The sequence below is a fragment of the Cryobacterium sp. Hh38 genome, from assembly GCF_004403235.1.
Lineage (GTDB): Bacteria > Actinomycetota > Actinomycetes > Actinomycetales > Microbacteriaceae > Cryobacterium > Cryobacterium levicorallinum.
In genome coordinates this window covers 1-57,671 of record NZ_SOHD01000042.1, presented here as the reverse complement: position 1 = coordinate 57,671, position 57,671 = coordinate 1, and the positions used below count along the sequence as shown (strand labels likewise).

The following is a 57,671-nucleotide window of genomic DNA, read 5'->3' as shown; positions in this document are numbered from 1 at the left end:
TTTAACCGCGCTCGCTCTCGGTCCCTCTCGACCTCTATCGATCCAGCCACAGACGATTCAAAGGAAGAAACACCCTCCGACCCTGCGTAGCCGCTTTTCTTTTGCATGTCAGCCAACCGTTCGGTATGCATAGATTGACTCATCAGCATGAGGTGTCGGGAGCTCATCGCCTCAGGCTCTTCTCGAAAATCTCCGCCCAGGAGTCGAAACTGAGCGCGCGCCTCTCTCAGGTTGGCAGCAGCCGCGTCGGCTTCTCGGATCAAAGCGGCGACAACCTTCCGGTCGTCATCACGGACGGCTACTAACAGGTCATCTGAGACACGAGACCCTGCAAGCGTTCCAGCTTCAATCAAGTCGTCCAGCTGAGCTGATCTCTTCAAATTCTCCATGTAAGGCCAAGCTTCTCGAGCAAAAACAAGCAAAGACCGCCGAGACTTGTCGAAGTTAATTCCTGCCCGCTCGAGAGAGCGCGCGGCTCCGATCAGCGATAAGGCTTTTCTACCCGATGCCCCGTATTCAGACTCGACGACGAGTCCCACCATCGGAAATACGACAGCCCCTCCCTCTTCCAGATCACGTTCGAAAACGTCCATGTCAGCGTCCGCGTCCGCGACCGTGCTGAGGCCACCAAGCCAGTCGACCATGTCAATGACTCGGCGTTGGAAGCCCCTATCGCCTACCTCGGTTTCATCACCGATTTCAACGCCTGAGTAAGGCTTCTCTACATCGAAAAGCAAAGCGGCTGGCGGCACCCGGAGCGCAGCGGACAGCCGAAGCAACTCCTCAACGGTGACGTCTTCACGACGCCCATTCTCGATGTTCGTCACGATCGAACGCGTGGACCCAATACGGTCGGCAAGCTTCTGCGCACTGAACCCTTCCGCCTTACGATATTTGGCCACTCTTTGACCGATCCCATTTTGTGCCATGAAGACACAATAACGGAATAGTTGCGCTATTGCGATACATCTGGCAATATGTACCTAGGAGGCGCAGAAAAATAGAATCTGCGCACTGAGGACACAGAAAAGAGAGTGGCATGACAATCACCAATCCAGACGTGTCGAGCCGACAGCGGCGCAACCTCGACGTGAACGACGTGGCCGATCAACTCGGCATGAGCGTCGCCACGATCTACCGCTGGCGAAGCGACGGCACCGACATGCCCAAGGCGTTCAAGGTCGGAGGTCGAGTCCGCTGGACACAGAAGGCCGTCGACGACTGGATCGACACGCAGATTGCCGAGGCCGTTTGAATGCCCCGGCGGCATGAAAAAGCCCTCAGCCTGAACGGCGTTACAGCGCCAAATGTTCAGACCAAGGGCCACAACCGAATCCCTATCAGAGAGCACGATATGAACCCCACCGTACCAACAACCACCGCCACGGTCACGACCGCCGGGGCGTCCCTGTGATTCTCCACCTGGTCGAGGACCACAACGGTCCGTCCATCTACGTCGACGCCCACGCGGACTATCTCAGCGCCTCACAGGCCCGCCGGCTGGCGATCAAGTTGATCGAACTTGCCCACCGCATCGCGCACCCGATCACCGCGTCTGAGTGGCCGTAAGCCGCTCTGTATTGGGCAAGAAGGCAGGTGTGAGCATGGCCGAAAACGCCAAGGCGCGTGAAGGGTTCGGGATGATTCCCAACTGGGTCGTGCGTGAAACCGAGATCAGCGCCTATGCACTTCTGGTCTACGTCGCCCTGGTCGGTCGCACGGACAAGACAAACGTGTGCTGGCCCTCACAGAAGACCCTGGCGATAGAAGCCCGTTGTTCGGTCCCGCAGGTCAAGCGAGCACTGAAGGAACTACAGACCGTCGGCATCGTCACGTGGACAGCACAGTGGAGCGGCAAGCAGCAGTTGAGCAACCGTTACACCGTGCACTCAGCCCGTAACCCTGCAATCTGCAAAGGGGGGGATCTCACAGAGCTAGGGGGGGGATCTGACAGAGCTACCCCGGGGGTCTGTGAGAGCTACAAAGAAGACCCATGTGAAGAAGACCCAGATAAAGAAGATGAAGTGCTAAAGGTCACCGCAAGCGATGACCGCGCGCTTTCCTTCATTCATCGTGATGACAAGTTCGCCACGCCCGATCAGGTCGCCTATATGGAGGACTGTTACAAGTTGGTCCACCTCGAGAGCCCCGACGAGGACGAGATCAGCCAATGGCAGAAATCAAGCAGCCTGGCTATTCACGAAGGCATCCGGTCGTACTGGTCCGAGATTGAACACGGCGACGACGACCACCTCAATGACGTCATCGACACGGGCGTCTATCTCACCCTGTCCGCTAAGGGCCGCAGCTACATCAACAACCGCCTAAACCTCGAAAGTAGCCCCTATGTCCGACCTGCCAAGAGCGCATAACGAAAGGACAACATCGTGACCACTCGAACCCCTGAAGAAGAAGCGAACTACTGGAAGACTCACGCCCGCCGGCATGAGGACCGTGCCAAGGCCAACCGCGCGGCACTGGTCCAAGCCCGCGACGTGCTCGAGGTAGTGCTCAACTCCCTCGACGACGCGCTCGAACCTGTCGAGCATGAGCGCGATACCAAGATGATCGTGTATCGCGCATGACGTTGACCCTCTGCGTCGTATGCGGTGAACCTGGTGAGTATCGGTGCCGGCTGCATCGTCGGCAGCAACCCAACAAGGGCACCGCCACTGAACGCGGGTACAACTCCGCATGGTTTCGCCTGAGTCGTCGCGCCCGCAAGCTTCAGCCCTGGTGCTCGACCTGTGGCACCAAAGAAGACCTGACGGGCGACCATCTCAGGTGGCCCGCTAAGACGTTGGCAGACGTCGACGTACTTTGCCGCGCCTGTAATGCTGCAAAGGGCGCACCGGACGACACAGGACCAGCGCGGGGTACCCTCGACGGCACCCTGAAAGGCCCCCGGGGAATGGCAAACTTCCTCACTGTGCCGGAGGGGGTATTTTGAGGCCGGGCGCGAAGTCGGCCATTACGGTTGATCCGCTCTCCTGGGATGCCTTCCCGCCTCGTGGTGTGGACCGTATCGACGCCTTCGCCAAGGCGTTTCTGAAGGTGCCGAAGGGTGAGGGATCGGGCACGCCGTTCGTGCTCAGGCCGTGGCAGCTCGAGACGGTGGCCGCGCTGTATCCGATGGACCGCCCGCGACCCCGGCAAGCTCTCCTGAGTCTCCCTCGAGGCAACGGGAAGACCGGGCTGGCCGCGCTCCTGGCCCTCTATGGTCTGTTTGCCGATGAGATCGACGCCCCGCAGGTTCTGGTCGTCGCGTCGAGCGAGCAGACAGCGCAGCACGTCTACAAGGCAGCCCGTCGGATGGTGGAGCTCAATCCCGAGCTGGCCGCCCGTTGCCACATCTACAAGGATCGTTTGGTCGTGCCGCAGAACGGCGGGGAGTTCTACGCCTTGCCGGCTACTGTCTCCGCGCTTCAGGGTTGGGACCCGACGCTGATGATCGTCGACGAGCTGCACGTCGTCGACCGTGACGTCTGGGAGGCGGTCACGTCGGCATCTGGCAAGCGTGCCGAGTCGCTGACCCTGGCGATTAGCACGCCGTCGGACTCGCAAGAGTCGGTCATGTGGGACTTGGTGAAGTACGGGCGCAAACAGGCCGACCCCGCGTTCGTGTTTCGGGAATGGGCCGCGCCGGAAGGGTGCGCTGTCGACGATGAGGCAGCATGGCAGATTGCCAACCCTGCCCTGGGTGACTTCCTCTCGATCGACGCGCTCCGAGCCACACAGGCCACGACCAGAGAAGCCGCGTTTCGTAGATATCGCCTGGGTCAGTGGGCAGGATCACAGGACTCCTGGCTTCCGTTCGGCATGTGGGACACCCGCAAGGATGACCGCACCTTGCAGCCGGGCGAACGAATCGTTCTAGGTTTCGACGGCTCTGCCTCTGGCGACTCGACCGCGCTGGTGGCCTGCACGCTGGACGGATTCATTAGCCCTATCAACGTGTGGAATAAGCCCGACTCTCTCGCCTGGCGTGTGCCGCGCGCCGAGGTCACCAAGGCCGTCGACGATGCGTTCAACACCTTCGACGTCGTGGAACTGGCCTGTGACCCCTGGGGATGGAGGTCGGAAATTGAGGCGTGGAGTAAAACCCACGGTGAGCGCCGGGTCGTGGAGTACAACACAGGTTTCCGTAACCGGATGGGCCCGGCGACAGATCGCCTCTACGCCGCCGTTCTCGATCACACGATGACGCACGACGGCAACAAAACTCTGTCCCTGCACGTCTCGCAGACGGTGGCCGTGCAAACAGCTATCGGCGCGATCGTATCCAAGGACAAGCGCAATTCACCCCGCAAGATTGACGCCGCTATCGCTGCAATCGTCGCGTGGGACCGTGCCGCCTGGCACAACAACACCAAGAAAAGAAGGGTGGTTTCGTTTTGAGCGAACTACTAGAAACACTGACCGCCAAGCTCGACGAGTCCCAGAGTGGACTTGCCAAGCTTGATAGCTACTACGCCGGCACGCAGCCCGCCGCGTTCTTGTCTCCGAAGTCTGCCGAGGCGCTGGGGAACAAGCTCCGCGTTCTGTCGGTGAACTTCCCGAAGCTCGCCGTTCGGTCTATCGCTGAACGGCTTCAGGTCACCGGGTTTCGGGCGATCGGGGATGACAACGCAGACGCCGACCTCTGGCGTATCTGGCAGGCCAACGACCTCGAGGCACAGTCACACCTAGCGCACCTCGACGCGCTGGTCTATGGCCGGTCTTTCGTGTTCGTCTGGGCAGGTCCGAACGGGCCCCGCGTCACCGTCGAATCGGCAAAACAGGTAACCGCGATCTTCGACCCGGCATCCGGGCAGGTTACCGCCGTACTGAAGAAGTGGCTGGCCGGCACCACGCACCACGCCGTCGTGCTCGAGGCCGACAAGATCACGAAGTACGCCGGCAAGGAAAACGCCTTGCAGGTCGTCGAAGTGCTCCCGAATCCGCTGGGTGAAGTCCCCGTCGTGCCACTGGTCAACTCTGGCCGGCTGCTCGACTTCGAGGGTGTCTCCGAGATGGCCGATATTCTCGACCTCACCGACGGGCTGAACAAGATCATGTCCGACGCGCTGGTGAGCTCCGAATACTTCGCCCGCCCGCGTCGCTGGGTCACCGGCATGGAGATCATGGAAGACGACGACGGCAACGCCGTGAACCCGTTCAGCTCCGAAGCAAACCGGGTCTGGCAGTCCGAGAACTCCGAAACCAAGTTCGGGCAGTTCGACGGCGCCCGGCTCGACGGTTACGGCGATATCGTGGCGATCCTTACGCAGCAGATCGGCGCTATCTCAGGTCTGCCGCCGCACTACCTGGGGCTGAACGGTGACCAGCCGCCGAGTGCCGACGCGATCAGTAGCGCCGAGGCATCGCTGGTGGCCGCGATTATCGGCAAACACCGTGCTCTGGGTCGCCGCTGGGCGAAGGTGGCCGACCTGGTGATGAAGGTCCGCGACGGGCAAAACAGCCGCGACTTCGAGACGCTGTGGAAGGCCCCCGATACTCGCACGCCGGCGCAGGTTGCCGACGCCGCAGCGAAGCTTGCCGGGATCGGTGTGCCGCTGGTCGCCGTGCTGGCCGACCCGATGGGTTACAGCCCGTCACAGATCACGACGATCATGCAGGGAAAGCGCGCCGAAGCCCTCACGGCGTCGGGCGCTGACCTGTCCGCGTTCCTGGTGGCCGATTGAGTTACCAGACGAGCCTGTCGAAGATCCGCGAATCGACCAATGCGCAGGTGCTCGAGGCGTGGCGCGTGTACGGGCTGGGCAGGATCACGAAAGCGCAGTTCGTGCAGCTCGCTGCCGCCCTGATCTTGCAAGCCAACGGCAAGGCCGCAGCGCTGGCCGACCTGTCGCTGTCTGCCGAGCTCTACCGCCTCACCGGGGACACGCACGCGCCTCTGGGCGTACTGCCGAGCGGATACGACCAGCCAAGGCTTCAGCGGGGCGTAGAGACGCTACTGGTCGATTTCGAGGCCGGGGAGGATATCGACGCCCGCCTCACTCGCTTTGCGACCAATGCCCCACTGGGTGCCGCGACGGATGCCTACTCCGAAGGGGTCAAACAGTCCACCGCCGTCGAAGGGTACGTCCGACAAATGGACTCCGATCCCTGCCAGCTCTGCCGCTACTGGTGGCGTGAAGGCCGCATCTGGCCGAAAGACCACCGGATGCCGCACCACAAAGGGTGCGCCTGCACGCACCGCGTCGTCACCGTCGACAAAATCCGTTCAGTCTCGAGATAGGACCACGAAATGAACATCGAACAGCACGTCCTGGCCGGGCGTCGTGAGGCTGAAAAGCTCATGACCACCCGTTGCACCGTCACCCGAGGAGGCGGTGAACCTGTCTTCAACGAGGCAACTGGCCAATACGAAACCGTCGTCGTGGTGGTCTACACAGGACCCGGCAGAATTCGGCGTCCCAGTCTCGCCGCTCGCACCGCCACACCAGCCGGGCAGACGATCACCGTGCAGGACCTGGTGTTGTCCCTGCCCGTCGTCACCAGCGCCGCCGTGAAGATCAACGACGTCGTGACCGTCACCGCCAACCCGCTCGACCCCGCCCTGATCGGCGTTGTCTTTACGATCACCGGACTGCACGACGAATCCACCGCCACCGCCCGCCGCTTCCCCATTGAAAGGACCAGCTAATGACCATCACCGACCAGACCAACCTCGAGGCCGTCGACGAGCTCGACACCGATGCACAGACCACCGACACGACCGACGACGACACCGCCGAGACATTCCCGCGTGAGTACGTCGTCAAGCTCCGCGACGAGAATGCCAAGTACCGGCAGCGCGCGGGACAGTCCGACGACCTCGCCAAGCGTCTCCACCTCGAGCTGGTGCGTGCCGGCGGGCGTCTGGCCGATGCCACCGACCTCCCGTTCGACGATGCCCACCTCACCGACCCCGAGGCCATGACCGCCGCCGTCGACGCGCTCCTCACCGCCAAACCGCACCTGGCCAACCGCAAGCCCACCGGCGATATCGGGCAGGGTGCGTCGGTCGCCACTGATACATTCAGCTTGTCCGGGCTGCTCAGGTCCGGCGCGAAGTAGGGGGAAGTATCTTGGCCGATAAAGAGTACAAGCTGCACTACGCGGGAACGACATTCGAGATCAATCACGAGTCGTGGGATGTCTTGACCGACTGGGATGGAGTCGAGCCGAAACTGGTGGAGCTGCACTTGACTGAAGACCACTGGCTGACCATCTCACTTGCTCCGGGGGTAGCAATGGCTGTCGAGGTCACGCCGCGCCCGCAGATGCAGAGCTTTTCCTAGCAGCTACAGCGCTTGACACAAAGCCCCCCGGATGGTATCTTCGAGATACCCCTGGGGGGTATTCACGTTAGTGGGTCTGGCACCCAAACGATCAGCTCACCATCGTTTGGAGAATCATCATGGCCGTATCAACCGCCAACGCCGCAGAACTCACCGCCGAACAGGTCCAGTCCATTCTGGTCCAGCCCCTCGAGCACGCATCCGTGTTTCTCGCAGCGGGCCCGCGCATCTTCGACACCGACGGCAGCCCCGTCCGCGTCCCGAAGCTGGGCGGCGCAACCAGCCCCGACTGGAAGGGTGAAAACGAACTCATCACCGACGCCGACGTGTCGTTCGACGAAATTACCCTCCTGCCCTCGACGATCAAGTCGGTGAAGACCCTGACCCGCTTCAGCAACGAGCTGGCCCGCCAGTCGGTCGTGTCCCTCGAGGCCGCGATCAAAGACCGCCTGGTGCGTGACGTGGCCACCAAGCTCGACAATGCCTTCATTGCCGGCACCGGGGACGCTGGCACGACCCCGCTGGGTATCCTCAACTACGTTGGTACGCAGGAAGTCGCCGCCGTCGGCACCGTCGGACTCGACGCGCTGCTCGACGCCTGGGGTAAGGCACTGGCCGGCGGGGTGAACATGGCTTCCCTGAAGTGGATGCTTCGCCCCGAAACGTTCGTGGCGCTCCGCAAGATCAAGCAGGCCACCGGGTCCAACCAGTACGTGCTCACCCCCGACCCGACCACCGACGGCGTGTTCCGCCTGTTCGGCTCGCCGGTCATCATTACCAACCGGATTCCCGTTGTCGGCACCACGACCAAGACCACGCAGGCCGTGCTGGCCGACTTCTCGCAGATTGCAGTTGCCCGCGACCAGGCCCCGACGGTGAAGATCCTCGACCAGACGTTCGGAGACTACGACCAGCAGGCTATTCGCGTGACTGCCCGCTACGACGCCGCCCCACTGAACGTCGAGTCGATCGTCAAGCTGACCGGCATCACGGTCTAATCATGGCCACCGTGACCGGTACCGACGTAGCCGAATACCTGGGCAGGGGTGACGACTTCAACCTCGCCACCCTGGCTGGGCGTCACGTCATCGTCGTTACCGAGATGGTCAAGGCGTACACCCGGGGCAAAGGCTGGGACGCACAATTCAACGAGCCGAACACCGCGCTTGCCGCCGTGATCGTTTCCGCGACTGCCCGCCTGTCGAACAACCCCGACGGGACCATAACCATATCCGTCGACGACTATCAGACGCGTAAAACCGTCTTCGAGGGGTTCAGCCTGGCCGAACACGTCATTCTGAACGCCTACCGCCGCAAGGCCACCTAGACCGGCGTGAACGTCACCCGCCTGATCCTGTAATGAGTGTGCAGGCGGGGCCGATGGTAGCGAGCTACTCCCTTTCGGCTAAGACCTGCCAGCGCCAACACCAGCAACGCCCCCGGACTTGAATGCACCGGGGGCGTTTCTGCGTCCCCAGACCACGCATGAACCCCGAATCTATCCCGAACATTCACCGGCAACGCCCGATAAAGCCTAGGTGCAACTAGTCAGTGTTCGCATAGCATCGAGCAACAAACAACACTCCGAACTAACCCCCGGAAACCCACTAACTCTAATCCTTGGGTCGTCGGTTCGAGCCCGACGGGGCCCACAATGATCGCGCAAGTGGCGCGGCAAATGCGCACTGAATCCGCTGGATTCGGTGCGCATTTTGTGTTTCCGCCTCCCGTTTGCCTGCGGTTAGTGGGCCGCTCGGTGGCTACTTCAGGAAATCCGCCGCCACGGCACACTCACGCCCGCTGTATTGCTGGCCCAGCCACGACTGCGCGACCGGCTGTTCTGAATCAGCCACCGCAACCGAGACCGACGTGGTCAGCGGATGCTGCCGGGCGGCTTTCAGAGGTCGTAGCGGTGGCGGATATGACGGCGATCCGGGCTGGCCTGCCAGAATTCGACCTCGGCGGGGTGCAGCGCGTAGAGCTGCCAGTCGGGATTGGCCCGACCATCGGCTCCTGGCCGCTCTTCCCAGTCCAAAGCGGATGCCTCGGCCGTCAGCAGCGAAACCGATCCGACAACGCGCACCTGCCGCCCGAGAGCCGGCCAGTAGAAGTTCATCGCCGCATGGGGGTTGGCGGCGAGCTCGCGTCCCTTGCGGGAACCGCGCGTGCTCGCGAACTGCCAGGCCCCGCCGTCAACGTTCTTCAGGATGAGCATGCGCGACGACACGCGGCCATCGGGGGTCGAAGTCGCGAGACTGAAGGCGTGCGGCTGCGGCACGCCCGCGGCGAGCGCGTGATCGAGCCACTGCAGAAACAGGTCGACCGGGTCGGCCGGTGCGCTGGACGGATCGAAAGCGGGCAGCAGGTCGGGAAAGTCGGGCAGGGCGCGCAGTCTGCGCCGTAAGGAGTCGCTCACGCCGCGAGCTTATCGTCATGGATGCCGACAGCAACAGCGAAGGAACCGACGTCGCCAACACCGGCCAAACTCGTACTCGCCTACCGCATGCGGCCGCTCGCTCGAGGTCAGCCGAAGACCGACGGCACCCGCAGTTCGCGCTGCACCAGCAGCGCGAGCTCGCGCAGCAGCACCTGGTCGACTTCGGCGAGCGCCCGCGGCTGGGGGTCGAACACGCACAGGGCGCCGACACGCTCCCCCGAGGGTGATTCGATGGGGAACCCGGCATAAAAGCGGATGCGTGGCTCATCCACCACGAGCGGGCTGCCGCTGAACCTGCCATCCGTTCGCGCGTCCTCGACAACGAGAGCACCGGTCCCCTCAATGGTGCGTGCACAGAAGGAATCGGCGCGCGGAATCTCCGTGGCGGCGAGCCCGACCCTGGCCTTGTGCCACTGACGGTCGCGATCGATAACACTGATCACCGCTGATTCGGTGCCGAAGAGCCGCTGAGCCAGGACAACCAGTTGGTCGAACCGGGCCTCTGGCGGGGTATCGAGAATGGCCAGGCCATCAACGGCCGCCTGCCGGGCGCGTTCCTGGCCGGCTGCATCCGTTTGACGCGGATCGGGGGGAGGCACGATACCGACACGCGCGGAGTCGAGGCTGTCGGCCAGGGCGTCGGCCAGGAGCACGGCCCAATCGCGGTAGTCGGCGGGGGTGCGGTGCCGGTCGGTTTCGACCGTCGCTGACGGCGAGAACGGTACGAACGTGGTGCGCGGGGCCCCGGCGGCCAGCCGTGCGGTGACCGCGTTGAGGTCGGTGGCCGAGCAATCGGCGATGCGCACGAGCGGACGTCGAAAGATCTCGATGCTGTGAACGGGCGGAATCCCAAGCAGAAATATCTGGGTACTGCGTGAGGTCTCGCGTTCCAGCTCCTGGAGCAGGGCGGTCAACCGCTCGCGCCATTCGGTGACGCTGGTCAGGTCGAGCGCTTCGTTGAGGCCGAGGATGACGACGACCGCGTCGAAACGGCCGAGCCGGGTGTCCGCAAGCGCCGTCAGCGCATTCTCGGCGGTCATGGTACGGCTGGCCAGGAGGTCGATGTCGACGCCGCGCCCGGTGCGTACCGAGAGTTCGCGGGCGAGCGAGCCGGGCAGGGCGAGCTGATGACTTAGCACCCCCCAGCCGACCGCGGGACCGCAGCCGAGGATCAGCACGCGGTCGCTGTCGATACCGGGGGCGTGGGCCTGCGGGGCATCGCTCGGGCGAGGCAGGTGGCGGTCCGCCCGTTCAGCGGATGCCGTCCAAATGCGCATCACCGGGCGAAGGGCCCACCGGACGAGGTCGTGCATGGGCGCCTTTCGGAACAGGACAAAAGATCATTCTGCCCCGAATGGATAAAATCCCATCATCTTGCCCCAGATTTGCAGCCAATTGGCGGCAAAACCCCCATCAGGGTTTTCTTGGGGTGTCTTCGAGAGAGCGCGCGGCAGTGCCGGCAGCCTCGACCAAGGCTGTTACGGCATCCGCTCCCAACCGGTGTTCGATGGTTTGCCCCCACGCGGAGACGATTTCACGAATGCGTGCGAGCCGCTGCCGGCCCCGATCCGACAAATGCACGGTAATGCGTCTACGGTCGGTCGCGGTTGGCAGGCGGAACGCCGAAGCCGAATCTTCCAGTGAGTCCACCGTTCGACTCAGGCTCGCATTTGCCATGCCGGACGTCTCCGCCAGCTCACCCATGGTCGGCGAGTCGAGGCGGTCCAAGGCTTCCAGAATTCGCCACTGATCCATCGTGGTGTTCTCTTCAGACAGGGCAACGCTCAGTCCGAGTGTGAGGCGCCGTTCCAGGTCAGCGAGGGCCCAGACGAGCTCGGCCAGGGGTGCCACGATTCCTAGCGCACGCGCCCCGCTCCCCAGCTGCTCGGCCATGGTACTCCTCCATGTTCGCGAAAAATAAGGTCCGGGATTCCCGCTACGTGATAATGGTCAAATGGCGCCCCAGGTCAGAGTAGTGCTCTCCAGTGAAGTTTTCCTGTGCGGTCCTACGCAGCAGACACTTCGGCTGGGACTGCTCGCGCCGTTGTCGGGCCTGATGGGCGTGGCCGGCCCAGCCATTATCAATTGCGCGGTTCTGGCGGCCGAAGAAGCGTGCCGTGCCTCGGGAACGACCATCGACCTCGTCCTGGTCGATGCCGGCAGAGCCCCGGAAGACGTCGCGCGCGAGGTGGATCTACTGGTGGGTGCCGGGCTCGTAGACGGGCTGGTGGGTACACACACTTCGAATATTCGTGTGGCCGTCGAGGCACGCGTGAACAATCGGGTGCCCTATGTCTTTACGCCGCCGCACGAGTTTGGGCGAGCGTCGGCCGGATCGGTATTTCTCGGCAGCGACCCGGCCGAGCATCTGCGTCGGCCGATTGCGTGGCTCGCCAAACACCGGCGGGTAGAACGATGGGCCCTCATCGGCAATGATTACGTCTGGCCACGTCAGGTACACGCTGCCGCCACTCGCGTCCTGCGCGATCTGCAGCAGCGCGTCGTCATGGACCGACTCGTGCCGATGGGACACGTCGACGTTGCGGAGCTCGTGGCCGCCGCACAGCGAGCACGGGCCGATGCAATCTTGGTCTCCCTGGTCGGCCGCGATGGCATCGAATTTCATCGCGGGGTCACCGAGCTGGATGCCAGCACGGCGTTCGTTCGACTGTGTACCGCTCTGGACGAGAGCTGTCTGGTCGCGGCGGGCGGCGACAGCAGCGGGGAGCTCTACACCGCAATGCCCACATTTCTGCTGCAGGATGATGACCGGCACCGCCGATTGCTCGAGTCGTACGTCGCTCGGTTTGGACTGACCGCACCGCTGCCCGGCTCCTACGCCGAAGGATGCTACGACGGCGTGCACCTGCTGGCCGCCATGTGTGAAAGTGGCTTGCTCACTACAAACACCGCGACCCAGGTGGCCGAGCGGCTTTTTTCAGACGCCAATCGGTCGGATTTTGCCCAGGCGGGAATCGATCTCAGACGTCGACCCATGAGCATGGCGCGGGCCAGCGGCACCGACCTAGAAGTTGTCAGAACACTGCGCCAGGTGTAGCATAAACAAAATTTCCACATGGAAATAATGACGGCTGTCGATGACGATAGGAAAACGCGTGAACAGCTCCACAACCCCGGGCACCTCTGCAAGTACCACGAGTGCGGGTATTGAACAATTTGGTTACAAGCAAGAGCTGAAGAGAACGCTGACGTTCAGCGATCTGATCATCTACGGCCTCATCTTTATGGTGCCCATCGCACCATTCGCCATCTTCGGCGGCGTCTTTCACGACTCGGGCGGAATGCCGCCGATCGCGTACATCATCGCCCTGGTTGCAATGATGTTCTCGGCGAATTCCTACTCGCAGATGGCCCAGGCCTTTCCGATGGCCGGTTCGGTTTACACCTACGCGGGTCGCGGAATCAACCGCCCAACGGGCTTCATCGCCGGCTGGATGATCCTGCTCGACTACATCCTCATTCCGACCCTGTTGTACTTTGTCGCGGCAATCGCGATGAATGGCATCATCAGCCAGGTTCCCATCTGGCTGTGGCTGATTGCCTTCGTTGCACTGAACACCGTGATTAACTACCTCGGAATCCACCTGGCCGCGGTTGTCATCCGGGTCATGCTGGTGCTCGAACTCCTCGTGCTGGCGATCTTCCTGGTCGTTGGCATCGTCGCAGTCTCGCAGGGCAAGGGTCAGGGTTTCAGCTTCGACGCGTTCTACAACGCTGATACCTTCTCCCTCCCGCTGCTGTTTGGCGCAGCATCCATTGCTGTGTTGTCCTTCCTCGGTTTCGATGGAATCTCCACCCTGGCCGAGGAAAACAGCGGAAGCAGCAAGTCCCTCGGTCGGTCCATGATCGCGGCCCTGTGCCTGCTGGGCGTCCTGTTCGTCGTGCAGACCTGGGTGGCCTCGATGCTGGTTGAAGACCCCGCAGCGCTCATCGCCAATGGCGACCCGGCCGGGGTGGCCTTCTATGAAGCGGCCGCCGTCGCCGGCGGACCGTTCATGTATATCCTGACCGCTGCTTCGACGGCCATCGCCTGGGGTTTCGCCAATGCGCTCGTTGCCCAGGCGTCCACCTCTCGCCTGCTGTACGCCATGGCGCGCGATCGCCAGCTGCCGAAATTCCTCGCGAAGGTCAGCGAAAAGCACAGCGTGCCGGTCAACGCGACATTTCTGGTGGCCGGGATCTCGCTGGTGCTCGGATTATTCCTGACCCTCCTACCCGACGGCCTCGGCGTGATCGCGGCCCTGGTCAACTTCGGCGCCCTGACCGCATTCCTGCTGCTGAACGTGTCGGTGGTGTGGTGGTTCATCGTGCGGCAGAAGTCCCGGCGCTGGTTCGTGCACCTGGTCTTCCCTGTACTGGGCTTCGTGGTTCTCGCCTTTGTGCTCTACAACGCGCGAGTGTCGGCGCAGGTCGTCGGCGTGGCCTGGCTGATCATTGGAATCGTCATCGCCTTCGTGCTGTACAAGACCGGCCGGATGAAGGTCAGCACGGCCACGGAGCCTGCGATGGCGGATGCGCGGTAGCTCGATGGCTGCACACAAGCTCGCTCCGCTCCCCGAACAGTATTCCTATGTGTTCGGGGGTCGGGAGCCGCTGCTGAGCGTTCGCCCCGGCGATATCGTCGAGGTGAGCACGGAAGACTGCTTCGGCGGACGGGTCACGACGCCCACAGACGTTCCCAGCCAAATCGTGCCTTTTTCCGAGCTCAATCCTGTCTCCGGTCCGATCGAGGTGATCGGGGCTGAGCCCGGCGACCTGTTGGCCGTGCACTTTGTCTCCATCGTGCCGGCACGTTCCTACGCGATTTCGAGCACCTTCCCGCTCTTTGGTGCGCTCTCCGCAACGCACGAGACGGCGATGCTGCACGAGCCGCTGCCGGAGCGGGTCTGGTTTTACGACATCGATTTGGATGCCTGGACGGCCACCTTTCGTGCCACGAACTCGGATTACACGCTGGCTCTCCCGCTCGATCCCATGCACGGCACCGTCGGCGTTGCTCCCGCCAGCGGCGAGGTGCGGTTGGTCGTGACCCCATCCACCCACGGCGGAAACATGGATACCCCGGAAGCGCGGGCCGGAACGACGCTGTATCTTCCGGTGAATGTGGCCGGCGCGATGCTGTCGCTCGGTGACGGTCACGCCCGCCAGGGTGAGGGTGAGGTCTGTGGAACCGGCCTGGAGTCGGCGATGAATTCCGTCATCGCACTCGACCTGGTCAAGGGTGGCGCTTCGGCCTGGCCGCGGCTTGAGAACGACGAGTTCATCATGAGCACCGGGTCGGCTCGACCTCTGGAAGATGCCTTTCGGATCAGCCAGAAAGACCTCGTGAATTGGGCATCCGACCTCACCGGCCTAGACACGATGGATGCCTATCAGTTGGTCAGCCAAATGGGACTCGCACCGGCCGCAAACGTGTGCGATCCCAACTATACGATGGTGGCGAAGCTGCCCAAGTGGACCCTAAAGGACGCGCAAGCCTACGGCGGCGTTCACGGCCGCCTGCGCGCCGCGGCAGCGGAATACACCGCCGCTCGGTAGCGGGTCTCCGCCAGACCCGGGCCGCCAGTCGCTTAAAACAGCAGCGACACGGCCCGGGCCAGCGTGAAAATAACCAGACCGGCGAGGGCGCCGACGACGGTTCCGTTGATGCGAATGAACTGCAGGTCGCGGCCGACCTGTAATTCGATCTTCGCGGCGGTCTCGGCGGCGGGCCAGCGCTCCACGGTTTCGGTGATGACCCCGGCGATCTCATGGCGATAGTTGGCCACGACATAGCTGGCCGTGTCGGCGAGCCAGCGGTCGATGCGGGAGCCGAGCGCGGCATCCGTTGTCAGTCGTCGGCCGACGTCTTCGAGCGTCGAACGGATGCCGACCCGCAGCGCGCTGGCCGGGTCCTGGAGTGCCTCGGTGAGTGAGGCCTTGACCGCCGCCCAGGTGTCGCCGGCGAACTCGCGCAGTTTGGCGTTGTCGAGCACCTCGGCCTTGAGGGTTTCGACCCGGTTGATCATGGCCGGCTCGTACTGCAGGTCGTGCATGACCTCACTGAGGTAGTCGTCGAGGGCTTTTCGCACCGGATGCTGCCGGTCCTGTCGGGCGGACGCGACGAAGGCGAGCACCTCGCGGTAGGCCTTGTCGTCGACGAGTTTGTCGACGAATCCGGGCAGCCAGGTGGGCAGCCGCTGCGACACCACGCGGCCAAACGCCTGGGGGTGGGCGCGCAGCCAGCCGTCAGCGCGGTCGAGCAGCAGGTCGACGGCCGCGTGCTGCTGCCCACTGGTGACGAGGCGCTCACCCACCCGTCCGAGACTCGGGCCCCACTCGGGCTTGACCAGATGTTCGCGGGCGACGGACTCGATGAGGTTCTTGATGGCGTCGTCGCCGAGCAGGTTGAGGAGCCCCTGGCCGGCCACGGCGAGTTCGTCGGTGAGCTTTTCGGCGTTTTTCTCGTCACTGAGCCACGCGCCGAGGCGGCGGGAAGGGTGCACGGATTCGAGCTTGCCGCGGATAACCGCCTCGGAGAGAAAGTTGGTCTCGACGAACTCGCCAAGGCTCGCACCGATCTCGTCCTTGCGGTTGGCGATGATGTTGGTGTGCGGGATGCGCAGGCCGAGCGGGTAGCGAAACAGGGCGGTGACGGCGAACCAGTCGGCGATGGCGCCGACCATGCCGCCCTCGGCCGCGGCGCGCACGTATTCGAGCCAGGGGTAGCGTTCCTGCAGGGCGAAAGAGACCGTGAAGATGAGCGCCATGAGCACGAGCAGCCCGCCGGCGAGCCGCTTCATGCTGGTGAGCGCGGTGCGGCGGGCGGTGTCCTGCGGGGATTCAACGGGTGGTGCCGTTTCGATCTGGGCCATGGGTCAAGCCTGCCCGATTGTGCGGTGCGGTGTGCGCACATTTGGATGCGGCGTGCCACGGAATCTTCGGGGCGAACCCGGGTCGTGGGTTCTGGCGTGGTTCGCCGCGGCATCCGCTCGCCGAAGCGTGAGTTTCGTGCAGCGAACCGTGAGTCGTGACCCGATTTGACCAATCCAGCGACTCGAAACTTACGGCTCGGTGAGGCGGCGCACAGCGGATGCGTGAGCGCAACTTTAGGGATACCCTAAGGGGGTATCGATCGATTCAGTACCGAGGAAACTATGACGAACCCCAACGAGCACCACGGCACAATCACAAGTCCCGAGCACTCCGCGATGGACCATTCCGCCATGGACCACGGCGCCATGAACCACGCCGGGCACGGTGACCACGTCGGGCAGTTTAGGCGCTTGTTCTGGACCATGCTCGTGTTCGCTGTGCCCGTGGTCGGATTCAGCCACATGTTTTCGATGTTCGTCGGCTACGCGTTGCCGAACGTGGTGGGCATCAGCTGGATCTCCCCCGTACTCGGCACCGTCATGTACGTCTGGGGCGGCCGGCCGTTTCTGACCGGGGCTTTTTCCGAGCTGAAAACTCGCAAGCCCGGCATGATGCTGCTGATCGCGCTCGCGATCACGGTCGCGTTTTTCGCGTCCTGGGGCGCGAGCCTCGGCCTCATCGATGCCGAGCTCGACTTCTGGTGGGAACTCGCCCTGCTGATCGTGATTATGCTGCTCGGGCACTGGATCGAGATGCGGTCGCTCGCGCAGACAACCACTGCCCTGGAATCGCTCGCCGCGCTGCTGCCGGATGAGGCAGAGCGAGTTGAGGGCGACGCCATTGTGGTGGTCTCGCCGAGCGATCTGGTGCTCGGCGACCTCGTCGTGGTGCGGCCCGGCGGGCGCGTGCCCGCTGACGGAGAGATCACCGAGGGCACGGCCGACGTCGACGAGTCCATGATCACCGGCGAATCACGCCCGGTGCAGCGCACTGTCGGCGACCAGGTCGTGGCGGGCACGGTCGCGACCGATTCCGCCCTGCGGGTGCGCGTGACCGCGGTCGGCGATGACACCGCGCTGGCCGGAATCCAGCGACTCGTCACCGAAGCGCAGGGCTCGTCGTCGCGGGCGCAGCGCATCGCCGATCGGGCAGCCGGGTGGCTGTTCTGGTTTGCGCTCGGCGCCGGAGTGATCACCGCGATCGTGTGGACCGCGCTCGGCCAGCCGCAGGATGCCGTGGTGCGCACCATCACCGTGCTCGTGATCGCCTGCCCGCACGCCCTCGGGCTGGCGATTCCGCTCGTGGTGTCGATCGCCACCGAACGCGCCGCGAAGGGCGGCGTGCTGATCAAGGACCGCCTCGCCCTCGAGAGCATGCGCCAGGTCACTTCGGTGCTGTTCGACAAAACCGGCACGCTCACCAAGGGCGAGCCCACGGTCAGCCACCTCGCCGTCATTCAAGCGGATGCCGCGGCTTCGGTTCCGATCACCGCGGACGAGGTGCTCGCCTGGGCGGCCGCGGTTGAAGGTGACAGTGAGCATCCGCTTGCCCGCGCCATTGTCTCGGCGGCGCGCACCCGCGGGCTGACCGTGCCGCGTGCGAGCGAGTTTCAGACTGCCGCGGCGGTCGGCGTGACCGGCCTGGTCGACGGGCGTCGGATCGGTGTCGGCGGGCCGAATATGCTCGATGAGCACGGGGCGGCGCCGCTGGCCGAGACCGATGCGTGGCAGAGTCAGGGTGCGATCATTCTGCACGTGCTGCGGGACGGTGAAGTCATCGGTGCGATCGGCCTCGCCGACGAGATTCGCGAGGAATCACGGCAAGCCGTTGACGCCCTGCACCGACAGGGCATCGAGGTCGTCATGATCACCGGCGATGCCGAGGCGGTGGCCCAGTCGGTGGCTGCTGAGCTCGGAATCGACCGGGTGTTCGCGGGCGTGCACCCGGAGGACAAGGCGCGCAAGGTCGCCGAGCTGCAGCACGAGGGCCGCCGCGTGGCGATGGTCGGCGACGGCGTCAACGACGCTCCAGCGCTCGCCCAGGCCGATGTCGGTATCGCGATCGGCGCCGGCACCGACGTGGCGATCGCGTCGGCTGGCGTCATTCTGGCGAGCGACGACCCGCGCTCGGTGCTCTCGGTGATCGAGCTGTCGCGGGCGAGCTACCGCAAGATGAAGCAGAACCTGTGGTGGGCGGCGGGCTACAACCTGCTCTCGGTTCCGCTCGCCGCCGGAGTGCTCGCGCCGATCGGGTTCGTGCTGCCGATGGAGATCGGCGCGCTGCTCATGTCGGTGTCCACCGTGGTCGTCGCGCTCAACGCGCAGCTGCTGCGTCGCCTCGACCTACGGCCGGAGTCGAGCGTACGCGAGCGCTAGCGGTCTCGACCAGTGGATGCCCGGGCATCCACTCACCGAGCCGTGAGTTTCAGGCATCGAGCCGTGAGTTTCAGGCAGATTTGAGCCGCCAGAATCGGGCCGAAACTCACGGCTCGGCGAGCTCGTCGGGCCGAAACTCACGGCTCGGCGAGCAACCGGGGCCCCCGACGTCGGGCTGGTTCGGGCGCGCCGCGCTCATCCGGTGACCGGCCTCGATGCGCTGGCCCCAGAAGGTTCCGGCAATGATGAGGATCGCCCCGAGAGCGCCCACCAGGCCGAGTGTTTCGCTGCCGAGCGACACTCCCACGAGCACCGCCCAGATCGGTTCGGTGCCCATGAGCAGGCTGGCCCTGGCCGCCGAGGTGCGGCGAATCGCCCACATCTGGGCCAGAAACGCGAACACGCTGCAGGCCAGGCCCAGGTAGAGCACGCCGATCCAGGCGGCTACATCAAAAGTCGAAATCGCCGCGACCAGTCCGGCAACGTCGAATGCCGTGAACACGACCGCGCCGACGAGCGCCTGGAGCAGGGTAAGGGTGATGGTGCTGTCGCTCCGGCCGCGAGTGAGGTGGCCCATCATGGTCACGTGCAGGGATCGCACGAGTGCCGCCGCCAGAATGAGCAAGTCGCCCACATTCGGCTCGGCGAATCCGTTGCCCGAGACCAGCAGGGCGACGCCGACGACAGCGAGCACCGCGGCCACAAAGAACGGGCGCGGCAGCCAGCGCCGGGCCGCGACCGACTCCAGCACCGGTGTGACGATGATGGTGAGGCTGATGATGAGCCCGGCATTCGTGGCGGAGGTGAACGCGACTCCCTGAGTTTCCAGCCACAGGATGCTCGCCTGCGTCACCCCGAGGAGCAGCCCTAGCCCGAGCGCTCGCCGCGTTGGAAGCCGTTCGCGCCGCACGACCCAGACGATCAGCAGTGCCAGGGCCGCCACCAGAAACCGCAGGGCGAGCACGGCCGACACGCTCGCCTGCTCGGTGAGCACCTTCGCGCTCAGATAGCTGCCACCCCAGACCGCGGCCACGAGCAGCAGCACGAGGTCGACGCGGTACCGCCCGAGAGCGTGCGGCAGGCGCGTACGTCGGTTAAAGACTGTGATCATGGGGCAATGCTGCTCGGCGACATCCGCGTTAGGCCGACAGGTCAAACCCGGTAGGACGGATGCCCCAGCGCACGACCCACTGCTCCCCCGGCTCCAGCCAGTGCAGGCCCGCACCGGAATTGAAGGCATCGGCGGGCGCCGTCATGGGTTCGATGGCGATCGCCTGGCCGCGAATCGGCTCGGCGCCGGCGGTGCTCACCGGAAAGATGCGCGGTGTGAACACCTGCACGTAGCGCATGTTCTCGTCGCCCCAGAGGGTGACGCGGCGGCCATCCGCTGCGGTGAGGGTGTGTTCGCCAGCACTTCCAACCCCGCCAAACCCATCGTCAAGATCGAGGTCGCCGACCGCGATGCCCGCGCGAAGGTCAAACCGGGTGTCGTCGACCGGGGTCTCGCCGGTCGGGTTGAGGCGGTCGTCCACGTCGAGGTGGGTCGCGGCATCCACTCTCACGACGAGGTCGCCGGTCGGTACGTCGCCAATTTTCAAATACGGATGCGCCCCCACGGCCACCGGCGCGGCCTCGGCGCCAACGTTGGTCACCCGGTGCGTCACGTTCAGGCCCTCGGCGGTGAGGGCGTAGGTCACCTCGGTCTCGAGGTGGAACGGATAGCCGGACTGGGGGAAGACGGTGGCGCCGAGCGTCACCGAGTCGCTCTGCCGGGACAGTTCACGATAGGCGGCAAAACGCAGCAGCCCGTGGATGGCGTTCTGCCGGGTCGGCTCGGTGAGCGCCAGTTGACGTTTGATGCCGTTCTGAGTCCACTGACCGTCACGAATGCGGTTGGGCCAGGGCACGAGGACGATTCCGGCTGCCATCGGTGGCTGCACGAACTCGTCGAAGGTCTCGACCAGGTCTATGCCATTCACGGAATATGCCCGCAGACCGGCCGCCACCTCCGTCACGACCGCTCGGGTCGTTCCGCTCGGTGTCTGCAGGGTCAGGTCATATTGAATTCCGGTGGGTGCGCGCATCCGATCAGCCTATGGCCGCGGCTGCGCCGCTTGGGCGAGCAAAACGCAGAGCCCGCCCTCGCGCAGCGCTTTCAGTGCTCCAGCGTCGGCAGCGGCATCGGTAATCAGGGTGTGGAAAGCGCTCAGCGGGCCGACCCGACCGAGGTGCACCTGGCCGAGCTTGGAACGATCAGCCACGACGATCACCCGCTCCGCCGCGGCGAGCATGAGCGCCTTGACCCCCGCCTCTGGGAGGTTGATGTTGGTCACGCCGCCGTCCAGATCGACGCCGTTGCAACCGATAAAGGCCAGGTCCGCGTGAATCTGGCTCAGCACCAGGCCGGCGAGCGGATCGACCAGGGAGTGCTGCAGCGGCCTCAGCGACCCGCCGGTGACGATCACGGTAAATCGGGGGATGGCCTTTTCCAGTTCGAGGGCGATGCTGAGCCCATTGGTGATGATGACCACGTCGTGCAGGTCTTCTCGCGCAACCAGGGCGCGGGCGATGGCGTGGGTTGTCGTGCCGACGTCAAGAATCACGCTCTGCCCGCTCTGCACGAGGGCAGCCGCGATCTGGGCAATCTGCTGTTTGGGAACAACGGATGCTCCGAGCGCCTCCTCGAACGAGGGCTCACGTTCGGCCCGTTGACCCGCACCCGGGGACTGGGCCGGCACCGCTCCGCCGTGTACGCGCCGCACGCCACCCTGAAGCTCGAGGGCATCGAGGTCGGCCCTGGCGGTCACACCGGAAATGCCAAAGGCGCTGCGCAGCTCGCTCACCCGCACAAACCCGCGTTCGTCAACGAGTTGCTGTGCTTGCTCCCGACGAACGTGTGCGGGAAGTGGATCGGGTAGCGGGCTGCGCGTCTCGTCGTTCTCGATCATTCCCCCAGTATCACTTACTTACTTTTACTTTTCAATACGAAATATTATGGTTTCGCTTGCGCAAATTTGATATTGTGGCAGTGCCATGACGAACTCAAAGCCCCGCCTCCCCCACTTTGTCGCCGACGAGACCATAGCCCGGCAATCCAGTACCCTGGCCGACGGTCGCGACCTTATCTATTTCGACGACCCCGACACCACCTTGTCGCCCGATCGCGCCCCCGATCTGCGGGAGCCCAGCGAACGCGCGACCACCGCGACTATGCGTCAGGACCCCCTCACCGGGGAATGGGTCTCGATCGCCGCCAACCGCCAAAACCGGGTTTTCCTCCCGCCGGCCACGCAAGACCCGCTCGCACCGCAGTCGCCAGGTAATGCGTCGGAGATCCCGAGCAATTACGACGTAGCCGTGTTTGAGAACAAGTCCCCGTCGTTTGGTCCACTGGTAGCGGATGCTCCCACGGATCTGGCCGATCTCGACCGCATCGGTATCGGTCGCACCCGCCGGTCCGTCGGCCGCTGCGAAGTGGTCTGCTTCAGCCCCGAAAACGAGGGATCCTTTGCGAGCCTGTCGGCAACCAGAGCTCGAACCGTGATCGAAGCCTGGGCCGAACGCACCCACGTACTGTCGCAGCTGCCGGGTATTGAACAAGTATTCCCGTTTGAGAATAGAGGCGAGCAGATCGGGGTGACCCTGCGGCATCCGCACGGCCAGATCTACTCCTACCCCTACGTCACCCCCCGAACGCAGCGCCTGGCCGACTCGCTCGAGAACTATGGGCCCACCCTGTTCGCCGATATTCTGGCCAGCGAACAGGCCAGCGACCGGGTGATTCTCCGCGGCGAACACTGGACCGCGTTCGTGCCGTTCGCCGCGCGCTGGCCCATCGAAGTGCACATGCTTCCGCACCGCCAGGTACCCGACTTTGCCGAGACCACCCTCGCCGAACGCGACGAGCTGGCCGTGTTGTACCGTCGGCTGCTGCGCGGCATCGATGCGATCTACTCAACCCCGACTCCCTATATCGCCGCCTGGCATCAAGCACCGGTTCGGGTGCATCGCACGGACATCCGTCTAATGCTTCAGCTGACCAGCCCGAGGCGTGCCGAGGACAAGCTCAAGTTCCTCGCTGGCTCGGAGGCAGCGATGGGTGCTTGGATCGGCGATGTCACTCCAGAGGATGCCGCGGCCACGATTCGCGCAGCCGTCGCGCGAGCCGCCGAGGCGGACGCTGCCAACGAAACTGACGGAACACCCTCGTGAATGATCTGGATCGCGCCGCCCAGGCCGACTTCGCGAACCGCTTCAATCGCACCGCGACCGGACTGTGGTCGGCGCCCGGTCGAGTGAATCTGATCGGTGAGCACACCGATTACAACGACGGATTCGTGCTGCCTCTCGCCATCGACCGGCGCACCGTCGTTGCGCTGGCGACGAGGACCGACCGGGTTATTCGCGTGGCCAGTTCTTTCGCCGCCGAGACCGTCGCTGTGTCGCTCGACGAACTGGTTCCCGAAAACCTGAACGGCTGGTCGGCCTACCCGCTCGGCGTAGCCTGGGCGCTGGGACAGTTCGGAGCAGACCTCGCTGTTCTGCCGGGGTTCGACATCTATGTCGACTCCGATGTGCCGGTCGGGGCCGGACTCTCCTCATCGGCCGCGCTCGAATGCGCCGTCGCGGTCGCCCTCAACGAGGTCTGGGGCCTGAACCTCGATCGGCCGACCCTGGCACGGGTCGGCCAGCTCGCCGAGAACCGCGTCGTGGGCGCCCCAACAGGCATCATGGACCAGTCGGCGTCACTGCTCGGCCAGGTCGACGCGGCCGTGTTTCTGGACTGCCGGAGCCTCGCGGCCGAGGTGATCCCGCTCGGACTCAACCCGGCCGGCCTGGAACTGCTGATCATCGACACCCGGGTCAGCCACTCGCACGCAACGGGCGGTTACGCCGCGCGCCGCGCGTCCTGCGAGGCCGGCGCCCGCATCATGGGGGTGCCCGCCCTGCGCGATCTCAGCGTCGACGATCTCCCCCGAGCGCAGGCGCTGCTCGACGACGAAACCTTTCGCCGGGTGCGCCACATCGTCACCGAGAATCAGCGCGTACTCGACACCGTGCAGACCCTGCGAGTGAGCGGATGCGCCGCGATCGGCGATCTGCTCGATGCCTCGCACCGGTCGATGCGGGACGACTTCGAGATTTCAGCGCCGGAGCTCGACCTCGCCGTGGTCACCGCACGGGCGGCCGGCGCGATCGGTGCGCGCATGACCGGTGGCGGTTTCGGCGGCGCGGCCATCGCCCTGACTCCGACTGAATTCGTGCCCGCCGTACAGGCCGCCGTTCTCGCCGCCTTCGCCGCCCACGGCTTCACCACCCCCGACCTGTTCGTGGTGCACGCCGCCGATGGAGCCGCCCGCGACGGCAGTCCGCTCAACTAGCGGAACGAGCGCGGCGCTGACCCGGCGCCGCGGTGCTGTCGCGCACCACCAGGACCGGCTGGATGACCGGGATCAGCTCCGCGGGCTCGCCGCCCATCAGCCGCAGCACCCGGTCCACCGCCAGCCGGCCGACCTCGTTGAAGTCGAGCCGAACGGTCGTGAGGCCAGGTTGAAAATAGCGGGCCTCGCTCATGTCATCGAAGCCGACGACGCTCACGTCGCCGGGCACGTCGATCCCTCGTTCGGTGAGGGCTTTAATGACTCCGAGCGCCATCGCGTCGTTGGCCACCAGGACCGCGGTGATCGTGGGATCCTCGGCAATGGCCACTCCGGCCCGGTAGCCGGAATCGGCTGTCCAATCCTCGGTGCAGAACTCGGGATTGACCGTTCGGTGGCGCCGCGCGAGTTCGGACAGCCATCCGGCGCGCCGTGCCTCCGAAGCCATCCAGCCGGGTGGCCCGCCGACGTGCCAGACCGTGTCGTGCCCCAGATCAAGCAGGTGCCGGGTCGCCAGCTGTGCTCCCAGCGCATCGTCCATCGACACCGCCGTCGAACTCGCGGGTGAACCCTGCTCGAACCGTACGATCGCCACCTCGGGATCCAGCCCCAGCAATACCGGGGCGGCGGCCGTCATCGGCGCGAGCACGATGATCCCATCGACCGCATCGGCGACGAGCGTATCGAGCGCGGTACGGATGCCGGCCGAATCGATCCGGGGAATGGTCACCAGACTGGTCGTATAGCCGTTGCGCCGCGCCTCTTCGGCAACACCGAAGAGCACCAGGGCGGAACCGTGCACTGGAAGGGAATGGGACACCACACCCAGATTCATGGATCGGTTCGTGGCCAGGGCATGTGCGGCCCAATTGCGGTTGTACCGCAACTGCGCAATGGCCCGTTCGACGCGGTCCCGCACCTCGGCGCCCACGTTGCTGTGCCCGTTGACGACCCGGGAGACGGTTTGTTGTGACACCCCGGCGAGTTTCGCAACGTCGATCATGCGTACGCTCTGACCGCGCGGCCGAGGTTCCCTAGCCATGCGACTCCTCCCCTCCGAGGCGACAACCCCGGTCGCCTCATGTTAGCGCACCATGAATAGCGTCAGAAGGGCTCGAAAACCAAGCCGAACAGTCCTCTGACCAATTGTCGATCAGCGAAACCAGGGTAGAAATTGTCAATTGACAGGAAGTGATAGTGCGCTAACATTCAGTAATCGTGATCGGTCATCGACGGCGAGTATCTCGCGCACGTGACCGATCGCATCCGCATGCCGCCAAGGGAGTCGATCAGTGAGCACGACCGCAGAGCAATCGCGCGCAGACGCACCAGCCGGGACCGAGTCCTACGTCATCGGCATCGATTACGGAACACTATCCGGCCGCGCGGTCGTCGTGCGCGTCTCGGACGGCGCCGAACTCGGCTCGGCCGTGCTCGACTATCCCCACGCGGTCATGGACACCACCCTCCAGGCCACGGGCGCGAAGCTGCCACCGGAGTGGGCCCTGCAGGTTCCCCAGGACTACGTTGCCGTGCTGAAGAGCGCCGTTCCGGCAGCACTAGCCAGTGCGGGAATCGACCCGGCCCGGGTCATCGGCATCGGCACCGATTTCACCGCCTGCACGATGGTTCCGGTCATCACCGACGGTACCCCGCTCAACGAGCTGCCGGAGTACGCCGACCGTCCGCACGCCTACGTCAAGCTGTGGAAGCACCATTCTGCGCAGCCCCAGGCCGACCGCATCAACGATCTCGCTACCTCGCGCGACGAAAGCTGGCTGCCCCGCTATGGTGGGCTCATCTCCAGCGAATGGGAATTCGCCAAGGGATTGCAGCTCCTCGAGGAAGATCCGGAGTTATACGAGCGCATGGACCACTGGGTCGAGGCCGCGGACTGGATCGTCTGGCAGCTCACCGGCCGGTATGTGCGCAACGCCTGCACCGCCGGCTACAAGGGAATCTTGCAGGACGGCGAGTACCCGAGTGAGGAATTTCTCGGGGCGCTCAATCCGGCTTTCTCCCGGTTCGCCCTCGACAAGGTGACCCACGAGATCGGCCAACTGGGAGCATCCGCCGGCACCCTCACGGCCGAAGCCGCGGCCTGGACGGGACTACCCGAGGGTATTCACGTCAGCGTCGGCAACGTCGATGCGCACGTCACGGCACCGGCCGCGCGCGCCGTGAACCCAGGCCAGATGGTAGCCATTATGGGCACGAGCACCTGCCACGTCATGAATTCGGATCGACTCGCCGAGGTACCCGGCATGTGCGGCGTCGTTGACGGTGGCATCGTCTCCGGGCTGTACGGGTACGAAGCCGGCCAGTCCGGCGTGGGCGACATCTTCGCCTGGTATGTCAACAACCAGGTTCCCGAACGGTACTTTGCCGCGGCGGAGGCTGCGGGCCTGAGCGTGCACCAGTATCTGACCGAACTGATCAAGGACCAGCCGGTCGGCGGGCACGGCCTGATCGCCCTCGACTGGCACAGCGGCAACCGTTCGGTACTCGTGGACCATGAGCTCTCCGGCCTCGTGCTCGGCACGACGCTCACCACCCGACCGGAGGAGGTCTACCGCGCCCTGCTCGAAGCCACGGCGTTCGGCGCCCGCACCATCGTGGAAACTTTCAACGCCAGCGGAGTGCCGGTGACCGAGTTCATCGTGGCCGGCGGACTGCTCAAGAATGCGTTCCTCATGCAGACCTACAGTGACATTCTGCGGATGCCCATCTCCACGATTGACAGCGAGCAGGGGCCTGCACTCGGCTCCGCCATCCACGCCGCCGTGGCCGCCGGCGCGTATCCGGACGTGCGCGCGGCGGGCGAGGCCATGGGCAAGCTCAACCAGAACGTGTACACGCCCGATGCCGAGTCGGCCACGGCCTACGACCAGCTCTTCGCCGAGTATTCTCTGCTGCACGACTACTTCGGCCGCGGCGCAAACGACGTCATGCACCGGCTCAAGGGCCTCAAACGCGACGCCGGCGCGGCGGCGTGACCACCTGCCTCGACGCCGCAATCACCTCACACTTCAACCGCTAGCAGTACAAGGAGCACTCAACCCATGCCTTCTCTCACCACGACCCTCGATCACGTAGAAGTCTGGTTTCTCACCGGCAGCCAGAACCTCTACGGCGAGGAGACGCTGCGGCAGGTCGCCGATCAGTCCAGAGCCATCGCCGACGCGCTCGGCGCGACCAGCGATATCCCGGTGAAAATCGTGTGGAAACCGGTGCTCAAGGACTCCGAATCGATCCGCCGGGCGGCACTCGACGCGAACTCCGACGACGCGGTGATCGGCCTGATCGCCTGGATGCACACCTTCTCGCCCGCGAAGATGTGGATCTCCGGGCTCGACGCTCTGACCAAACCGCTGCTGCACCTGCACACTCAGGCCAACGTGGAGCTGCCCTGGAGCGAGATCGACTTCGACTTCATGAACCTCAACCAGGCCGCCCACGGCGACCGTGAGTTCGGCTATATCCAGACCCGGCTCGGGGTATCCCGCAAGACCGTCGTCGGCCACGTCTCCAACCCGGCCGTGACTCGCACCATCGGCACCTGGACCCGCGCTGCCGCCGGCTGGGCGGCGAGCCGCAGCATGAAACTCGCCCGGTTCGGCGACAACATGCGCTACGTCGCCGTCACCGAGGGCGACAAGACCGAGGCCGAATTGCGCTTCGGGGTGCAGGTGAACACCTGGCCGGTCAATGAACTCGCCGAGGCAGTGCACGCGGCAACGGATGCCGAGATCACCGCCCTGATCGCCGAGTATGAAGAGCGCTACGACGTCGTTCCCGAATTGCGCACCGGCGGCGAACGCCACGAGTCGCTCCGCTACGGCGCCGCGATCGAGATCGGGCTCAAGTCCTTTCTCGAGGCCGGCGGCTTCAGCGCCTTCACCACGAGCTTCGAAGACCTCGGCGCGCTTCGCCAGCTGCCCGGCCTTGCCGTGCAACGACTGATGGAGCAGGGCTACGGCTTCGCCGGGGAGGGCGACTGGAAGACGGCCATCCTCGTGCGCGTGGCCAATGTAATGGGCGCAGGTCTCCCCGGCGGCGCGAGCCTCATGGAGGATTACACCTACGACCTCACCCCCGGGGCCGAACTCATCCTCGGCGCTCACATGCTCGAGGTCAACCCGGCGCTGGCGACCGAGAAGCCGACCCTCGAGATCCACCCGCTCGGCATCGGTGGCCGCGAGGATCCCGTACGCCTCGTCTTCAACGCTGCCCCCGGCACCGCGGTCGTGGTCGCGATGAGCGACATGCGCGACCGGTTCCGTCTCATCGCGAACGTCGTCGAGGTGGTCGAGCCCACCGAGGCACTCCCGAAACTCCCGGTCGGTCGCGCCGTCTGGCGTCCGGAGCCCGACTTCGCCACCTCAGCCGCAGCCTGGCTAACCGCCGGCGCCGCCCACCACACCGTCATGTCGACGGCCGTCGGCATCGATGCCTTCCAGGACTTCGCCGAGATCGCGCGCACGGAGCTCCTCGTGATCGACAAGTCCACCACCCTGCGCGACTTCACCCGCGAGGTGCGCTGGAACCAGGCCTACTATCGGCTGGCGCAGGGCATCTGATCCCGCCGGGCCGAGTTCGGTCCCGAACTCGGCCGCCAGCGGCCCTCGCGATCGGCCTCCCCAATTCCGGGGCGGGCCGCCTGCGCGTTGCGACGAGCGCGGGCCGCTGCCGGTCGCCGGCTCACCGCACGGGCTCGCTGCCTCCCTGCCGCTGCGCCTCCCGGCCCCGCCTGCCTTGGTACCCGGCCGCCCCCGCTGCCCCGCTCTCTCGCCGCCCCCCCTGCCGCACTGCCTGCCCGGCCGCTCCCACTCCCCGCTGCCTGCCTCGCAGTCTCACTGCCTCGCCGCCTCGCCGCCTCGCCGCCCCGCCGCCCCGGGCTAGGCTGACGCGTATGACTGCTGACAGCGCCGCCCGAATCATCGTCCTGCCGAATACGCCGGCCCCGAGCATCGCCGAGAGCGCGTTCGTCGCTCCGGGCGCGGTGATCGTGGGCAATGTCACCCTCGCCGACCGGGCCAGCGTGTGGTACAACTCCGTGCTGCGCGCCGAACTGGAGCCGATCACGATCGGGGCCGGCTCGAACCTGCAGGACAACGTCTCCTGCCACGTCGACACCGACTTTCCGCTCACCCTCGGCACCGGCGTCTCGGTCGGGCACGGCGCCGTGCTGCACGGCTGCACGATCGAAGACAATGTACTGGTCGGTATGTCCGCGACCATTCTCAACGGCGCCGTCATCGGCACCGGATCCCTCGTCGCTGCCGGAGCCGTCGTGCTCGGCGGAACCGTGGTGCCGCCCGGATCCCTCGTGGCCGGCGTTCCCGCCAAGGTTCGACGCCCGCTGACCGACGACGAGATCGACAGCATCCGTCACAATGCGCAGAACTATTTGGAACACACCGAGCTGCACCGCGCCGCCCTCGCCCAGCCGTAACAAAACGGATGCCCCGCGCGGCCGCTACTGCCGGTAAATAGGCGACGCGCCGTACGAGGCGCACGACGGCAACGGCGTGTAGCGAAACTCACCGGCGTTAGCTACGGCCGGCCGAACCGTCGGCAGAGTCGCTACGCGGGCAGCGTTCACCGCGGCCCGCCGAGCCTCGTGGCCGCGCCGCTACGCGAGCAGCGACTGCTCGGCGGCCTTGACCACGTTCGAGACCAGCATCGCGCGGGTCATCGGGCCGACGCCACGCGGATTCGGCGACAGGTGCCCGGCGACCGCGGCAACATCGGGATGTACGTCACCGGTCAGACGGCCTTTGCCGGTGACTTCGTTGTGCACGCGGGTGATTCCCACGTCCAGGACGGCGGCGCCCGGCTTGATCCAGTCGGCCTGGATCAGGTGCGGCACTCCGACTGCGGCCACGACGATATCGGCACGGCGCACCTCACCGGCGAGGTCGACGGTCCGCGAGTGCGTCAGGGTGACGGTCGCATCGAGGCCCTTGCGGGTGAACAGCAGGCCAAGCGGGCGACCGACGGTGAGGCCGCGACCGACCACGACGACCTTCTTGCCCACGATCGGCACGTCGTAGCGGCGCAGCAGCTCGACGATTCCGGCCGGGGTGCACGGCAGCGGGGAGCGCAGTTCGCCCTCGATCCCGAGCACCAAACGCCCGAGGTTGGTCGGGTGCAGGCCGTCGGCATCCTTCGACGGATCGATCAGTTCGAGCATCGCGTTCTCGTTGTGGCCGACCGGAAGCGGCAGCTGAATGATGTAGCCGGTCACCTCGCGGCTGTTGTTAAGATCCTTGATGGCGGCACGCACGTCGGCACTGGTCGCCGAGCCGGGCAGGTCGATGCGAATCGATTCGATGCCAACCTCGGCGCAGTCGCTGTGCTTGCCTGCGACGTAGGTCTTTGAGCCGGGATCATTGCCGACCAGCAGGGTGGCCAGTCCGGGCACGACACCGTGCGCGCGCAGGGCCACGATGCGATCGCGAAGCTCAGCCTTGATATCAGACGCGGTCTTGACGCCGTCGAGTGTGATTGCCGTCATTTGCGGTTCCCTACTGTTGTGGTTCAGATCGGTATTGTCGTCCAGGTCACTCGGTCGGGGCCCGGGCCCCGTTCGCGGGCCCAGGTTATAACGTGGGCCCAGGGACGGGGCCCAGGCCCCGGACAAAGGTGCGGCGGGGGTGCATCGCGCTGGTCACTCGCAGGCGGGCACGAGATGACGGATGCTGCCGGCCAGGCCGGCCGGCAGCATCCGTTCTCGAAGGAGCTACTGCTCCAGCCCGGAGTACAGCGGGAACGCCTGCGTGAGCGCTCCGACGCGGGTGCGGAGCGCGGCGATGTCGGCGCCGGGCTTGAGTGCCGCGGCGATGACGTCGGCAACCTCGGTGAACTCGGCGTCGCCGAATCCGCGGGTGGCCAGGGCCGGCGTGCCGATACGTAGGCCCGACGTGACCATCGGCGGGCGCGGGTCGAACGGGACGGAGTTGCGGTTCACCGTGATGCCCACCTCGTGCAGGGCATCCTCGGCCTGCTGGCCGTTGATCTCGGAGTGGCGTAGGTCGGCGAGCACGAGGTGCACGTCGGTTCCGCCGGTGAGCACGTCGATGCCGTGCTCGCGCGAGTCATCAGCGGTCAGACGCTCGGCGAGGATTCGGGCACCGCGCAGGGTACGCTCCTGACGTTCCTTGAACTCGGGCTCGGCGGCGAGCTTGAACGCGGTCGCCTTGGCGGCGATCACGTGCATCAGCGGGCCGCCCTGCTGGCCGGGGAACACGTTGGAATTGAGTTTCTTGGCCAGGGTCATGTCCCGCGAGAGGATGAAGCCCGAGCGCGGGCCGGCGAGGGTCTTGTGCACGGTGCTCGACACGACGTCGGCGTAGGGCACGGGCGAGGGGTGCAGGCCGGCGGCGACGAGCCCGGCGAAGTGGGCCATATCCACCCAGAGCAGCGCGCCGACCTCGTCGGCGATGGCGCGGAAAGCTTCGAAGTCGAGGTGACGCGGGTAGGCAGACCAGCCGGCGATAATGACCTTCGGCTTGCTCTCGAGTGCCTTGTCGCGCACGACATTCATGTCGACGCGGAAGGTCTCCGGGTCGACTCCATAGGCGACCGGGTTGTACAGCTTGCCGGAGAAGTTGAGCTTCATACCGTGGGTGAGATGGCCGCCGTGGGCCAGCTCGAGACCGAGGATGGTGTCGCCGGGGGTGGCGATGGCGGAGAGGACTGCGGCGTTCGCTGTGGCGCCGGAGTGCGGCTGCACGTTCGCGTAGGCGGCTCCGAACAGGCTCTTGGCCCGGTCGATGGCGAGCTGCTCGGCGACGTCGACGTACTCGCAGCCGCCGTAGTAGCGGCGTCCAGGGTAGCCCTCGGCGTACTTGTTGGTGAGCACGGAGCCCTGCGACTGCAGCACGGCGCGCGGAACGAAGTTCTCGCTCGCGATCATTTCGAGGTAGTCGCGCTGGCGGCCGAGCTCCTGCTCGAGCACAGCGGCGATCTCGGGGTCAACGACCGAGAGCGGTTCGTTGAAGGTCGACTTCAAGACGGTAGCGGAATCAGGCACGGAGTTCTCCTTATATATGGATGTTGCGGCCCAGGCGTGCGGCCACTAACCGTGTCAGTCGCTCCCCAATGGTGACCCATCTTCGTGCTACGCCAGTTGCGACTCAACCATTATATCAGCGGATGCCGCCGCGCGCGTCTTTTCGTGGCGCTGGTCGGCGCGGCTCCGGTCGCGCGGCACTCGGCAGCCTCGCGGGCACCGCTAGCTCGGGGCGCCACGACCGCTAATGAGTGCCGCGAGCCACGCTGGGGCGAGCGGGCCGGGTCAGCGGGCAGCGCGGCGATCGCGCAGCTCGTCAACGATGAGCAGGTCGGGCCGCAGGTGCTCGGTCTCGTAGGCGGCCCGACCCACGAGGTGCGCGGCCATCGGCGCGGTCAGCGCCTGAAACACCACGATGGCGACCACGAGGGTGACGGTGCCGACCGAGAAATTGTTGATCGCGACATCCGCTGTCACGGCCATGAGCCCGAAGATCTGCGGCTTGGTCGCGGCGTGCAGTCGAGACAGAACGTCGGGAAAGCGAATCAGCCCTATTCCGGCGGCGAGGCACATCGCAGCGCCGGCGAGCACCAGAATAGCCGTCAGCACGTCGTGCAACAGGGCGCTCATGCGCTGTCCCTGGCCGGCAGAAAGCGGGCGACGCTGAGCGATCCGAGCACCGCGAACAGCGCCAGCACGAGCAGCACCGGCAGGGTGTCGGTGTGCCGGTTGAGCGCCATCTCCGCGGCGAGGGCGCAAATGATCGTCGCGACCAGCACATCGGAGGCGATGACCCGGTCCAGCACGCTCGGGCCGACGACGATACGGTAGACGGCCAGGAGCGCGCCGACCGCGAACATGATCGACGCGACGACGGCCACAATCTGCAACATCATGAGGTTCCCTTCAGGCGAGATGCGCGCCGATCTGCGGGCCGCACCCCGCGCATCCGTTCAACGTCTTCGCTTGAGCCGAACCCGCGCACGATGCGTCGCTCGGTGTCCAGCACCCGGCGGCGAAAACTCTCGATATCGCGAGCGCTCTGCATATTGAGCACGTGCAGGTAGAGGATCGACGATTCCCGGTCGATGTCGACCACGATCGAGCCGGGAACGATCGACGTGGCCACGGCGGTCCAGGTGAGAATGAGGTCGCTGCGGGTGCGCAGTCGAATCTCCAGAATGGCGTTCGACGTGACCAGGCGCGGCTTCACGGCCAGCCAGGACACGTCGATCGAGGCGCGCACAATGTCCAGGATCAGTCGCACGAAGAATACGACGGTGTGCAGCGGATGCAGCCGCCCACTCAGCTGCACCGGCACCAGATAAAACGCCACGGTAACGACGATGCCAACGACGAGCGCGATGAGCAGATTGAGCCAGGAGAATTCGCCCCAGAGCAGCATCCACAGCACGATCAAGGCGATCAACGGCGGAATCTGGTTGCCGACGGCGCCCCGCCGTTCGCGCGGCGTGGTCATCGGGAACCCCCCTCGAAGTTGGTGCCCACGTTGCTATCTTCGATTGAACCGGTACCGTTCGGGAACACGGCATCAATGTAGGTCGACGGATAGCTGATATTGGCGGCAGCTCGGGTGGCCAGGGCGAAGATCGGCCCGGCGAACACCGTCAGCCCCAGGGTCAGCACGAGCATGGAGGAGGTCGCGCCGACCATGAGCGGCGAGATCGTCTTCTTCAGCACGAGCCCAGCGTCCTGCGGGTCTTCCACGAGCTGCGCCGACATTGACGAGGTGTAGTCCTTCACCTGTTTCTTCGGCCGCCAGAACGCCAGGTTCCAAGCCCGGGCGAGGGCGTAGAGGGTCAGCAGCGAGGTGAGCGCGCCGACCCCGATCAGCACGTAGATGAGCGGGTCGGCCACGATCGTGCCGGCCTGAAACAGGGCGATCTTGCCGAGAAAACCGGAGAACGGCGGGATTCCGCCGAGGTTGAGCGCGCCGAGAAAGAACAAAATGGCCACCAGCGGCGACGATTTCAGCAGCCCGCCGAGCCGCGACAGCGAGGTGGTTCCGCCGACCCGATCGATCAGCCCGGCGGCCAGAAACAGGGTCGTCTGCACGGTGATGTGGTGCACGACGTAGAAGATGGTCGCGGCGATGGCGAGCGGGGTGCCGATCGCGATCCCGAACAGCATGTAGCCGATGTGACTGACCAGGGTGAACGACAGCAGCCGTTTGATATCGGCCTGGGCGAGCGCGCCCAAAATGCCCACCAGCAGGGTCAGCGCGGCGACGACCATGAGCGGCGTCGAGAACTGGTTGTCGGGAAAGAACAGCGTCTGGGTGCGCAGAATCGCGTACACCCCGACCTTGGTGAGCAGCCCGGCGAAGACCGCCGTGACCGGGGCGGGCGCGGTCGGGTAGGAGTCCGGCAGCCAGAACGACATCGGAAAGACCGCGGCCTTCACCCCGAAGGCGATCAGCAGCAACAGACCGAGAATCAGCTGAATATCGGCGGGGAGATCGGGCATCCGCTCGGCGATGAGGGCGAGGGTGACCGTGCCGGTGGCGCCGTAGATGAGAGCGATCGCACTGAGGAACAGCAGGGACGACACCAGGCTCACCACGATGTAGGTGATACCCACCCGGATGCGCGCTCCCGTACCGCCAAGGGTCAGCAGCACATAGCTGGCCGAGAGCAGCATCTCGAAACCGACGTACATGGTGAACAGGTCGCCGGCGACGAAGGCGTTGAACAGGCCGGCGGCCAGCACGAGGTAGGTCGGGTGAAAGATCGAGACGGGCGTTTCGAGGTCACCGTCGATGATGCCCTGGCCGACGGCGAACAGCAGCACGCCGAGCAGCATGAGCGCCGAGATGAGCAGCATGATCGCCGACAGTCGGTCGACGACGAGCACGATGCCCCACGGCGCGTCCCAGCCGCCGACCTGCACCACGGCCGGTCCGTGCCGGTCGACCAGGACCAGCAGTACGGCGCTCATCACGGTCGCCGCCCCGAGGCTGAGAACGCTCACGAGAACCTGCAGGCGGCGGCGCTGGCCGAGCATCAGGGCGACCGCCGCACCGAGCAGCGGCAGGCAGACGATCAGGGGAACCAGGGCGGTCATCGCGCGTTCCTCTCGTCTGAAGCGGATGCGCCGGCGCGGCCGGCAGCATCCGCTTTCGACGTGTCTTCATCGCTGGTGGCGCCGTCGCCGCGCTCGAACTCGTCGATGGACTCGGCGATGGCGTCGTCATCGTCGGAGGAGGAACGGAAGGTGGCGTCGGCGTCGCCGGCACTTTCGGTGGCGTGCTCGTCGGTAAGGGTGTCGCCCTCGTCGCCGAGCTGGGCCAGCCACCAGGACCGGTAGATGAGGGCGAGCAGCAGCGCGGTGATGCCGAAGTTGATCACGATCGCGGTGAGCATGAGCACCTGCGGAATCGGGTCGACCATGTCCTGAACGCTCGTGCCGGTGACGATCGGCGAGCTGCCGGGACGTCCGCTCATGATGAAGATGAGCAGGTTGGTGGCGTTGCCGACCAGCAGAAATCCGATCAGCACCCGGGTAAGGCTGCGTTCGAGCATGACGTAGACGCCGGCCGCGTACATGACGGCCATGACGATGACGAGGGTGAGGGAGGCGCTCATCGCGTGCCTCCTCCGTTCGGGATCTCGTGCAGGGGATGGATGTTCAGCCCTGCAGCCGTGTCGGTCGAGGGCTCGGCCGGGGCAGCTGTGTCATCGGGCGCGGGCCGCGGGCCGATTTCGTCGTTCTCGCTCTGCCGATCGATCTCGCTGCCGAGGCTGCGCAGAATGTCGTAGGTCAGGCCGATCACGACGAGGTAGACGCCGATATCGAAGATGGTCGAGGTGCCAAAGGACAGGTCACCGAGTACGGGCACTGTGGCGGTGAAGTAGGCCGATTCGAGGGGGATCCCGTCGAAGAACAGCGAGACGACAGCCATGCCCACGGCGAGGATGACGCCGAGGCCGAGGATCTTGCCCGGGTCGATCGGTGCGGCTTCGCTGAGTTCGTAACGCCCCCCGGCAAGGTAGCGAGCCACCAGGGCGAGGCCGGCGAGCAGCCCGCCAGCGAAACCGCCGCCGGGCAGGTTGTGGCCGGCGAAGAGCAGGTAGATCGACACGATCATGGCCGGGTGGAACAGCAATCGCACGAGCACTTCGATCAGGATCGACCGGTTGCGCGGGTCGTTCTTGCGCCCGGCGAGCAGGAACGCCTGCCGGGTGACGGCGTGCCCCTCGCTGGACAGCTCCGGGTCGGCCACGATGCGGCGCCGGTTGGCGCCCGCGCGCAGGCTGCGGGATTCCTTCAGGCGCGGCAGGACCGAGTAGCGGCCGGAGACGAACAGCAGGCTCGCGACACCGGTCGCGACGACGATGAGCACGGACACCTCGCCCATGGTGTCCCAGGCGCGAATGTCGACGAGCATCACGTTGACGATATTGTCGCCGTGCCCGTCGTCGACCGAGAGGCGCGGCAGGGCTCCGGCGATGCTCGCAAAGTCGCGGGCGCCGAGGGCGATGAAACCGATCGTGCCCATGACCAGGCCGACCAGGCTGCCGATCAGCAGGCGGCGTTTGCGGCGCACCGGTTTGTTGTGCTGGGCGATGTTCGCCGGCAGGCGGCGCAGCACGAGCACGAAGATCACCAGGGTGATCGATTCGACCAGGGCCTGGGTCAGGGCGAGGTCGGGCGCACCATGAAAGGCGAACAGGGCGACGAGGCCGTAGCCGGTGACGCCGGCGAGGATGACCGCGGTCATCCGCTGCCCGACCCGAGCCGCCATCACCGCGCAAATGGCCATGATCAGGGCAATCAATACCTGGCCTGGATAGTCCCAGAGCACGATCGTTTCGGGCCAGGTACGGTTGACGAACGCTGCGAAGCCGAGGGCGACCACGAACACGCTGAGAATCGTGCCGAGGTACTGCGGCAGCCCGCCCTGCTGGGCGAAGTGGGTGACCCGGGCGGCGACCCGGTCGACACTGCGGATGGCCTTACCATAGCCGCGGCTGGCGTCGATAACGTCGGGCACCCTCGCCTGCAATTTCGACACTCCTCGGCGCGCCCGGAACAGCAGCGCACCGAGCAGTAGAACGACGGCGCTGAGATACAGCGCCGGCTCGAACCCGTGCCAGAGCGCGAGATGGTAAGGCGGCTCGGTGATGCTGCCAGCGCCCGGCACGGTGTCGGCGTAGGGCGCGAGCAGCGGGTCGAGCAGCGCGGCGAACAGGCCGAGTCCAATCGTCGCGACGGTGAGCACGCCGGGGGCGAGCAGGGTGTCCCACGGGCTCGCGTGCAGCACGGTGTCCGGCTGTTCCCTGCGCGTTCCAAACGCACCCCAGAAGAAACGGATGCTGTAGGCCACCGTCAGCACGGATCCAACGGCCGTACCGATGAGGGCCGCGTAGCCCCAGCCGGATCCCCCGACGCCGGCATCGAACAGCGAGGTGAAGACGGCTTCCTTGGCGACGAAACCGAACAACGGGGGCAGCCCGGCCATCGACGCGACGGCGACGAGCGCGATCAGCGCGAGCGCCGGGGCGCTGCGGCCGACGCCGCTCAGTTTGCGCCAGTCCCGGGTGCCGGCGCGGTGGTCGATCACGCCGACGACGAGAAAGAGGGTGGCCTTGTAGAGGGCGTGCGCGAGCAGCAGGGCGGCCCCGGCGAGCGCGGTGTCGCGGGTATTGAATCCGATCGCGATCATGAGAAAGCCGAGCTGGCTGACCGTGCCATAGGCGAGCAGCAGCTTGAGGTCGTACTGGCGCAGCGCACGCCAGGCCCCGACGACCATGGTCCAGACGCCAAGCGTGACCAGCACCGGCAGCCAGCCAGCGCTGTCGGCGTAGCCGGGAGCGAGCCGGGCGACGATGTAGATGCCGGCCTTGACCATCGCGGCGGCGTGCAGATAGGCGCTGACCGGGGTGGGTGCGGCCATCGCGGCGGGCAGCCAGAAGTGGAACGGCACGAGCGCACTCTTGGAGAGCGCCCCGACCAGGATGAGCAGAATCGCCCAGGTACCCATCGTGCTGGTCACCGGGTTGGCGACGATATAGGCCAGGCTCGTGGTGCCGGAGGCGACCGAGATCATCACGACGCCCACGAGCATGACCAGGCCGCCGAAGGTCGTCACGATCAGGGCTTGCAGGGCAGCGCCGCGACTCTCCCGTTTATGGGTGTAATGCCCGATCAGCAGGTAGGAGAGCACGCTGGTGATCTCCCAGAACATGAACATGATCACCAGGTCGTCTGCGGTGACCAGGCCGTACATGGTGCCGGCGAAGGCCAGCAGCAGCGCCGCGAACCGGCCGAGACTCGGTTCGTCGTCGGTAAAGTAACGCGCGCAATAGATCAGTACGAGGGCACCGACGCCGGTGACCACGAGGGCGAGCAGCCAGGCCAGGGTATCGACCCGTAAGGAGAGGCTGATGCCGAGCTGCGGAATCCACGGAATGGACTGGGTCACGGCCCCACCCGCGGTGACCGTGGCGGTCTGGGTGAGCGTGTACGCAAACGCTCCGGCCGGCAGCAGGGCGATCAGGTAGAAGACGCGGGTGCCGACGCGCCGGGTGAGCCACGGCGTGAGCACCGAGAGAACGACAAACGCGAGGAGGAATTGAACCATGCGGCCTCCAGGCTTGTCAGGTCGGGGTGTGAAGGTCTAGTCTACCCGCCGACAAGGGACGGTCTGCCGTCGGCGCCGCAAACGTGCAGCGGTCGCCTCCGGTGCGGTCCCCGTCCTGCACGAAGTCAGAGTGATGAAAACGTCAGGAGCGGCGGCTGCCGACCAGGTCGGTGACGACCACGAGCGTGAGCGCGACGACGAGCAAACCCACGTAGACCAGCGGCACGAACTCGAGCCCGACGGTCTCGATCAGCACCGCGCCGAGCAGCGCGCCGCCACCGATTCCAGCGTTGAATGCGGTGGTATAGAAGGCGGAGGCGGTGTCGCGAATCTCCGGGGACGCAGCGTGCAGCATTCGGGTCTGCATCAACGGTGGCAAGGTTCCGAAGGCCATTCCCCAGAGCACGAAAGCGGCGAGTGCGACCGGCAGAGTGGCACTGAACAGGGCGAGCAGGGTGACGCTCACAGCGCTGGCCGCCAGACCGAGCACGAGGCCGAGCGTCGGACGCGGACCAAAGACGGTGCCGACGAGCAGCAGCCCGATCGCCCCGGCGACACCGTAGGCGAAGAGCAGCGGTGCCAGCTGGCTCGCGGCGACGCCGAGACCGTCGAGCAGAAACGGCGCGATGTAGGTGTAGAAGCTGTAGTGGCCGACCATGGTGATGCCGGTGATGAAGCAGATCAGCACGACAGCGGGAATGGTTGCGTCGCGGCGACCGCCCTGGGGAGCGGATGCGGCGGCATCCGTTGTGGACGTGCTTGTGGAATGCCGGGCGACCGGGGGCAGGAACTTCCAGACCAGGGCGGCGCCGATCAGCATGAGCACGCCGAGGGCGACGAAGGAGAGGCGCCAACCGAGCAGGTGGCCGGCCGCGGTACCGAGCGGCACACCGAACACGAAGGCGAGCGTTCCGCCAGCGACGGTGATCGACACGGCGCGGCCGATTTGCGCCTTGGGCACGAGGTGGGCGGCGTAGGCACCGACCACCGACCAGAACAGGCCGTGGGCGACGCCGCCAAGCACCCGCGCCGCGACGACCAGCTCGTAGGTCGGCGCGATGGCGGTGAGCACGCTACTGAGCGCGAAGATGACGAGCACGATGATGATGAGTCCGTGCCGCGGAAACCGGCGGGTCAGGATCGCGACGGGCGCGCTCGTGACGACGACGGTGAACGCAAACCACGACACGAGCAGGCCAATCTGGCTCTCGGTGACGTTCAGGCTCTCGCTCATCTCCGGCAGCAGGCCGGTCGGCAGCATCTCGGAGGTGACCGACAGAAAAACGGCGGCGGCGAGGGTGATCAGGCCAACCCAGGGGAACGGCTGCGTGGCCTTCGCGGCAGGGGTGCGCGGCACGGTGGGCAGAAAGATGTTGGCGGTATTGGTCATGGATGCACTCATACTGGTGGCTCGGCGGGCGTCCGGTCGTTCGCACCGGAGCCGGCTGCGCGCCGACGTGCGCGCCCGGGGCCGGCTTGTTCAGCGCGACCACGTCGAGTGTACCGGACGGTGCCGGCGGGTCAACTGGGCGGGCAGGCGGCCAGTGCGTCGGGATCGAGCATGGCTCGGGCACACTCGATCGCTCGGGCCGGGGCTGCAGGTCAGCAGCATCCGCTCGCCGGCCCGGTATTCTGGTCGGATGACTTCTCCGCATCACTGGGTAATCACGCTGGTCTGTGCCGATCAGCCCGGAATCGTGCACGCCGTCACCGGCGCGATCGTGCAGGCGCACGGCAATATCTCGGAGAGCCAGCAATTCTCCAACGCCGACACCGGACGATTTTTCATCCGCCTGCAGGTGCAGTCCCCGGTGACCCGACCCGAACTCGAGGCGGCGCTCGCCCCGGTGATCGAGCGCTATGCGATGGCGTCGATCGTCGATGTCGTGGGGCGCCCGCTGCGCACGCTCGTGCTCGCGTCCTCGGCCGGGCACTGCGTCAATGATCTGCTGTTTCGCCAGCGCGGCGGCCAGCTTCCGGTGGAGATTCCGCTCGTGCTGAGCAATCACGGCACCCTGCGCGACCTGGTCGGGTTCTATGGCGTGCCGTTCGAATCACTGCCCATAACGGATGCGGCCAGCAAGGCCGACTTTGAAACTCGCGTCATCGAGGCGGTCGACGAACTCGATATCGAACTCGTCGTGCTCGCCCGCTACATGCAGATCCTCTCGCCGGAGCTGTGCGCACGGCTGGGCGGGCGCGCCATCAACATTCACCACTCATTTCTGCCCGGTTTCAAGGGTGCCAACCCGTACCGCCAGGCGCATGCCCGCGGCGTCAAGCTCATCGGCGCGACCGCACACTTCGTGACCGGCGACCTCGACGAAGGACCGATCATCGAGCAAAACGTCGTGCGCGTCGACCACTCTCGCACTCCGGCCGAGCTGGTGTCGATCGGGCAGGACGAGGAGAGCCGCACGCTGACCCAGGCGGTGAAGTGGTTCGCCGAGAACCGGGTGCTGCTCGACGGTGCCCGCACGATCATCTTCAAGTAGCCGGGGACGGGGCCCAGGATCTATCGTGGGTCCGCTTTCCGGGCCCGGGCCCGGAAAGCGACGGCACGACGGATCGGTAAGATTGACGAGTGACAGACACGCGCGCCCTGCCGAAAATCGGCCCCAACGACATGCTCCGGTTCGTGCTCGAACTCTTCGCCTTCATCAGCCTCGGCATCTGGGGCTTCCTGGCCTGGCCGCTTCCCTGGCCCGGGGTGCTGGTCGGACTCGCCGCCCCCGCCTTCGCCATTTTGGTTTGGGCACTGTTCCGCTCCCCCAAGGCGGTGTTCCGCCTCGACCCGTTCGGCAAGGCCTTCATCGAAATCGCCATCTTCGGCGCGGCCGCGATCGCCTGGTGGGACCTCGGATTCCCCATCATCACGGTGATCTTCGCCGTCGTCGCGACGGTCAGCGGCGTCATCTCCGGTCGCACAGAACTCCGCTAACCCGTTGCGCGAGAGCGCAAAAAGTGCCCGATTGAACGTGTCAAACGGGCACTTTTTGCGCTCTCGCGGGGCTAGGCCAACCAGGCCACCGCGGCGGCGACATCCGTTTCGGTGATGCCGTGGCCACCGGGGCGCAGCTCCGACTGCACCTTTGCACCGCGCTCCTCGAGCATGGTCGCGAGCTTCTGCACACTGCCGAGCGGAGCCATCGGGTCGGTTCGACCGTTCAGTAGCAACACAGCGGATGCGCTCAGATCTCCAGCAGCGACCCGCGCGTCGATCCCACGGTCGGCGTCGAGCGGATGCATGCCGGAGAACGCAATCACGCGAGGCAGCACCGCCGGGTGCAGAAGCGCCGTCGCCAGGGCAATATTGGCGCCGTTGGAAAAGCCGACGGCAACAATCGGCCGGTCGCCGAGCGCGTAGGTGGCGCGCGCCCAGGTCAGAAACGCGGCGAGGTCGTCAGCGCGTCGGGCCACGTCCGCGGTGTCGAACACACCCTCGGACAGTCGCCGGAACCAACGATTCATGCCGTTCTCCTGCACCCGACCGCGCGGGGCGAGTATCGCAGCGGTGGGATCGAGCGCGCTGGCGAGCCCGGCGATCTCCTGCTCGTTGCCCCCGGTCCCGTGCAACATCAGCAGCACGCGGGCGTCGTCCGATCCCGGGCGAAACAGGTACGGCCACTCGGCCTGCGGCATCGCGTCGCTCATTCGGTGACCGAGGCGGCGACCGGCGCGGCGACCGGCGCGGCGACCGGCGCGGCGACCGGCGCTGGAGCATCCACTACCCCCGGGTTGTTCTCGGGCGGCAGCACGATCGGCGCCACCGCGTTCTCGATGGCCTCGCGGCTCGGCTCGAGCCACGGCGGCAGCTTGAGCGAGCGACCAAGTTCGAGCAGCGGCTCGTCGATGTCGAAGCCGGGGGTGTCGGTGGCGAGTTCGAACAACACGCCGCCGGGTTCGCGAAAGTAGATCGAGGTGAAGTACTGGCGGTCCAGGATAGCGGTCACGCCGTAACCGCGGTCGGCGAGCTGTTCACGCCATTCGGCCTGGGTGGCGCGGTCCGGCACCCGGAAGGCCACGTGGTGCACGCTGCCGCCGGCGGTCAGGCCGGGGGTTCCGGAGGGGTCGGCGAGCACGTCGACGAGGTTTCCGGGCGCGCCATCGCCGGCACCAACGCGAGTGCGGCCATCCGTTTCAGAGATGACGTGCATGCCGAGGTCGTCCGTGAGCACCTGGACGGTCTTCGCCGGGTCGGCGACGGTGAGCACCGACGAGTGCTGCCCGCGCACCGCGAATTCAGCGGGAACGGATGCGGAATCCCAGGGATTGCGCGGATCCACCGTTGAGGATGCCACCAGGTCGAGCTGAAGCCCGTCGGGGTCGCGCAGCGAGAGCCGCTCCTCGTGGGACGAGCGCCCGGTCACGGCGGATTCCACACCGAGCTTGGCGAAATGGTCCTTCCACCAGCCGATGCTGCTGGCCGGAACGGAGAACGCGGTCGTGGTCGACTGGCCGGCGCCGGTGTGGCCTCTGCGAATGCCGGTCCAGGGAAAGAAGGTGAGCAGCGAGCCGGGCCGGCCGGAATCGTCGCCGTAGTACAGGTGGTAGGTGCCCGGGTCGTCGAAGTTGACGGTTTTCTTGACGAGACGAAGTCCCAGCCCGGTCACGTAGAAGTCGATGTTGCGTTGTGGGGCACCGGCAATCGCGGTGACGTGGTGCAGTCCGGTGGTCTGTACGGTCATGAGGTCCTCCTAGCGAGTTTGATATTCATGCAAACGCATGAACTTGCCGCGGTATTCCCAACCCGACCACTCACGCGCGCTTTCCTGTGGCTATTTCGGGACATCGGCCACCGCCGCCCTGCGGGCGCCCCGCAATCATGCGGAAGTTCGGCGTACGGCATTGGCCTGTCCTGAATAAGCCACGCGCGCGCGACCGACCTGACGCCGCCCCATCGGACTCAGGCGGCGACGCGACGCTCGGACGGCATCCGCAGCGCATAGGCGGCGGCGATCAGCAGGAACACGGCGCCGACGGCAAATCCGGCCGAGAACGAAAAAGCGTCGACGAGCAGGCCGGCAACCAGCGGACCGACGATCGCACCGGCATCCGCGCACATGGAGAACACCGAGACCGGGCGGCCCCCGCGCGCCCCGGCCGCATCGCCGACCGCCGCGGCGGGAGCGGTGCCCATGAAGGCGGCGGCGACCCCGTAGACGCAGAGCAGACCGCCGAGCACCCAGATGTTCGGCGTAAACGAGATGGCAACGATCGCGAGCCCGGCCACAGTGAATGCCCCAATAATGGCAGGTTTGCGGCCGACGGTGTCGACAAACCGGGCAGCCGGCGCAAGAGCGAGCGCCTGGGCGACGGCTGCGGCAGCCAACGCGATCCCGGTCCACGAACTCGTCCCCCCGAGCACGACGACCACGAACAGTGGAATGAGGGTGGTGCGCACCCCGAGCGAGGTCCAGCCCTGCGCGAAATTCGCGAGGCAGGCCGCGCGAAAGCGCTCGTCCCGCAGCACGGTGCGAAACGGCGTGCGCACAGCGGATGCGTCGGCGCCGGCCAGCGCGCTGCCCCGGCCGCCCGAGCGCAACAGGAACAGCCCGACCAGGCCGGCCACGGTGAGGGTTCCGGCGTAGAAGAAGAAGGGTGCGGTCAGCGAGATGGTCGCGAGCAGACTTCCGATCGCCGGGCCGGCCATGCCGCCGATGAGGAATCCGCCCTGGTAGAAGCCGATCGCGCGGGCCCGGCGGCCCGGTTCGGCCGTGCGCAGCAACAGCGTCATGGCCGACACGGAGAACATGGCGGAGCCGATGCCGCCGGCCCCGCGCAGCAGCAACAGTTGCAGGTAGCTGTCGGCCGCCCCGACCAGTCCGCTCGAGAGTGCGACAATGCCGATTCCGACGGCGAGCACGGTTCGTTCCCCGGCCCAGTCGATCAGGCGACCACAGGCGGGGCTGAACACGAACCGCATGAGAGCGAAGGCCGAGACGACCGCGCCGACCTCGAGGTTGCCGACACCGAAGCTCTGCACGTAGACCGGCAGCACCGGCACGACGACGCCGAAGCCCACCATCACGAAGAAGGCGATGACGCCGAGCACGATCACGTCGCGGTTCAGCCGCGGTTTCGGGCTGACGCCCGGTTCGGGTATAGCGGATGCCCGGAGTCGCCCCCGCACCCATCCCGCCAGTCGCATCCCTACAGCCTAAACTGCCCAGCCTCGCAACCCGTTCCCGGCCCGGGCCCACCTTAGGGAAGCAGGCCCATGATCCATCATGGGCCCCGTTTCCGGGCCCGGGCCCGGAAAGCACCGGAGCGGGAGCAACGAGGAAGCCCTAGTGGGGGCGACTGATGCTTGATCAGTCGCCCCCACGTCGCCGGGCCCACCTTATGAAACCGGGCCCATGATCCATCATGGGCCCGGTTTCCGGGCCCGGGCCCCGTCCAGAGTGCGGTCAGGGACCGGGCACCACTGCCGCGGGGGCTACCGCACGATCAGTAGCGAGCGCGACGCGCTCTTCGCGGCCGCGACCAGGTCGTTGCCGGCATACTGCCCGGCGACCTTGTAGAGGCCACGGCTGAGCTTCGGCAGCGTCACGCTGCCGCGACCGTTCTCATCGAGCGCCACCGTGAAGCGGCGCGTGTCGACCGTGATGGTGGCAGTGTCGCCCACTTCACCCTTGCTGGTGACCGTGATCGACGCGGTGACGCGACTGGAGAAGAACACGGCTCGGTGGTTGAGGCTCACCGCAACCTTCGCGGCGTACTTCAGCACGACCCCGGCCGAGGTCGCCGCTACGCTGGGCCCGTCCGGCACCGACGCAGTGACCAGCACGGTCAGTGTCGTTCCGGCGAGCGCCGCCGTAGGCTTGAACGTCGCCGAGGTCGCGCCGGCGATGTCGACTCCGTCGCTCTGCCATTGGAAGCCGAAGGTCAAACCCGCGGTGGTCCACTGGCCGGGGTCAGCCGTCAGCACCGAACCGATCTCGGGCGTGCCCGAAATGCTCGGCGCCACCGTGTTCAGTACCGGTTCGCTGCCTTCGCTCGCCGCGATGGCGAGAACCGTTGACGCCGAGCTGTCGCCATAGTCGACCACGCCCAGATACGGCGTGTTCGGCACCAGACCGGCCCAGCTCAGCGCGTACGTGATTGGCACACCCTGCGGCCCCTGAATCGTCGGCGGCGTCGCCGCGAACCCGTTCGTGGGCTCGCCAGACGAAACCGCGAACGTGTTCACGTCAAACGTGGTCGTGCCCGAGAAGACGTCCACGATGACCTGATAGAAGCCAGCCTCCGGGTCGCTCAGGTCGACATGCTCATCGGCGGACCCGGTGGCCGACTGCCAGCCGGCGATCGGGTTGCCACCCGGGCCGTCGAGCAGCAGCACGAACAGGTCGAGGTCGGAAGCATCATCCACGGCGTTCAGGTCGAACCGTGCCAGCCGGTCGCCCTGAATCTCTACCTCGTAGGCGAACTGGTCGCCGGTCGTGCCCGCATCGGTGTGCGGGCTGGACGGGTCGTCGGCGTTGTTCTGGTGCACCCCCTTGGCCAGGCCGCTGAGGTTCAGCGCCACCGGCTCCGACCCGCCGGGGGCGACGGTCACATCGACCGTGCCGTCCACGCCGGCGCCAGCCACCTCGGTCGGGGCAATGACGGTGACCGGACGAACCGCGATCGGGCTGTGCACGATGGAGAAGAAGTCGCCAGGGTCACCCGAGCCGCCATCGCCGTAACCCCAGTCCAGCGAGCCGGTGGCGAAGACGTCGAGCGGGGCATCCGTTCTGGTGAACGTCACCGTGTAGCTCTGCGTCTCACCGACACTCGTGAACGTCATCTCGGTTGGAGAAACGACCGCATCGATGCCGCCAATCTCGATCGGAGTGGCGGTGTAGGTGCCGACCTGGACGGCCGTCACCGTGCGGGTGATCGTCTCCGGCGCCGTGAGAGCACCGATCTGGATCGACGCCAGGTTCAGGTTGCTCGGGTCTATCGGTGCAACGCCGGCATCGAACCCGATCCCCTGCAGGTAGGCCAGCCAATCGGCCGGACCACTCTGGTAGATCAACCCCGGAAAGTCCATTGCCGACGGGGTGACTTCTCCGGCACCCTGCGCGAACGGGTCGGTCACGCGCACACCGGCGGAATCGACGGTGTCCAGCGCGGTCGTCATCATGACCGACTTGATCTCGGCGGGCGTCGCGAGCGGCCGCACCCCGAGATAGAGCGCGGCCAGGCCGGCGATGTGCGGGCTGGCCATCGAGGTGCCCGAGAGGAACTGGAACGTCGGGTTTTCCCCGGCCGCGTTGGCACCGTCGGCGAGAATTCCCACGCCGGGGGCCGCGATATCGGGCTTGAGCAGGTCACCGCCGTCGGCCAGCAACGGTCCACGCGAGGAGAATCCGGCAACCTGCGGCACCGGAGTCTGCTCGGCCGTCGTGTTGTCCGGAGTGAACGTGACCGTCGCACCGCCGGTCGCCGCGTAGGCGAAGATCGGGTCGAAGGCTGGCGCATCCAGGTGGATGCTCGGCACCGAGTGCTCGTCCGGGTCGACGTCGAGCGGGGTGCGGTTGACCAGCACCATTCCGCTGCCGCCGGCCCGCAGGACCTCGGCCGATTTGGCGACCCGGTCGTAGACGCCGCGCTCACAGAACACGATCGCGCCGGCCACCTTCGCAGTATCGAGCGAGTTCGGCGCGCAGAGCAGCGCGTCGGCCGGCTCGAAACCGTCGACCGACACGAGATCGGCCCGCACCAGGGAACCCGACAGCGGCGTCGCTCCCGGCTTACGGTCCACGGTGATCGACGCTCCGGCGTAGGCCGAACCGTTGCCAAGGGTGGCCGTGGCTTCGAAGGCCGGAATGGTGCTCGCCGCGACCGTGGTGATCCACGGGGCGACGTTGTCGACGGTCGACGGGCCAGGGCCGGCGTTTCCAGCGGATGCCGCCACAAAGATTCCCGCCGCCGCAGCTCCCAGAAATGCTTGGTCAAACGGTGAAAACGTGGTTTGAGCCGGGCTGCCGCCGATTGAGAAGTTGATCACGTCGACACCATCGGCGATCGCCTGGTCGAGGGCTGCCAGAATGTCGGAGCCGGCGCAGCCGTCATCATCCGCTGTCGTGGCATCGGGGCCGGACCAGCACACCTTGTAGGCCGCGATTTTGGCGGCCGGAGCGACACCCGAGATGGAACCGAAGTCGACGCCGTTGACGTTGGCGGCGACCTCGAAGTTGCCGCCGGCGGTGCTCGCCGTGTGCGAACCATGCCCGTCGCCGTCGCGCGGGGAGACGTACTCGCCGGTCGCGGCCGTGCCGATCTGGTCGGCGCCGAACCCGTCGAGGTAGTACCGCGCACTGACGATCTTGGTGCTGCAGTCGCTCGCAGCGAACTGCTCGCCGGTCTGGCAGGTGCCGGTGAAGGTGCTGCCGTCGGCCTTGTTCATGGTGATCGTGTCACCGTCGAGCCATGGCTCGTCGCCGGGCGTTGTGCCGAGCGCGTCGCCGGCGAATGACGGGTTTTCCGGCGCGATTCCCGAGTCGAGCACCCCGATCACCACGCCCCTGCCGGCTTTGCTCGGGCCACCCAGCTTGGACCAGACCCCGGTCGGGCCGCTCAACTGCAGATAGTCGGTCGACGACTCGGCGGTCATGTGCAGGAGGGTGTCGGGAACCACCGACACCACGTTCTTCTTCGCGGCGAGCGCCGCCGCCTGCTTACCGCTGAGCTCTGCCGAGAATCCGTTGAGCCCGAGCGTGTACGACGCCCCCACCGTGGCGTCAACGGATGCCGCCAGTTCACTCTGCAGGCGAGTCAGGTAGTCCCGGTAAGTTTCGGCCGAGCGACTCTGCGCGTCGAGTTTGGCGCCCAGGCCGGGCATCGTCGCCGAGAACCCGTTGACTCCGCCGCGATACAGGGCGACAGCATCGTCGCTCAGGGTCACAATGTAACGGCCCGCGGTGAAGTCCATCCGCTGCCCGCTGGGCGAGCCGATGCTTCCGGCGAGGCCGGTTGCGGCTGGCGCTGCCAGCGCGGGCGGCGCCCCGCCGACGAGTGTTGATGCGCCCACCAGGGCAATGGTGACGGCGGCGGCGATTGTGGCGCGGCGCCGTGTGCGCGATGTGAACGCTGGCTTCAGCGCAGCATCCGGCGACGACATCGTGCGCCTGAAGAAAGAACTCACGTGGGTGTCCAATCCGATAAGGGTGTGAGGTGGTCTCGTTCCACAACAGAAACAAAAACTGTTCCGATGCACAGTTCGCTCGTGACCGTAGCGCGCTCGGCCACCCCCGGATAGGGGCAGTCCCCAGGTCCCGCAGGCGGGGAGTCTGGGTCAGCTCTGCACGACCTCCGACGTTTCCGCAACGGCCGGCGCACTCGCCGGCTGACGCACCGCCGGCTCACCACCAGCGCGCAGATTCGGGTACCGCAGCGGGTGGGCATCCACTCGTGTACGCAAAAAGGACCCCGACCGAAAACGGTCGAGGTCCTTTGGGCTGGTTCGGGTTACGCCAGGCGGGTCTGCAGGTTCTCAGCGAGCGAGGCGAGGAATTCCTCGGTGGTCTGGTACGTCTGGTCCGGGCCGACCAGGAGTGCGAGGTCCTTGGTCATCTTGCCGCTTTCGACGGTCTTGATGACGACGTCTTCGAGGGTCAGGGCGAACTCAGCCAGGGCCGCGTTATTGTCGAGCTTCGCCCGGTGGGACAAGCCGCGGGTCCAGGCGTAGATCGACGCGATCGGGTTGGTCGAGGTGGGCTTGCCGAGCTGGTGCTGGCGGTAGTGACGGGTCACGGTACCGTGGGCTGCCTCGGCCTCGACGATCTTGCCGTCGGGGGTGGAGAGCACGCTGGTCATGAGGCCGAGCGACCCGAAGCCCTGTGCGACGGTGTCGGACTGAACGTCGCCGTCGTAGTTCTTGCAGGCCCAGAGGTAGCCGCCCTCCCACTTCATGGCCGAGGCGACCATGTCGTCGATGAGGCGGTGCTCGTAGCTGAGACCGGCCGCTTCGTACGCCGTCTTGAATTCGGTGTCGAAGATGTCCTGGAAGATGTCTTTGAACCGGCCGTCGTAGGCCTTGAGGATGGTGTTCTTGGTCGAGAGGAACACCGGCACGTTGCGCTCGAGGCCATAGCTGAGCGTGGCCCGGGCGAAGTCGGTGATCGACGAGTCGAGGTTGTACATGCCCATGGCGACGCCGTCGCCGGGAGCTTCGAACACCTCGAAGGTCGACGGCTCGCTGCCGTCCTGCGGGGTGAAGGTCATGCTGAGCGTGCCCTTGCCCTTGAAACGAAAGTTGGTGGCCTTGTACTGGTCACCGTAAGCGTGACGGCTGATGATGATCGGCTTGTTCCAACCCGGCACGAGGCGCGGGATATTGGAGATGACGATCGGCTCGCGGAAGATGGTACCGCCGAGGATGTTGCGAATGGTACCGTTCGGCGAGAGCCACATCTTCTTGAGGCCGAATTCTTCAACCCGCGCTTCGTCGGGCGTGATGGTCGCGCACTTCACGCCGACGCCGTGCTTCTGAATGGCGTGGGCCGCGTCGATCGTGATCTGGTCGTTGGTTTCGTCGCGCTTCTGAATGGAGAGATCGTAGTACTCGAGGTCGATATCGAGGTACGGATGAATGAGCGTTTCCTTGATCGCGTGCCAGATGATACGGGTCATCTCGTCGCCATCGAGCTCGACAACTGTTCCCTCAACCTTAATCTTCGACAAAAATATCTCCTCTTTATTCAGTGTGGCCGTCACGACCACCGTCAAGCTTACTAGAGGCCGGCAACTATCTTGACATCGAGATAAATTTGCGAGATGAATTGCGGGGGTCAAACGCCCTCTCGACTACCGGCTACCCCGGACGCACGTTAGCCTGAACACATGGGTGAGCTGAAGCTGGAAGAATTATCTGCACGAAACATCGTCGCGGCCAACAATCTGAGCCTCAAGCCTGGCCAGGAACAATTCATTGCACCGGTCTCGTATTCGGTCGCCGCCTCGGTGATCAACCCGGCCACCTCGTGGCAGCGCGTGGTGCTCCTCGACGGCGTCGTCGCTGGTTTCATCCACGGCAACTTCGACCCGAACTCCGAGCACGAAGAATTTCGCGCCTGCATCTGGCGCATCAACGTCAACGCGGAGACCCAGGGCCAGGGCGTCGGCAAGTTCGCCGCGGAAGCCCTCGCCACCGAAGCCCGTGAACGCGGATTCGACCACGTCAACGTCATCTGGGAGCCGGGCACCGACGGCCCGGAGGCCTTCTTCCACCGGCTCGGTTTCGTCGATGTCGGCGAAACCCAGTTCGGCGAGGTCATCGGCTCCCTGCAGCTCTAATTTCTTTAGTGAGTGGGCCCGAGGACTTCGTCTCCCGGGTGCTCGGCGTGGTCGATTCGATCCCGCCGGGTCGGGTGATGACCTACGGCGGCGTGGCCGCGCAGCTCGGTTCCCGCGCCGCCCGTGCCGTCGGCCAGGTAATGGCCCGCTACGGCTCCGACGTGGCCTGGTGGCGGGTGATTCGCGCCAGCGGGCATCCGCCGATCGGTTATGCGGCCCAGGCGCTGCCGCACTACGAGGCCGAGCACACGCCGTTGCTGCGGTCTGCCGCTGCCAGCACCATCGAAGCGGATGCCGCCTACCGCGTCGATTACCGCGCCGCGCGCTGGTCACCGCCCACGTAGCGCGCTCGATTGCCGCGCCGCGCGCTCGGCTCAATCACAGCGGTCGCCGCGCACATAACGGTGCCGGGCCCCAATCCTGGCCCGGAACCGGCATCTCGCGCTGAACCTTCAGCCTTGGTCGGTGACGCCCTGCTGCGCGGCCTGGGCACCCTGGATCAGGCAATCACCGCCGAGAAACTCGCCGCCGCCTGGCGGGTACTTCTGATGGAGGTGCCGGGGATGAATACCGAGCAGGCCTACAAACGGGCCAGACAGATGCGCGTCGAGCCAAAGATGCCCCGGCGATCTCACCTGCGACGATCAGATCAACAAGTGGGTGGCTGCGGTTCGCGCCGACCCACCAGACAAATGTGCTTGCGGCGGCCGTTCCGACAAGAACACCGCATGCCATTCCGGCCAGCCTTCTTTGCCACCACCCCACAGTGACAGCAACGAGCTGAGCGTCGGGAACGTGAACCACGAGCCGCGAAATGCGGTGCGCCAGTTTGCCCAGCATTCCGTCGCTCGCAGCAGCAGCCGCCGCCGCCGCAACAATTGCGATCGCCACCAGTGTGCACGTCGTCAAATTGGTTAAATCGATCAACGAGAAAGTGCTCATATCTGTATGTCTATGTATGAAGTTATGTCGTGTCTAGCTAATACAAACTTCAGGACATAATCGTCATGTCGCCAGACGCATCTCCGAACCCCATGAATACCTCGGCCTCCTGCCCGACGAGTCCCGCCCTGCTCGACTACACAAATTGCCCGGCTTCGCGAGGCGCGGGAGCCCTGGCCGGACCCGAAGTCCCGCGCACTGGCTCAACTGCCGCGCAGCGTTCTCGACCGCCACCGCTGTGGTCTCGAAAGTCCCGCACAGTGGCGCATCTCCAGGGCAGCGCGTCGCAGCGCGCCATCGCCGAGCGGATGCCCACTGCCCGATTTCCCGTGCACTGGCGCAAGTCCCGCGCAATGGCGCAAGTCCCGCGCAATGGCGCAAGTCCCGCGCATTGGCGCAACCGTAGCGCGGCACAAACTCGTTGGCCGGGGCGACGAGGAGGCTCGTCGCCCCGGAGGCCCTTACACCAGGGAGTCGCGCCAGGCGGCGTGCATCGTCGCGAAGCGGCCGGTCCCCGAGATGAGGTCGTTCGGGGTGCCGTCTTCCACGATGCGGCCGTGTTCCATCACGAGTACCCGGTCGGCGATCGCGACCGTCGACAGCCGGTGCGCGATGATCACGGCCGTGCGATCGGCCAGAAGAGTCTGCAGCGCCTCCTGCACGAGCCGTTCGCTGGGAATGTCGAGCGACGACGTGGCCTCATCGAGGATGAGCACCGCCGGGTTCGCCAGAAAAGCCCGCGCAAACGAAATCAGCTGGCGCTGACCGGCCGACACCCGCCCGCCGCGTTTGTTCACGTCGGTGTCGTACCCGTTCGGCAGGCTCTCAATGAAGTCGTGAGCACCGACGGCGGCCGCGGCGGCGCGAATTTCTGTCGCCGAAGCATCCGGTTTGCCGATGGCGATATTCTCGGCGACTGAACCACTGAACAGGTAGGCCTCCTGGGTGACCATGACGATCGCCCGGCGCAGGTCCTTGGGGTGCAGGTCGCGCAGGTCGACGTCGTCGAGCCGCACCCGGCCATCCGTTGGATCGTAGAAGCGGCTCATCAACTTGGCGAGGGTGGATTTGCCGGCTCCGGTCGATCCGACCAGAGCGATGGTCTGACCGGCCGGAATGTCGAGGTCGAAGTGCGGGAGAATCTCCCGATCGACCTGATACGCGAACTGCACATTGTCGAATCGCACCCGCCCGCGAGCCTCCCAGAGGTCGACCGGGGCAACCGGATCGGGCACGCCCGGGCGCTCCTCGAGCACACCCGAGATCTTCTCGAGCGCCGCCGCGGCCGACTGATAGGAGTTGTAGAACATCGCCATCTCCTCCATCGGATCGAAGAACCGGCGGGTGTAGAGCAGCGTCGCGAGCAGCGCGCCGATGGCCAGCTGGCCGTCGGCCACCCGAAATCCGCCGACGAGCAGCACGGCCGCGACCGTCACGTTACCGATCAGCACGAGCCCCGGATCAAACACTCCGAACAGCTGAATCACGCGCGCGTTGACCATGCGGTAGCTTTCGACGAGTTTGCCGAACACCCTTTCGTTGTGCTTTTCGGTGCGAAACGCCTTCACCGCGCGAATGCCGGTCATGGTCTCGACGAAGGTCACGATCAGGCTCGCCGACGCGACCCGGGACTGTCGAAACAGGCTCTGCGAGCGCACCTGGAACCAGCGGGTGAGAATCACCAGCGGTAGCAGCGCGCCGAGCAGCACGAGTCCGCTGGTGCCGTCGAGCAGCACGAGAGCGATCGCGATGAACGACATATAGAGGATGCCCTGTACCAGCTGGTTGATGCCCGAGTCGAGCAGCTCCCGAATGGCGTCGAGGTCGCTGGTCTGGCGCGAGATGATGCGGCCCGAGGTATACGACTCGTGAAACTCCAAGCTGAGCTTCTGGGTGTGCAGGAACACCCGCTTGCGCAGGTCGATCAGCACGGCCTGGCTCACGCGGGCGCTCAACACTGTGTACCAGGCGATGAGCAGCGCGCCGAGCACCCCGGCGACGAGATAGATGGCGCCGGTCGCGGCGAGCGGCATCCAGTCTTGCTTGAGCAATGCGGGCAAGCCGCGGTCGATGCCGAAGGCGATCAGCGCCGGGCCGGACACCTGCGCGGCGGTCGAGACGACCACGACCAGCATGGCAAGCACGACCTTGGCGCGCACCGGAAACAGCAACGAACCAAGCAGCCGCAGCGAACGAGCCCGAATCTGTTTGCTTTCGGCCTTGGTGAAGTCGTGGCGTTCCTCGCCCTTGACGCCGCTGACACTCACAGCGATCCTCCCGCTCGGTTCGATTCTCTGCGTTCTTCGTCTTCGAGGCTGGAGATGACGAAGGTGTAGTGCGGGCTGGTGCGCAGCAGCTCCGAGTGCGTGCCGACCGCAGTGATACGGCCGTTCTCGAGCAGCGCCACCCGGTCGGCGAGCATGACCGTCGACGGACGGTGCGCCACGATGAGCGCCGTGGTGTCGACGAGAACCTCGCGCAGTGCGTTCTCCACGAGCGATTCGGTGTTCACATCGAGCGCCGACAGGGGGTCATCCAAAATCAGAACGGATGGCCGCGCCGCGACCGCGCGCGCCAGCGCCAGGCGCTGCCGTTGCCCGCCGGACAGGCTCATGCCTTCCTCGCCGACCAAGGTGTCCACGCCGAGAGGCAGGTCGTGCACGAAACCGGCCTGCGCGATCTGCAGGGCCTGCGCGAGCGCGGCATCCGCTTCGGGAGTGTTTTCGGACAGGTCGGCACGCCCGAGCAGAACGTTGTCCCGGACGGATGCCGAGAACAACGTCGCATCCTCGAATGCCATGGCCAGGTGGCTGCGCAACTCCTCGCGACTGAGTGCCCTCACGTCGACGCCGTCGAGCGTCACAGCGCCTGCGGTCACGTCGTACAGGCGGGTCGTGAGCGCGGTCAGGGTGCTCTTGCCGGAGCCGGTGAGCCCGACCAGCGCCATGGTCTCCCCCGGTTCGAGCACGAGGTCGATGCCGTCGAGCAGGTCGGGAAAGCGCTCCGGCGAATCCGGGTAGCGAAAGTGCACGTTCTCGAAGGCGAGTCGGCCGAGCGGCGCGGCCAGGGTGGACGGCTTGTCGGGGTCGGTGATCTCGTTCGGGGTGTCGAGAATATCAAAGAATCGGTCGGTTGCGGTGCGCGAGTCGAAGGTCATCGACAGCAGAAACCCGATCGACTCCACCGGAAACCGCAGCACGGTTGCGGTGGCGAAGAACGCCAGCAGTTCGCCGCCGCTGAGGTCGCCCTGGCTGGTGAGCCAGACGCCGGTCACGAGGCAGAGCGCGAACGCCACGTCGGGCACGAGCAGCAACCAGAGCCAAATTCCGGCGATGGCGCGTGCCTTCTCGATCTCGGTTCCGCGCAGGCTTTCCGCCTGCGAGGCGAAGTTCTTCAGCGCAAACGAGCCGCGCCCGAACGCTTTCAGGACGCGAATGCCGTGCACCGACTCCTCGACGGCGGTCGCGAGGTCGCCGGCCTGATCCTGGCTGCGGCGCGCGATCACCGAGTACTTCTCCTCGAAGACGTAGCCGTAGATCCAGATCGGAATGGAACAGACGACGAAGATCACGCCGAGCAGCCAGTGCATCCAGAGCAGAATGGCGACGCCGACGACGATGGTGAGAAAGTTGACGACGAGCAGCACGAGTCCAAACGACACCCAGCGGCGAATGAGGTTGAGGTCGCTCACGGCCCGCGAGAGCAGCTGGCCGCTCGGCCAGCGATCGTGAAAACTTACCGGCAGGTCCTGCAGCCGGGCATAGAGGTGGTTGCGCATGCGCGCCTCGATGTGGGTGCCGGGGGTGAGCACAAACCAGCGGCGCAGGGCGATCATGATGGCCTCGAGCACACCGAGAGCGAGCACGATCCACACGGCTGGCCAGATCTGTGATGCGCTGTCGCCGTTGCCGACCCGGCTCAGCGGGCCGTCCACCAGCCAGGCCAGAACCTGTGGGATGGCCAGGGCTACGAGACCGGCGAGCAGCGCAGCCACCATGCCGAGGTAGATGCGCGGCAGGGCCGGCTTAGCGTAGGGGTAGAGCCGTTGCAGGCTGCGGAACGTGTTGGCCCGGCCTGCGGGGACGTCTGCTTCGGACGGCGGTACGAGTGGAGCGGTGGTGGTCATGGTCCAGTCCTGATGATGATGCGGCTGCGCCCCGCGCCCCCGAACTTCAGAGTGGGCGGTGCAGCGAATGACTGTGGTCGCCAGACCAAACAGTACCGGCGACAGGAAAATTGCAAACGACGACACTTATCGGCGCTACAAACGCGTCAGCGGGGTGCCCAACGGCCGTGATGAGTGGATGCTGACGGGACAAGATCGATGCCGGCGTCGGCACCAGGCCGAGCGCGACAAGAAGGTGGCTAGTCGACGAGGGACGCAGTTGCGGCGGGGACCGGGGCACCGGCGCCAAAGTGAGCGCCGTCGTTCGCAATCAGTGCGAGCGTGATCGGTGCTGTCTTTGTCATGTCTGCCTCCTGGGCGCCTGAAAGTTATGTGTGTCTCATGCCCCCCGGATCAGGCAGCCTTCCAGAATATGGGAAACCGGGGGCGGAAGGCAAGGATTTTCTGGTGCGGCAGCATCCGCTTGCCGCGCGTCGCCCACTCGGCAATTCACAGGTAGGTGTCCCGTAGTCTGGGTGCAACGTCTATCGCGGGCATGCCAATTTCTGTGCCATCGCGAGTTCCGGAAGGATTCTTCATGCTGCCCACCCTGTTCGGAATCGATTTTCTCGACTCTGAGTGGCTGATCCATTCGTTTGGATCGTTCGTGCTTCTGGGCGTTGCCGTGGTTGTGTTCGTCGAGACCGGCTTCATCGTACTGTCGTTCCTGCCGGGTGATTCGCTGCTGTTCACGGTGGGGTTGCTCACCGCGACCGGGGTGGTGCCGCTGCCGATCTGGGTGACCTGTCTGGTCGTATTCGTGGCAGCGTTCGCCGGCGATCAGCTCGCCTATGTCATCGGCCGAAAAGCGGGGCCAGCGGTCTTTTCGCGGGAGAAGAACCGATTCTTCAACCCGAAGAACGTCGAGCGCACCAACGCCTTCTTCGCCAAGCACGGCGGCAAGTCGATCATTCTGGCCCGTTTTCTGCCCATATTTCGGGCCTTCGTGCCGGTCGCTGCCGGCGTCGGCAAGATGCGCTACCGCAGCTTCGTGACCTACAACGCGATCGGGGCCTTCGCCTGGGGCGTCGGCCTCACCCTGGTCGGTTACTTCCTCGGCCAGTTCGCATTCGTCGCCAAATACTCCGAGTTCTTCATCATCGGCATCATTCTGCTCTCCGGCATTCCTATTCTCACGGAGCTGGCCAAGGCTGCCCGCACGACGCTCAAGGAGCGCCGGGCTGCCGCGCGGGTGCTGCCGACCATCCCAGCCGACCTGCGCGAGTAGTCGCCGGCGGCGCCGGCCGCAGGCCCGTTCGTGGCCGGAACCCGCGCCGTGCCCGTGGCCGCGCCCGTGGCCGTGCCCGTG

At 65.7% G+C, this 57,671-nt stretch carries 50 protein-coding genes, 1 pseudogene and 1 riboswitch (1 of these 52 running past the window's edge); of the genes and pseudogenes, 26 read left to right on the top strand and 25 right to left on the bottom strand.

Annotated elements, in window-relative coordinates; translation table 11 throughout:
• Window positions 1-929, bottom strand: partial view of a helix-turn-helix domain-containing protein gene (locus E3T41_RS14395; protein ID WP_134479201.1) — the 5' portion only. The gene continues 31 nt to the left of window position 1, outside the view; only the first 929 of its 960 coding nucleotides appear in the window; it begins with the start codon at window positions 927-929; its stop codon lies beyond the left edge, outside the window.
• A 110-nt stretch (window positions 930-1,039) separates the two neighbouring features.
• Between E3T41_RS14395 and E3T41_RS14390 the strand changes: the two genes are divergently transcribed.
• From E3T41_RS14390 to E3T41_RS14340, 12 genes are all read left to right on the top strand, one after another.
• A complete protein-coding gene (locus E3T41_RS14390; protein ID WP_134479199.1) occupies window positions 1,040-1,255 on the top strand; it encodes an AlpA family transcriptional regulator in 216 nt (71 codons plus the stop codon).
• A 155-nt stretch (window positions 1,256-1,410) separates the two neighbouring features.
• Window positions 1,411-1,569 (top strand): hypothetical protein, encoded by a 159-nt coding sequence (locus tag E3T41_RS17985; RefSeq protein ID WP_166791576.1) that lies wholly within the window; start codon window positions 1,411-1,413, stop codon window positions 1,567-1,569.
• A gap of 35 nt (window positions 1,570-1,604) precedes the next feature.
• Complete coding sequence (locus E3T41_RS14385; protein WP_134479197.1) at window positions 1,605-2,372, top strand: helix-turn-helix domain-containing protein; 768 nt, start codon at window positions 1,605-1,607, stop codon at window positions 2,370-2,372.
• Window positions 2,373-2,387: 15 nt separating this feature from the next.
• The gene (locus tag E3T41_RS14380; RefSeq protein ID WP_134468374.1) at window positions 2,388-2,585 is read left to right on the top strand and encodes a hypothetical protein; all 198 of its coding nucleotides are present in this window, start codon (window positions 2,388-2,390) and stop codon (window positions 2,583-2,585) included.
• A gap of 430 nt (window positions 2,586-3,015) precedes the next feature.
• Complete coding sequence (locus E3T41_RS14375) at window positions 3,016-4,398, top strand: terminase large subunit domain-containing protein (protein ID WP_241991190.1); 1,383 nt, start codon at window positions 3,016-3,018, stop codon at window positions 4,396-4,398.
• Window positions 4,395-5,684, top strand: a complete 1,290-nt coding sequence (locus E3T41_RS14370; RefSeq protein ID WP_166791575.1) for a phage portal protein — start codon at window positions 4,395-4,397, stop codon at window positions 5,682-5,684. The genes E3T41_RS14375 and E3T41_RS14370 overlap by 4 nt, the downstream gene beginning before the upstream one ends.
• Window positions 5,681-6,241 carry a hypothetical protein gene (locus E3T41_RS14365; protein ID WP_134479191.1) on the top strand — a complete coding sequence of 187 codons (561 nt, stop codon included), beginning with the start codon at window positions 5,681-5,683 and terminating at the stop codon, window positions 6,239-6,241. The genes E3T41_RS14370 and E3T41_RS14365 overlap by 4 nt, the downstream gene beginning before the upstream one ends.
• Window positions 6,242-6,250: 9 nt before the next feature.
• Complete coding sequence (locus E3T41_RS14360; protein WP_134479189.1) at window positions 6,251-6,649, top strand: DUF6093 family protein; 399 nt, start codon at window positions 6,251-6,253, stop codon at window positions 6,647-6,649.
• On the top strand, window positions 6,649-7,062 hold the full coding sequence (locus E3T41_RS14355; protein ID WP_134479187.1) for a hypothetical protein: 414 nt from the start codon (window positions 6,649-6,651) through the stop codon (window positions 7,060-7,062). Before E3T41_RS14360 ends, E3T41_RS14355 begins: the two co-directional genes overlap by 1 nt.
• Window positions 7,063-7,073: 11 nt before the next feature.
• Window positions 7,074-7,286, top strand: a complete 213-nt coding sequence (locus E3T41_RS14350) for a hypothetical protein (protein ID WP_134479185.1) — start codon at window positions 7,074-7,076, stop codon at window positions 7,284-7,286.
• Window positions 7,287-7,405: 119 nt separating this feature from the next.
• Complete coding sequence (locus E3T41_RS14345; protein ID WP_134479183.1) at window positions 7,406-8,284, top strand: phage major capsid protein; 879 nt, start codon at window positions 7,406-7,408, stop codon at window positions 8,282-8,284.
• Between the two features lie 2 nt (window positions 8,285-8,286).
• A complete protein-coding gene (locus E3T41_RS14340) occupies window positions 8,287-8,613 on the top strand; it encodes a hypothetical protein (protein WP_134479181.1) in 327 nt (108 codons plus the stop codon).
• Window positions 8,614-9,183: 570 nt separating this feature from the next.
• On the opposite strand, the gene E3T41_RS14335 is transcribed toward E3T41_RS14340, so the two are convergent.
• The 3 genes from E3T41_RS14335 to E3T41_RS14325 all read right to left on the bottom strand — a co-directional run bounded on the left by E3T41_RS14335 (window position 9,184) and on the right by E3T41_RS14325 (window position 11,616).
• Window positions 9,184-9,702, bottom strand: a complete 519-nt coding sequence (locus E3T41_RS14335) for a pyridoxal 5'-phosphate synthase (RefSeq protein WP_134479180.1) — start codon at window positions 9,700-9,702, stop codon at window positions 9,184-9,186.
• Between the two features lie 107 nt (window positions 9,703-9,809).
• Window positions 9,810-11,036, bottom strand: a complete 1,227-nt coding sequence (locus E3T41_RS14330; RefSeq protein WP_092449676.1) for a GAF domain-containing protein — start codon at window positions 11,034-11,036, stop codon at window positions 9,810-9,812.
• 100 nt (window positions 11,037-11,136) lie between these two features.
• Window positions 11,137-11,616 carry a MarR family transcriptional regulator gene (locus E3T41_RS14325; RefSeq protein ID WP_092449675.1) on the bottom strand — a complete coding sequence of 160 codons (480 nt, stop codon included), beginning with the start codon at window positions 11,614-11,616 and terminating at the stop codon, window positions 11,137-11,139.
• A gap of 61 nt (window positions 11,617-11,677) precedes the next feature.
• On the opposite strand from E3T41_RS14325, the gene E3T41_RS14320 reads away from it, so the two are divergent.
• From E3T41_RS14320 to E3T41_RS14310, 3 genes are read left to right on the top strand one after another with little or no spacing between them, the layout of a single operon-like run.
• A complete protein-coding gene (locus tag E3T41_RS14320) occupies window positions 11,678-12,781 on the top strand; it encodes an ABC transporter substrate-binding protein (protein ID WP_104133383.1) in 1,104 nt (367 codons plus the stop codon).
• 58 nt (window positions 12,782-12,839) lie between these two features.
• Window positions 12,840-14,267, top strand: coding sequence for an APC family permease (locus E3T41_RS14315; RefSeq protein ID WP_233195464.1), 1,428 nt, complete (start codon window positions 12,840-12,842; stop codon window positions 14,265-14,267).
• Window positions 14,268-14,271: 4 nt separating this feature from the next.
• Window positions 14,272-15,282, top strand: a complete 1,011-nt coding sequence (locus E3T41_RS14310) for an acetamidase/formamidase family protein (RefSeq protein ID WP_092449799.1) — start codon at window positions 14,272-14,274, stop codon at window positions 15,280-15,282.
• A 32-nt stretch (window positions 15,283-15,314) separates the two neighbouring features.
• Here E3T41_RS14310 and E3T41_RS14305 read toward each other — a convergent pair whose 3' ends face one another.
• Window positions 15,315-16,598, bottom strand: coding sequence for a DUF445 domain-containing protein (locus E3T41_RS14305; protein WP_092449670.1), 1,284 nt, complete (start codon window positions 16,596-16,598; stop codon window positions 15,315-15,317).
• 282 nt (window positions 16,599-16,880) lie between these two features.
• On the opposite strand from E3T41_RS14305, the gene E3T41_RS14300 reads away from it, so the two are divergent.
• Entirely contained in the window at window positions 16,881-18,974 is a 2,094-nt protein-coding gene (locus E3T41_RS14300) for a heavy metal translocating P-type ATPase (RefSeq protein WP_134479178.1), read from the top strand.
• A 106-nt stretch (window positions 18,975-19,080) separates the two neighbouring features.
• On the opposite strand, the gene E3T41_RS14295 is transcribed toward E3T41_RS14300, so the two are convergent.
• The 3 genes from E3T41_RS14295 to E3T41_RS14285 are packed head-to-tail and all read right to left on the bottom strand — an operon-like array spanning window position 19,081 to window position 21,922.
• A complete protein-coding gene (locus tag E3T41_RS14295) occupies window positions 19,081-20,085 on the bottom strand; it encodes a DMT family transporter (protein ID WP_134479177.1) in 1,005 nt (334 codons plus the stop codon).
• A 28-nt stretch (window positions 20,086-20,113) separates the two neighbouring features.
• Window positions 20,114-21,058, bottom strand: a complete 945-nt coding sequence (locus E3T41_RS14290; RefSeq protein WP_092449664.1) for an aldose 1-epimerase family protein — start codon at window positions 21,056-21,058, stop codon at window positions 20,114-20,116.
• Between the two features lie 9 nt (window positions 21,059-21,067).
• The gene (locus E3T41_RS14285; protein WP_104132262.1) at window positions 21,068-21,922 is read right to left on the bottom strand and encodes a DeoR/GlpR family DNA-binding transcription regulator; all 855 of its coding nucleotides are present in this window, start codon (window positions 21,920-21,922) and stop codon (window positions 21,068-21,070) included.
• An 85-nt stretch (window positions 21,923-22,007) separates the two neighbouring features.
• On the opposite strand from E3T41_RS14285, the gene galT reads away from it, so the two are divergent.
• Together galT and galK are read left to right on the top strand one after the other, a co-directional pair.
• The gene (gene galT, locus E3T41_RS14280) at window positions 22,008-23,186 is read left to right on the top strand and encodes a galactose-1-phosphate uridylyltransferase (protein WP_134479175.1); all 1,179 of its coding nucleotides are present in this window, start codon (window positions 22,008-22,010) and stop codon (window positions 23,184-23,186) included.
• Window positions 23,183-24,355 (top strand): galactokinase, encoded by a 1,173-nt coding sequence (galK, locus tag E3T41_RS14275; protein WP_092449658.1) that lies wholly within the window; start codon window positions 23,183-23,185, stop codon window positions 24,353-24,355. Before galT ends, galK begins: the two co-directional genes overlap by 4 nt.
• Here the strand turns inward: galK and E3T41_RS14270 are convergent.
• On the bottom strand, window positions 24,348-25,394 hold the full coding sequence (locus E3T41_RS14270) for a LacI family DNA-binding transcriptional regulator (protein ID WP_307725685.1): 1,047 nt from the start codon (window positions 25,392-25,394) through the stop codon (window positions 24,348-24,350). The two genes, galK and E3T41_RS14270, sit on opposite strands and share 8 nt — an antisense overlap.
• Window positions 25,395-25,644: 250 nt before the next feature.
• Between E3T41_RS14270 and araB the strand changes: the two genes are divergently transcribed.
• From araB to E3T41_RS14255, 3 genes are all read left to right on the top strand, one after another.
• Window positions 25,645-27,348 carry a ribulokinase gene (gene araB, locus E3T41_RS14265; RefSeq protein WP_092449654.1) on the top strand — a complete coding sequence of 568 codons (1,704 nt, stop codon included), beginning with the start codon at window positions 25,645-25,647 and terminating at the stop codon, window positions 27,346-27,348.
• 66 nt (window positions 27,349-27,414) lie between these two features.
• On the top strand, window positions 27,415-28,932 hold the full coding sequence (gene araA, locus E3T41_RS14260; protein WP_104132258.1) for an L-arabinose isomerase: 1,518 nt from the start codon (window positions 27,415-27,417) through the stop codon (window positions 28,930-28,932).
• Window positions 28,933-29,264: 332 nt separating this feature from the next.
• A complete protein-coding gene (locus E3T41_RS14255; protein WP_092449650.1) occupies window positions 29,265-29,807 on the top strand; it encodes a gamma carbonic anhydrase family protein in 543 nt (180 codons plus the stop codon).
• Window positions 29,808-29,970: 163 nt separating this feature from the next.
• On the opposite strand, the pseudogene E3T41_RS14250 reads toward E3T41_RS14255, so the two are convergent.
• The 9 genes and pseudogenes from E3T41_RS14250 to E3T41_RS14210 all read right to left on the bottom strand — a co-directional run.
• A pseudogene (locus tag E3T41_RS14250) lies at window positions 29,971-30,872 on the bottom strand (bifunctional methylenetetrahydrofolate dehydrogenase/methenyltetrahydrofolate cyclohydrolase); the annotation flags it as partial.
• Window positions 30,873-31,097: 225 nt separating this feature from the next.
• Window positions 31,098-32,390, bottom strand: coding sequence for a serine hydroxymethyltransferase (gene glyA, locus E3T41_RS14245; protein WP_277870975.1), 1,293 nt, complete (start codon window positions 32,388-32,390; stop codon window positions 31,098-31,100).
• A 21-nt stretch (window positions 32,391-32,411) separates the two neighbouring features.
• Window positions 32,412-32,500: riboswitch (ZMP/ZTP riboswitch) on the bottom strand.
• A 154-nt stretch (window positions 32,501-32,654) separates the two neighbouring features.
• On the bottom strand, window positions 32,655-32,999 hold the full coding sequence (gene mnhG / locus E3T41_RS14240) for a monovalent cation/H(+) antiporter subunit G (protein WP_092449645.1): 345 nt from the start codon (window positions 32,997-32,999) through the stop codon (window positions 32,655-32,657).
• Complete coding sequence (locus tag E3T41_RS14235) at window positions 32,996-33,265, bottom strand: monovalent cation/H+ antiporter complex subunit F (RefSeq protein ID WP_233195173.1); 270 nt, start codon at window positions 33,263-33,265, stop codon at window positions 32,996-32,998. The genes mnhG and E3T41_RS14235 overlap by 4 nt, the downstream gene beginning before the upstream one ends.
• Window positions 33,262-33,849, bottom strand: coding sequence for a Na+/H+ antiporter subunit E (locus E3T41_RS14230; protein WP_092449643.1), 588 nt, complete (start codon window positions 33,847-33,849; stop codon window positions 33,262-33,264). Before E3T41_RS14230 ends, E3T41_RS14235 begins: the two co-directional genes overlap by 4 nt.
• Entirely contained in the window at window positions 33,846-35,453 is a 1,608-nt protein-coding gene (locus E3T41_RS14225) for a Na+/H+ antiporter subunit D (protein WP_092449641.1), read from the bottom strand. The genes E3T41_RS14230 and E3T41_RS14225 overlap by 4 nt, the downstream gene beginning before the upstream one ends.
• Window positions 35,450-35,974: a sodium:proton antiporter gene (locus tag E3T41_RS14220; RefSeq protein WP_092449639.1), complete on the bottom strand. Its 525-nt coding sequence runs from the start codon at window positions 35,972-35,974 to the stop codon at window positions 35,450-35,452. The genes E3T41_RS14225 and E3T41_RS14220 overlap by 4 nt, the downstream gene beginning before the upstream one ends.
• Window positions 35,971-38,973 carry a Na+/H+ antiporter subunit A gene (locus E3T41_RS14215; RefSeq protein ID WP_092449637.1) on the bottom strand — a complete coding sequence of 1,001 codons (3,003 nt, stop codon included), beginning with the start codon at window positions 38,971-38,973 and terminating at the stop codon, window positions 35,971-35,973. The genes E3T41_RS14220 and E3T41_RS14215 overlap by 4 nt, the downstream gene beginning before the upstream one ends.
• A gap of 142 nt (window positions 38,974-39,115) precedes the next feature.
• A complete protein-coding gene (locus E3T41_RS14210; protein WP_092449635.1) occupies window positions 39,116-40,363 on the bottom strand; it encodes an MFS transporter in 1,248 nt (415 codons plus the stop codon).
• A 250-nt stretch (window positions 40,364-40,613) separates the two neighbouring features.
• Here E3T41_RS14210 and purU point away from each other — a divergent pair, with 250 nt between their 5' ends.
• Together purU and E3T41_RS14200 are read left to right on the top strand one after the other, a co-directional pair.
• Window positions 40,614-41,468 carry a formyltetrahydrofolate deformylase gene (gene purU, locus E3T41_RS14205; RefSeq protein ID WP_092449632.1) on the top strand — a complete coding sequence of 285 codons (855 nt, stop codon included), beginning with the start codon at window positions 40,614-40,616 and terminating at the stop codon, window positions 41,466-41,468.
• Window positions 41,469-41,557: 89 nt separating this feature from the next.
• On the top strand, window positions 41,558-41,914 hold the full coding sequence (locus E3T41_RS14200; RefSeq protein WP_233195169.1) for a YrdB family protein: 357 nt from the start codon (window positions 41,558-41,560) through the stop codon (window positions 41,912-41,914).
• A 71-nt stretch (window positions 41,915-41,985) separates the two neighbouring features.
• On the opposite strand, the gene E3T41_RS14195 is transcribed toward E3T41_RS14200, so the two are convergent.
• The 5 genes from E3T41_RS14195 to E3T41_RS14175 all read right to left on the bottom strand — a co-directional run bounded on the left by E3T41_RS14195 (window position 41,986) and on the right by E3T41_RS14175 (window position 50,643).
• The gene (locus E3T41_RS14195) at window positions 41,986-42,627 is read right to left on the bottom strand and encodes an alpha/beta hydrolase (RefSeq protein ID WP_134479173.1); all 642 of its coding nucleotides are present in this window, start codon (window positions 42,625-42,627) and stop codon (window positions 41,986-41,988) included.
• Window positions 42,624-43,661 carry a ring-cleaving dioxygenase gene (locus tag E3T41_RS14190; RefSeq protein ID WP_134479171.1) on the bottom strand — a complete coding sequence of 346 codons (1,038 nt, stop codon included), beginning with the start codon at window positions 43,659-43,661 and terminating at the stop codon, window positions 42,624-42,626. Before E3T41_RS14190 ends, E3T41_RS14195 begins: the two co-directional genes overlap by 4 nt.
• A gap of 218 nt (window positions 43,662-43,879) precedes the next feature.
• The gene (locus tag E3T41_RS14185) at window positions 43,880-45,124 is read right to left on the bottom strand and encodes an MFS transporter (RefSeq protein ID WP_134479169.1); all 1,245 of its coding nucleotides are present in this window, start codon (window positions 45,122-45,124) and stop codon (window positions 43,880-43,882) included.
• A 288-nt stretch (window positions 45,125-45,412) separates the two neighbouring features.
• Window positions 45,413-49,105 (bottom strand): S8 family serine peptidase, encoded by a 3,693-nt coding sequence (locus E3T41_RS14180; RefSeq protein WP_241991189.1) that lies wholly within the window; start codon window positions 49,103-49,105, stop codon window positions 45,413-45,415.
• A 323-nt stretch (window positions 49,106-49,428) separates the two neighbouring features.
• Complete coding sequence (locus E3T41_RS14175) at window positions 49,429-50,643, bottom strand: NADP-dependent isocitrate dehydrogenase (protein ID WP_092449622.1); 1,215 nt, start codon at window positions 50,641-50,643, stop codon at window positions 49,429-49,431.
• Window positions 50,644-50,802: 159 nt separating this feature from the next.
• Here E3T41_RS14175 and E3T41_RS14170 point away from each other — a divergent pair, with 159 nt between their 5' ends.
• Together E3T41_RS14170 and E3T41_RS14165 are read left to right on the top strand one after the other, a co-directional pair.
• A complete protein-coding gene (locus E3T41_RS14170) occupies window positions 50,803-51,255 on the top strand; it encodes a GNAT family N-acetyltransferase (protein WP_092449620.1) in 453 nt (150 codons plus the stop codon).
• Between the two features lie 8 nt (window positions 51,256-51,263).
• Complete coding sequence (locus E3T41_RS14165; RefSeq protein WP_369828664.1) at window positions 51,264-51,599, top strand: MGMT family protein; 336 nt, start codon at window positions 51,264-51,266, stop codon at window positions 51,597-51,599.
• Window positions 51,600-52,658: 1,059 nt separating this feature from the next.
• Here E3T41_RS14165 and E3T41_RS14160 read toward each other — a convergent pair.
• Both E3T41_RS14160 and E3T41_RS14155 read right to left on the bottom strand, forming a co-directional pair.
• A complete protein-coding gene (locus E3T41_RS14160; RefSeq protein WP_134479167.1) occupies window positions 52,659-54,464 on the bottom strand; it encodes an ABC transporter ATP-binding protein in 1,806 nt (601 codons plus the stop codon).
• Window positions 54,461-56,323, bottom strand: coding sequence for an ABC transporter ATP-binding protein (locus E3T41_RS14155; RefSeq protein WP_092449612.1), 1,863 nt, complete (start codon window positions 56,321-56,323; stop codon window positions 54,461-54,463). The genes E3T41_RS14160 and E3T41_RS14155 overlap by 4 nt, the downstream gene beginning before the upstream one ends.
• Before the next feature lie 577 nt (window positions 56,324-56,900).
• Between E3T41_RS14155 and E3T41_RS14150 the strand changes: the two genes are divergently transcribed.
• Window positions 56,901-57,590, top strand: a complete 690-nt coding sequence (locus E3T41_RS14150) for a DedA family protein (RefSeq protein WP_092449610.1) — start codon at window positions 56,901-56,903, stop codon at window positions 57,588-57,590.
• Window positions 57,591-57,671: the final 81 nt, after the last annotated feature.

Coding starts and splice junctions, on each gene's coding strand:
- E3T41_RS14390 (WP_134479199.1), top strand. CDS start 1,040: ATGACAATCACCAATCCAGACGTGTCGAGCCGACAGCGGCGCAACCTC.
- E3T41_RS14385 (WP_134479197.1), top strand. CDS start 1,605: ATGGCCGAAAACGCCAAGGCGCGTGAAGGGTTCGGGATGATTCCCAAC.
- E3T41_RS14360 (WP_134479189.1), top strand. CDS start 6,251: ATGAACATCGAACAGCACGTCCTGGCCGGGCGTCGTGAGGCTGAAAAG.
- E3T41_RS14355 (WP_134479187.1), top strand. CDS start 6,649: ATGACCATCACCGACCAGACCAACCTCGAGGCCGTCGACGAGCTCGAC.
- E3T41_RS14345 (WP_134479183.1), top strand. CDS start 7,406: ATGGCCGTATCAACCGCCAACGCCGCAGAACTCACCGCCGAACAGGTC.
- E3T41_RS14340 (WP_134479181.1), top strand. CDS start 8,287: ATGGCCACCGTGACCGGTACCGACGTAGCCGAATACCTGGGCAGGGGT.
- E3T41_RS14330 (WP_092449676.1), bottom strand. CDS start 11,036: ATGCACGACCTCGTCCGGTGGGCCCTTCGCCCGGTGATGCGCATTTGG.
- E3T41_RS14325 (WP_092449675.1), bottom strand. CDS start 11,616: ATGGCCGAGCAGCTGGGGAGCGGGGCGCGTGCGCTAGGAATCGTGGCA.
- E3T41_RS14320 (WP_104133383.1), top strand. CDS start 11,678: ATGGCGCCCCAGGTCAGAGTAGTGCTCTCCAGTGAAGTTTTCCTGTGC.
- E3T41_RS14310 (WP_092449799.1), top strand. CDS start 14,272: ATGGCTGCACACAAGCTCGCTCCGCTCCCCGAACAGTATTCCTATGTG.
- E3T41_RS14305 (WP_092449670.1), bottom strand. CDS start 16,598: ATGGCCCAGATCGAAACGGCACCACCCGTTGAATCCCCGCAGGACACC.
- E3T41_RS14300 (WP_134479178.1), top strand. CDS start 16,881: ATGACGAACCCCAACGAGCACCACGGCACAATCACAAGTCCCGAGCAC.
- E3T41_RS14295 (WP_134479177.1), bottom strand. CDS start 20,085: ATGATCACAGTCTTTAACCGACGTACGCGCCTGCCGCACGCTCTCGGG.
- E3T41_RS14290 (WP_092449664.1), bottom strand. CDS start 21,058: ATGCGCGCACCCACCGGAATTCAATATGACCTGACCCTGCAGACACCG.
- E3T41_RS14285 (WP_104132262.1), bottom strand. CDS start 21,922: ATGATCGAGAACGACGAGACGCGCAGCCCGCTACCCGATCCACTTCCC.
- galT (WP_134479175.1), top strand. CDS start 22,008: ATGACGAACTCAAAGCCCCGCCTCCCCCACTTTGTCGCCGACGAGACC.
- E3T41_RS14270 (WP_307725685.1), bottom strand. CDS start 25,394: ATGGCTAGGGAACCTCGGCCGCGCGGTCAGAGCGTACGCATGATCGAC.
- araA (WP_104132258.1), top strand. CDS start 27,415: ATGCCTTCTCTCACCACGACCCTCGATCACGTAGAAGTCTGGTTTCTC.
- E3T41_RS14255 (WP_092449650.1), top strand. CDS start 29,265: ATGACTGCTGACAGCGCCGCCCGAATCATCGTCCTGCCGAATACGCCG.
- mnhG (WP_092449645.1), bottom strand. CDS start 32,999: ATGAGCGCCCTGTTGCACGACGTGCTGACGGCTATTCTGGTGCTCGCC.
- E3T41_RS14235 (WP_233195173.1), bottom strand. CDS start 33,265: ATGATGTTGCAGATTGTGGCCGTCGTCGCGTCGATCATGTTCGCGGTC.
- E3T41_RS14230 (WP_092449643.1), bottom strand. CDS start 33,849: ATGACCACGCCGCGCGAACGGCGGGGCGCCGTCGGCAACCAGATTCCG.
- E3T41_RS14225 (WP_092449641.1), bottom strand. CDS start 35,453: ATGACCGCCCTGGTTCCCCTGATCGTCTGCCTGCCGCTGCTCGGTGCG.
- E3T41_RS14220 (WP_092449639.1), bottom strand. CDS start 35,974: ATGAGCGCCTCCCTCACCCTCGTCATCGTCATGGCCGTCATGTACGCG.
- E3T41_RS14215 (WP_092449637.1), bottom strand. CDS start 38,973: ATGGTTCAATTCCTCCTCGCGTTTGTCGTTCTCTCGGTGCTCACGCCG.
- E3T41_RS14210 (WP_092449635.1), bottom strand. CDS start 40,363: ATGACCAATACCGCCAACATCTTTCTGCCCACCGTGCCGCGCACCCCT.
- purU (WP_092449632.1), top strand. CDS start 40,614: ATGACTTCTCCGCATCACTGGGTAATCACGCTGGTCTGTGCCGATCAG.
- E3T41_RS14195 (WP_134479173.1), bottom strand. CDS start 42,627: ATGAGCGACGCGATGCCGCAGGCCGAGTGGCCGTACCTGTTTCGCCCG.
- E3T41_RS14190 (WP_134479171.1), bottom strand. CDS start 43,661: ATGACCGTACAGACCACCGGACTGCACCACGTCACCGCGATTGCCGGT.
- E3T41_RS14185 (WP_134479169.1), bottom strand. CDS start 45,124: ATGCGACTGGCGGGATGGGTGCGGGGGCGACTCCGGGCATCCGCTATA.
- E3T41_RS14170 (WP_092449620.1), top strand. CDS start 50,803: ATGGGTGAGCTGAAGCTGGAAGAATTATCTGCACGAAACATCGTCGCG.
- E3T41_RS14155 (WP_092449612.1), bottom strand. CDS start 56,323: ATGACCACCACCGCTCCACTCGTACCGCCGTCCGAAGCAGACGTCCCC.
- E3T41_RS14150 (WP_092449610.1), top strand. CDS start 56,901: ATGCTGCCCACCCTGTTCGGAATCGATTTTCTCGACTCTGAGTGGCTG.